The 56,514-nt window shown below is 57.0% G+C and carries 56 protein-coding genes and 5 pseudogenes (1 of these 61 only partly in view); 42 read left to right on the top strand and 19 right to left on the bottom strand.

Features of this window, described 5'->3' with window-relative positions:
• The 5 genes and pseudogenes from CWM52_RS20960 to CWM52_RS20940 form a co-directional block, all read left to right on the top strand.
• Positions 1-84 (top strand): annotated as a pseudogene (locus CWM52_RS20960) (tyrosine-type recombinase/integrase); its annotated part reaches 303 nt to the left of the window's first position; the annotation flags it as partial.
• 86 nt (positions 85-170) lie between these two features.
• Positions 171-1,202: an IS630 family transposase gene (locus tag CWM52_RS20955; protein WP_100685855.1), complete on the top strand. Its 1,032-nt coding sequence runs from the start codon at positions 171-173 to the stop codon at positions 1,200-1,202.
• Between the two features lie 37 nt (positions 1,203-1,239).
• A pseudogene (locus CWM52_RS20950) lies at positions 1,240-1,572 on the top strand (hypothetical protein); the annotation flags it as partial.
• Positions 1,573-1,717: 145 nt separating this feature from the next.
• Positions 1,718-1,903 (top strand): AlpA family transcriptional regulator, encoded by a 186-nt coding sequence (locus CWM52_RS20945; protein ID WP_100685854.1) that lies wholly within the window; start codon positions 1,718-1,720, stop codon positions 1,901-1,903.
• A 126-nt stretch (positions 1,904-2,029) separates the two neighbouring features.
• Positions 2,030-2,338, top strand: a pseudogene (locus tag CWM52_RS20940) (STY4526/YPO1902 family pathogenicity island replication protein); the annotation flags it as partial.
• A gap of 15 nt (positions 2,339-2,353) precedes the next feature.
• Here CWM52_RS20940 and CWM52_RS27180 read toward each other — a convergent pair.
• Together CWM52_RS27180 and CWM52_RS20935 are read right to left on the bottom strand one after the other, a co-directional pair.
• Positions 2,354-2,429 (bottom strand): annotated as a pseudogene (locus CWM52_RS27180) (integrase); the annotation flags it as partial.
• A complete protein-coding gene (locus CWM52_RS20935; RefSeq protein ID WP_100685852.1) occupies positions 2,422-2,775 on the bottom strand; it encodes a helix-turn-helix domain-containing protein in 354 nt (117 codons plus the stop codon). The gene CWM52_RS20935 and the pseudogene CWM52_RS27180, both read right to left, overlap by 8 nt.
• Before the next feature lie 333 nt (positions 2,776-3,108).
• Between CWM52_RS20935 and CWM52_RS20930 the strand changes: the two genes are divergently transcribed.
• Together CWM52_RS20930 and oqxB are read left to right on the top strand one after the other, a co-directional pair.
• Positions 3,109-4,284, top strand: a complete 1,176-nt coding sequence (locus CWM52_RS20930) for an efflux RND transporter periplasmic adaptor subunit (RefSeq protein WP_100685851.1) — start codon at positions 3,109-3,111, stop codon at positions 4,282-4,284.
• Between the two features lie 24 nt (positions 4,285-4,308).
• Complete coding sequence (gene oqxB / locus CWM52_RS20925; RefSeq protein ID WP_100685850.1) at positions 4,309-7,461, top strand: multidrug efflux RND transporter permease subunit OqxB; 3,153 nt, start codon at positions 4,309-4,311, stop codon at positions 7,459-7,461.
• A 792-nt stretch (positions 7,462-8,253) separates the two neighbouring features.
• On the opposite strand, the gene CWM52_RS20920 is transcribed toward oqxB, so the two are convergent.
• The 3 genes from CWM52_RS20920 to CWM52_RS20910 all read right to left on the bottom strand — a co-directional run bounded on the left by CWM52_RS20920 (position 8,254) and on the right by CWM52_RS20910 (position 10,302).
• Positions 8,254-8,730, bottom strand: coding sequence for an RrF2 family transcriptional regulator (locus CWM52_RS20920; protein ID WP_100685849.1), 477 nt, complete (start codon positions 8,728-8,730; stop codon positions 8,254-8,256).
• Positions 8,731-8,915: 185 nt separating this feature from the next.
• Complete coding sequence (locus CWM52_RS20915) at positions 8,916-9,263, bottom strand: DUF6404 family protein (RefSeq protein WP_100685848.1); 348 nt, start codon at positions 9,261-9,263, stop codon at positions 8,916-8,918.
• Positions 9,264-9,390: 127 nt separating this feature from the next.
• The gene (locus tag CWM52_RS20910; RefSeq protein WP_100685847.1) at positions 9,391-10,302 is read right to left on the bottom strand and encodes a LysR family transcriptional regulator; all 912 of its coding nucleotides are present in this window, start codon (positions 10,300-10,302) and stop codon (positions 9,391-9,393) included.
• Positions 10,303-10,414: 112 nt separating this feature from the next.
• On the opposite strand from CWM52_RS20910, the gene speB reads away from it, so the two are divergent.
• The 8 genes from speB to CWM52_RS20870 all read left to right on the top strand — a co-directional run bounded on the left by speB (position 10,415) and on the right by CWM52_RS20870 (position 18,229).
• Entirely contained in the window at positions 10,415-11,365 is a 951-nt protein-coding gene (gene speB, locus CWM52_RS20905) for an agmatinase (protein ID WP_100685846.1), read from the top strand.
• 12 nt (positions 11,366-11,377) lie between these two features.
• Positions 11,378-12,241, top strand: a complete 864-nt coding sequence (locus CWM52_RS20900; RefSeq protein WP_100685845.1) for a sugar phosphate isomerase/epimerase family protein — start codon at positions 11,378-11,380, stop codon at positions 12,239-12,241.
• The gene (locus CWM52_RS20895; protein ID WP_100685844.1) at positions 12,238-13,314 is read left to right on the top strand and encodes an isopenicillin N synthase family dioxygenase; all 1,077 of its coding nucleotides are present in this window, start codon (positions 12,238-12,240) and stop codon (positions 13,312-13,314) included. The genes CWM52_RS20900 and CWM52_RS20895 overlap by 4 nt, the downstream gene beginning before the upstream one ends.
• 9 nt (positions 13,315-13,323) lie before the next feature.
• Positions 13,324-14,127: an ABC transporter substrate-binding protein gene (locus CWM52_RS20890; protein ID WP_100685843.1), complete on the top strand. Its 804-nt coding sequence runs from the start codon at positions 13,324-13,326 to the stop codon at positions 14,125-14,127.
• 33 nt (positions 14,128-14,160) lie between these two features.
• Positions 14,161-15,681 (top strand): amino acid ABC transporter permease/ATP-binding protein, encoded by a 1,521-nt coding sequence (locus CWM52_RS20885; protein WP_100685842.1) that lies wholly within the window; start codon positions 14,161-14,163, stop codon positions 15,679-15,681.
• Complete coding sequence (locus tag CWM52_RS20880) at positions 15,682-16,410, top strand: class II aldolase/adducin family protein (RefSeq protein WP_100685841.1); 729 nt, start codon at positions 15,682-15,684, stop codon at positions 16,408-16,410. It begins immediately after the preceding gene.
• A 5-nt stretch (positions 16,411-16,415) separates the two neighbouring features.
• The gene (locus tag CWM52_RS20875) at positions 16,416-17,348 is read left to right on the top strand and encodes a 2-hydroxyacid dehydrogenase (RefSeq protein WP_100685840.1); all 933 of its coding nucleotides are present in this window, start codon (positions 16,416-16,418) and stop codon (positions 17,346-17,348) included.
• An 86-nt stretch (positions 17,349-17,434) separates the two neighbouring features.
• Positions 17,435-18,229 carry an SDR family NAD(P)-dependent oxidoreductase gene (locus CWM52_RS20870; protein WP_100685839.1) on the top strand — a complete coding sequence of 265 codons (795 nt, stop codon included), beginning with the start codon at positions 17,435-17,437 and terminating at the stop codon, positions 18,227-18,229.
• Positions 18,230-18,420: 191 nt separating this feature from the next.
• On the opposite strand, the gene CWM52_RS20865 is transcribed toward CWM52_RS20870, so the two are convergent.
• Positions 18,421-19,182, bottom strand: a complete 762-nt coding sequence (locus CWM52_RS20865; protein ID WP_100685838.1) for a transporter substrate-binding domain-containing protein — start codon at positions 19,180-19,182, stop codon at positions 18,421-18,423.
• A 315-nt stretch (positions 19,183-19,497) separates the two neighbouring features.
• On the opposite strand from CWM52_RS20865, the gene CWM52_RS20860 reads away from it, so the two are divergent.
• From CWM52_RS20860 to CWM52_RS20830, 7 genes are read left to right on the top strand one after another with little or no spacing between them, the layout of a single operon-like run.
• Positions 19,498-20,367, top strand: a complete 870-nt coding sequence (locus CWM52_RS20860; RefSeq protein WP_100685837.1) for a MurR/RpiR family transcriptional regulator — start codon at positions 19,498-19,500, stop codon at positions 20,365-20,367.
• A gap of 37 nt (positions 20,368-20,404) precedes the next feature.
• The gene (ddpX, locus tag CWM52_RS20855; protein WP_100685836.1) at positions 20,405-20,989 is read left to right on the top strand and encodes a D-alanyl-D-alanine dipeptidase; all 585 of its coding nucleotides are present in this window, start codon (positions 20,405-20,407) and stop codon (positions 20,987-20,989) included.
• A 2-nt stretch (positions 20,990-20,991) separates the two neighbouring features.
• Positions 20,992-22,548: an ABC transporter substrate-binding protein gene (locus CWM52_RS20850; RefSeq protein WP_416308816.1), complete on the top strand. Its 1,557-nt coding sequence runs from the start codon at positions 20,992-20,994 to the stop codon at positions 22,546-22,548.
• 54 nt (positions 22,549-22,602) lie between these two features.
• On the top strand, positions 22,603-23,622 hold the full coding sequence (locus CWM52_RS20845) for an ABC transporter permease (RefSeq protein WP_100685834.1): 1,020 nt from the start codon (positions 22,603-22,605) through the stop codon (positions 23,620-23,622).
• Complete coding sequence (ddpC, locus tag CWM52_RS20840) at positions 23,623-24,519, top strand: D,D-dipeptide ABC transporter permease (protein WP_100685833.1); 897 nt, start codon at positions 23,623-23,625, stop codon at positions 24,517-24,519.
• Positions 24,516-25,502 carry an ABC transporter ATP-binding protein gene (locus CWM52_RS20835; protein WP_100685832.1) on the top strand — a complete coding sequence of 329 codons (987 nt, stop codon included), beginning with the start codon at positions 24,516-24,518 and terminating at the stop codon, positions 25,500-25,502. Before ddpC ends, CWM52_RS20835 begins: the two co-directional genes overlap by 4 nt.
• Positions 25,495-26,460: an ABC transporter ATP-binding protein gene (locus tag CWM52_RS20830; RefSeq protein ID WP_100685831.1), complete on the top strand. Its 966-nt coding sequence runs from the start codon at positions 25,495-25,497 to the stop codon at positions 26,458-26,460. The genes CWM52_RS20835 and CWM52_RS20830 overlap by 8 nt, the downstream gene beginning before the upstream one ends.
• Here CWM52_RS20830 and CWM52_RS20825 read toward each other — a convergent pair.
• The 3 genes and pseudogenes from CWM52_RS20825 to CWM52_RS20815 all read right to left on the bottom strand — a co-directional run bounded on the left by CWM52_RS20825 (position 26,457) and on the right by CWM52_RS20815 (position 28,824).
• Positions 26,457-26,618 carry a fimbrial protein gene (locus CWM52_RS20825; RefSeq protein ID WP_227521322.1) on the bottom strand — a complete coding sequence of 54 codons (162 nt, stop codon included), beginning with the start codon at positions 26,616-26,618 and terminating at the stop codon, positions 26,457-26,459. The two genes, CWM52_RS20830 and CWM52_RS20825, sit on opposite strands and share 4 nt — an antisense overlap.
• Positions 26,619-26,700: 82 nt before the next feature.
• Positions 26,701-27,114: pseudogene (gene tnpA, locus CWM52_RS20820) on the bottom strand (IS200/IS605 family transposase).
• Positions 27,115-27,303: 189 nt separating this feature from the next.
• On the bottom strand, positions 27,304-28,824 hold the full coding sequence (locus tag CWM52_RS20815) for an aldehyde dehydrogenase family protein (protein ID WP_100685830.1): 1,521 nt from the start codon (positions 28,822-28,824) through the stop codon (positions 27,304-27,306).
• A 252-nt stretch (positions 28,825-29,076) separates the two neighbouring features.
• Here CWM52_RS20815 and CWM52_RS20810 point away from each other — a divergent pair, with 252 nt between their 5' ends.
• Positions 29,077-30,861 (top strand): sigma-54-dependent Fis family transcriptional regulator, encoded by a 1,785-nt coding sequence (locus tag CWM52_RS20810; RefSeq protein WP_100685829.1) that lies wholly within the window; start codon positions 29,077-29,079, stop codon positions 30,859-30,861.
• A 7-nt stretch (positions 30,862-30,868) separates the two neighbouring features.
• Here the strand turns inward: CWM52_RS20810 and CWM52_RS20805 are convergent, their stop codons facing one another.
• Positions 30,869-31,465, bottom strand: a complete 597-nt coding sequence (locus CWM52_RS20805; protein ID WP_100685828.1) for an undecaprenyl-diphosphatase — start codon at positions 31,463-31,465, stop codon at positions 30,869-30,871.
• Between the two features lie 242 nt (positions 31,466-31,707).
• Between CWM52_RS20805 and CWM52_RS20800 the strand changes: the two genes are divergently transcribed.
• The 3 genes from CWM52_RS20800 to CWM52_RS20790 all read left to right on the top strand — a co-directional run bounded on the left by CWM52_RS20800 (position 31,708) and on the right by CWM52_RS20790 (position 32,811).
• Entirely contained in the window at positions 31,708-32,007 is a 300-nt protein-coding gene (locus CWM52_RS20800; RefSeq protein ID WP_100685827.1) for an ArsR/SmtB family transcription factor, read from the top strand.
• Positions 32,008-32,016: 9 nt separating this feature from the next.
• The gene (locus CWM52_RS20795; RefSeq protein ID WP_100685826.1) at positions 32,017-32,538 is read left to right on the top strand and encodes a rhodanese family protein; all 522 of its coding nucleotides are present in this window, start codon (positions 32,017-32,019) and stop codon (positions 32,536-32,538) included.
• A gap of 93 nt (positions 32,539-32,631) precedes the next feature.
• A complete protein-coding gene (locus tag CWM52_RS20790) occupies positions 32,632-32,811 on the top strand; it encodes a hypothetical protein (RefSeq protein ID WP_015585895.1) in 180 nt (59 codons plus the stop codon).
• 84 nt (positions 32,812-32,895) lie between these two features.
• Here CWM52_RS20790 and stpA read toward each other — a convergent pair whose 3' ends face one another.
• Entirely contained in the window at positions 32,896-33,297 is a 402-nt protein-coding gene (stpA, locus tag CWM52_RS20785) for a DNA-binding protein StpA (protein WP_100685825.1), read from the bottom strand.
• A 716-nt stretch (positions 33,298-34,013) separates the two neighbouring features.
• On the opposite strand from stpA, the gene alaE reads away from it, so the two are divergent.
• Positions 34,014-34,463, top strand: coding sequence for an L-alanine exporter AlaE (alaE, locus tag CWM52_RS20775; RefSeq protein WP_100685824.1), 450 nt, complete (start codon positions 34,014-34,016; stop codon positions 34,461-34,463).
• A gap of 87 nt (positions 34,464-34,550) precedes the next feature.
• Here alaE and CWM52_RS20770 read toward each other — a convergent pair whose 3' ends face one another.
• Positions 34,551-34,913, bottom strand: coding sequence for a DUF2002 family protein (locus CWM52_RS20770; protein ID WP_100685823.1), 363 nt, complete (start codon positions 34,911-34,913; stop codon positions 34,551-34,553).
• A gap of 150 nt (positions 34,914-35,063) precedes the next feature.
• Here CWM52_RS20770 and CWM52_RS20765 point away from each other — a divergent pair, with 150 nt between their 5' ends.
• The gene (locus CWM52_RS20765; RefSeq protein WP_100685822.1) at positions 35,064-35,390 is read left to right on the top strand and encodes a DUF883 family protein; all 327 of its coding nucleotides are present in this window, start codon (positions 35,064-35,066) and stop codon (positions 35,388-35,390) included.
• Between the two features lie 143 nt (positions 35,391-35,533).
• Here the strand turns inward: CWM52_RS20765 and CWM52_RS20760 are convergent, their stop codons facing one another.
• Complete coding sequence (locus CWM52_RS20760; protein ID WP_100685821.1) at positions 35,534-36,895, bottom strand: PLP-dependent aminotransferase family protein; 1,362 nt, start codon at positions 36,893-36,895, stop codon at positions 35,534-35,536.
• Between the two features lie 111 nt (positions 36,896-37,006).
• Here CWM52_RS20760 and CWM52_RS20755 point away from each other — a divergent pair, with 111 nt between their 5' ends.
• The 14 genes from CWM52_RS20755 to leuA all read left to right on the top strand — a co-directional run bounded on the left by CWM52_RS20755 (position 37,007) and on the right by leuA (position 51,607).
• Complete coding sequence (locus tag CWM52_RS20755) at positions 37,007-37,438, top strand: carboxymuconolactone decarboxylase family protein (protein ID WP_100685820.1); 432 nt, start codon at positions 37,007-37,009, stop codon at positions 37,436-37,438.
• 183 nt (positions 37,439-37,621) lie between these two features.
• Entirely contained in the window at positions 37,622-37,864 is a 243-nt protein-coding gene (nrdH, locus tag CWM52_RS20750; protein ID WP_100685819.1) for a glutaredoxin-like protein NrdH, read from the top strand.
• Positions 37,861-38,271, top strand: coding sequence for a class Ib ribonucleoside-diphosphate reductase assembly flavoprotein NrdI (nrdI, locus tag CWM52_RS20745; RefSeq protein WP_100685818.1), 411 nt, complete (start codon positions 37,861-37,863; stop codon positions 38,269-38,271). Before nrdH ends, nrdI begins: the two co-directional genes overlap by 4 nt.
• Entirely contained in the window at positions 38,244-40,388 is a 2,145-nt protein-coding gene (gene nrdE, locus CWM52_RS20740) for a class 1b ribonucleoside-diphosphate reductase subunit alpha (protein ID WP_100685817.1), read from the top strand. Before nrdI ends, nrdE begins: the two co-directional genes overlap by 28 nt.
• A gap of 10 nt (positions 40,389-40,398) precedes the next feature.
• Positions 40,399-41,361: a class 1b ribonucleoside-diphosphate reductase subunit beta gene (nrdF, locus tag CWM52_RS20735; protein ID WP_100685816.1), complete on the top strand. Its 963-nt coding sequence runs from the start codon at positions 40,399-40,401 to the stop codon at positions 41,359-41,361.
• Between the two features lie 355 nt (positions 41,362-41,716).
• Positions 41,717-42,928: a glycine betaine/L-proline ABC transporter ATP-binding protein ProV gene (gene proV / locus CWM52_RS20730; RefSeq protein WP_100685815.1), complete on the top strand. Its 1,212-nt coding sequence runs from the start codon at positions 41,717-41,719 to the stop codon at positions 42,926-42,928.
• On the top strand, positions 42,912-43,976 hold the full coding sequence (gene proW, locus CWM52_RS20725; RefSeq protein ID WP_100685814.1) for a glycine betaine/L-proline ABC transporter permease ProW: 1,065 nt from the start codon (positions 42,912-42,914) through the stop codon (positions 43,974-43,976). Before proV ends, proW begins: the two co-directional genes overlap by 17 nt.
• Positions 43,977-44,047: 71 nt before the next feature.
• A complete protein-coding gene (gene proX, locus CWM52_RS20720; protein ID WP_100685813.1) occupies positions 44,048-45,046 on the top strand; it encodes a glycine betaine/L-proline ABC transporter substrate-binding protein ProX in 999 nt (332 codons plus the stop codon).
• Positions 45,047-45,253: 207 nt separating this feature from the next.
• Positions 45,254-45,982, top strand: a complete 729-nt coding sequence (locus tag CWM52_RS20715; protein ID WP_100685812.1) for an AzlC family ABC transporter permease — start codon at positions 45,254-45,256, stop codon at positions 45,980-45,982.
• A complete protein-coding gene (gene ygaH, locus CWM52_RS20710) occupies positions 45,972-46,313 on the top strand; it encodes an L-valine transporter subunit YgaH (protein WP_100685811.1) in 342 nt (113 codons plus the stop codon). Before CWM52_RS20715 ends, ygaH begins: the two co-directional genes overlap by 11 nt.
• An 84-nt stretch (positions 46,314-46,397) precedes the next feature.
• The gene (gene mprA / locus CWM52_RS20705; protein ID WP_100685810.1) at positions 46,398-46,928 is read left to right on the top strand and encodes a transcriptional repressor MprA; all 531 of its coding nucleotides are present in this window, start codon (positions 46,398-46,400) and stop codon (positions 46,926-46,928) included.
• Between the two features lie 129 nt (positions 46,929-47,057).
• A complete protein-coding gene (gene emrA / locus CWM52_RS20700; RefSeq protein WP_100685809.1) occupies positions 47,058-48,230 on the top strand; it encodes a multidrug efflux MFS transporter periplasmic adaptor subunit EmrA in 1,173 nt (390 codons plus the stop codon).
• A 15-nt stretch (positions 48,231-48,245) separates the two neighbouring features.
• On the top strand, positions 48,246-49,784 hold the full coding sequence (gene emrB, locus CWM52_RS20695; RefSeq protein ID WP_100685808.1) for a multidrug efflux MFS transporter permease subunit EmrB: 1,539 nt from the start codon (positions 48,246-48,248) through the stop codon (positions 49,782-49,784).
• Positions 49,785-49,930: 146 nt separating this feature from the next.
• Positions 49,931-51,607, top strand: a complete 1,677-nt coding sequence (gene leuA / locus CWM52_RS20690; protein ID WP_100685807.1) for a 2-isopropylmalate synthase — start codon at positions 49,931-49,933, stop codon at positions 51,605-51,607.
• On the opposite strand, the gene CWM52_RS20685 is transcribed toward leuA, so the two are convergent.
• The 6 genes from CWM52_RS20685 to CWM52_RS20660 form a co-directional block, all read right to left on the bottom strand.
• On the bottom strand, positions 51,586-52,353 hold the full coding sequence (locus CWM52_RS20685; RefSeq protein WP_100685806.1) for an AraC family transcriptional regulator: 768 nt from the start codon (positions 52,351-52,353) through the stop codon (positions 51,586-51,588). The genes leuA and CWM52_RS20685 overlap by 22 nt on opposite strands.
• A 49-nt stretch (positions 52,354-52,402) precedes the next feature.
• Complete coding sequence (gene luxS, locus CWM52_RS20680) at positions 52,403-52,918, bottom strand: S-ribosylhomocysteine lyase (protein WP_004866815.1); 516 nt, start codon at positions 52,916-52,918, stop codon at positions 52,403-52,405.
• 163 nt (positions 52,919-53,081) lie between these two features.
• A complete protein-coding gene (gshA, locus tag CWM52_RS20675; RefSeq protein WP_100685856.1) occupies positions 53,082-54,638 on the bottom strand; it encodes a glutamate--cysteine ligase in 1,557 nt (518 codons plus the stop codon).
• Between the two features lie 198 nt (positions 54,639-54,836).
• On the bottom strand, positions 54,837-55,265 hold the full coding sequence (locus CWM52_RS20670; protein WP_100685805.1) for a YqaA family protein: 429 nt from the start codon (positions 55,263-55,265) through the stop codon (positions 54,837-54,839).
• On the bottom strand, positions 55,262-55,828 hold the full coding sequence (gene yqaB, locus CWM52_RS20665; RefSeq protein WP_100685804.1) for a fructose-1-phosphate/6-phosphogluconate phosphatase: 567 nt from the start codon (positions 55,826-55,828) through the stop codon (positions 55,262-55,264). Before yqaB ends, CWM52_RS20670 begins: the two co-directional genes overlap by 4 nt.
• Positions 55,829-55,949: 121 nt before the next feature.
• Entirely contained in the window at positions 55,950-56,264 is a 315-nt protein-coding gene (locus CWM52_RS20660) for a BON domain-containing protein (protein WP_100685803.1), read from the bottom strand.
• Between the last annotated feature and the right edge of the window lie 250 nt (positions 56,265-56,514).

Below are 56,514 nucleotides of genomic sequence, written 5' to 3'. Positions count from 1 at the left end.
GAAAGGCAGATGAGTCATAAAGAGCACAACAGTGTGCGGGCGGCCTACATCCATAAAGCCCAACACCTAAATAGCTGCGCAGAATAGTAGATCACTTATAGGGAACTCAGCCCGGATTGTGCGATCTGATCAATCGCCAAATCAAAACAAATCACCAACCGGACTGAGCGATGCCGATCATAGCACCAATACCTCGTGACGAACGACGCCTGATGCAGAAAGCTATCCATAAAACACGCGATAAAAATCATGCCCGCAGACTCACGGCCATGCTGATGCTTCATCGGGGTGAACGGATCAGCGATGTTGCCAGAACACTCTGTTGTGCCCGTTCATCCGTTGGGCGCTGGATTGGCTGGTTCACTGTATCAGGTGTTGAAGGCCTGAAATTCTTGCCCGCAGGACGTTCCCGACGCTGGCCTTTTGAGCATATCTGTACCTTGTTACGTGAACTGATAAAACATTCTCCCTGTGATTTTGGTTATCAGCGTTCACGCTGGAGCACCGAATTACTGGCAATAAAAATCAATGAGATAACCGGGTTCCAGTTGCATGCCGGGACTGTGCGTCGCTGGCTGCCCTCTGCCGGACTGGTATGGGGCAGAGCCGCACCAACGTTGTGTATCCGCGATCCTCATAAGGATGAAAAAATGGCTGCAATCCATAAAGCACTGGGCGAATGCAGCGCAGAACACCCGGTTTTTTATGAGGATGAAGTGGATATCCATCTCAACCCCAAAATCGGCGCAGACTGGCAGTTACGCGGGCAGCAAAAACGGGTTGTGACGCCGGGGCAGAACGAAAAATACTATCTGGCCGGAGCATTGCACAGCGGAACGGGCAAAGTCAGCTATGTGGGCGGCAACAGCAAAAGTTCGGTGCTGTTCATCAGCCTGCTGAAGCACCTTAAAGCCACATACCGACGGGCAAAAACCATCACGCTCATCGTGGATAACTATATTATCCATAAAAGCCGTGAAACACAGCGCTGGTTGAAAGCAAATCCCAAATTCAGGGTAATTTACCAACCGGTTTACTCGCCGTGGGTGAACCACGTTGAGCGGTTATGGCAGGCGCTTCATGACACGATAACCCGTAATCACCAGTGCCGCTCAATGTGGCAGTTACTGAAAAAGGTTCGCCATTTTATGGAAACAGCCAGCCCATTCCCCGGAGGGAAACATGGTCTGGCAAAAGTGTAGCGGTATTAGGCGCATCTATTTAGACCTAGGGAGATACGTGCATAGAGATTTCTTCCCTGTGTATGAATTACCTCAGGACGCCTGCTTTGTTATCCGTTATGCTGAACTAGAAAAACTAATTGGATTTTACACAAAAAGTAAAACTTCATTATCTTCGGAAACTCGTATATCCACTCCACTATCCCGCCTATTCTGGCTAGCTTGTAAACACAATGATGCTATCAGCCCACTACTAAGACCCCCCTATAAACTCCTCTCTATTTTTGAACAGTGGGCATCAGATGACGGAATTACAGATCATCTGAGTGCCGAGACACTAAAGAACGCCCTTAAACGCGGGTCCCCTTCTTCACCATCCTCATCCCATTAGTGCCATCCTCAACCGTAACCATACAAAACCCTTAATGAGGGTATCAGTATCCTTGTTAAGGGTGTATCTGCTTTTCCACAGGGTTCCACTGTGCTTTTTTGTGATCTCCGGGTATCCCCGGTTATTTAAGCCACAGGAGGAAAATATGACATCTCACCGATTGTTACGACTCAAACAAGTTGAAGAGAAAACCGGACTAAAACGCTCACAGATATATCTCTACATGAAAGATGGTTCTTTCCCCCGTTCAATAAAAATCGGTCCATCCAGTGTAGCCTGGCTCGAATCTGAAATTGATGATTGGATCAACCTTAAATTAGAAAACCGCTGAAAAAAGTTAAAGAAGTAAAGATTATGAACAATAATCACGACCTGATTTTTTCTTTCATGTCGGTTCAATTCTCTTTATTCCATCTGCTTCATTCTTCCCCAAAAAACACCCTGAGGATGTGACAAGATGATCCCGACCCTGAATTACGTCGTATTAGTCAATGCCCTGCACGCGCTGAAAGAAGGCAACGTTCGCCACTGCGAAGCGCTGGGATTCACTTTCGACGAAATGATTACCCTCAATAAGCTATCGCTTGATGAGCTATTTATTCTCAGCCAGTGGGCAGCACAGCTTGTTACTATCAGCGTCCGTCATGAGGTTTTGCGCTATCTGATTGCCCAAGCCCGTCGGGATGTCCGGCACCAGCGACTGGTTAACCAGGCAATCCGACTGGGTGGTTCAATCGCATTGCTCAGCCAGTATTTTGGTCTCACTGTAAGCACACCCGTTTTAGTTCCACGCACTTTTTGAGATCTGCCATCAGCCGGTATTCCTCCGGCGTCAGGTTATTCAGGGATTCATGTGGAACGCTGACACGATGCAGCCGTCCCCATGCTGCGGCGCCAGACGCCCGGCGCCTGGCCATACTGGCGCTTGAAACTGCGATTGAAGGATTGCTGAGAGTCGAAACCCAGCGCGATGGCCACGTTGAGGATCGGCTCGTCGCTACGGGTTAAGCGCTCAAGCGATTTTTGCAGCTTCCGGGCGCGGATGTATTCGCCGATGGGATGGCCGGTATGTTCTTTGAATATCCGCTGAAGATGCCACTTCGAATAGCCTGCCCGCCGGGAGACCGTGTCAATATCGAGGCGGCTTTCAAGGTTATTATCAATCCAGTCAAGTAAATCGTGTACAAAAGCGCCAGTGTTCATATCGGGTTCCCCTGGGCTGTTAATAAAAGTATCTTTATCTATTGCATTTAAAAGTGACCTGCTTTGGCATAAATTGCAAGTTTTATTGTTACATTAAATCCCCTGCCTGAAATGTGTCTTTTTCGCTCAACGGAAACAGCACATAAAGTGCAACAATTATTCTTGCACTTAGTTAAGCGCCTTCCTACAATCGCCGCAATAGTGTATTCGCAACTGTTACAGTTTTGTGGCGATGAACGGCACAAATGGCCTTAAGCCAGCCCGGACACAGGAAGTTGCGCAGCGTCCTTCGCTGCGTCTTGCCCGGCGGCAACAATTACCGGAATAAAAATAATGAGCCTGAAAAAAACCTGGGTTAACTTTTATCTGCGCGGACTGGGGAGCGCAGTCATCGCCATGCTGCTTGCCAGCTGCGATAACAGCGCGGCGCAAAACGCCGCACCGCAAGCCCCTGCCGTCAGCGCCGCTGACGTAGTGGTGAAATCCATCAGCCAGTGGGACAGCTTTAACGGCCGAATTGAAGCGGTAGAAAGCGTTCAGCTCCGCCCACGCGTCTCCGGCTACATTGAAAAAGTGAACTACACCGACGGCCAGGAAGTGAAAAAGGGCGAGGTACTATTCACTATCGATGACAGAACCTATCGCGCCGCCCTCAAGCAGGCGCAGGCAACGCTGGCAAGAGCCAAAACACAGGCCAGCCTGGCGCGCAGCGAGGCCAGCCGTACCGACAAATTAATCAACAGCAACGTAGTATCCCGTGAAGAGTGGGAGCAGCGTCGTTCGGCCGCAACCCAGGCGCAAGCCGACATCCAGGCCGCGCAGGCAGCCGTTGATGCCGCTCAGCTTAACCTTGACTTCACCAAAGTGACCGCCCCTATCGATGGCCGCGCCAGCCGCGCGCTGATCACCAGCGGTAACCTGGTGACCGCGGGTGACAGCGCCAGCGTGCTGACAACGGTGGTCTCGCAGAAGACGGTCTACGTCTATTTTGATGTCGACGAATCAACCTATCTTCACTATCAAAACCTCGCCCGCAGCGGCCAGGGGGCGGCCAGCAATCATCTTGCGCTGCCGGTTGAGATAGGTCTCGTTGGTGAGGACGGCTACCCCCATCAGGGAAAAGTGGATTTCCTCGATAATCAGCTAACGCCGAGCACCGGCACTATCCGTATGCGCGCGCTGCTGGATAACAGCCAGCGTCAGTTCATACCGGGCCTGTTTGCCCGCGTGCGCCTGCCGGGCAGCGCCGAATTCCAGGCCACGCTGATCGACGACAAAGCGGTACTGACCGATCAGGACCGCAAATACGTCTATATCGTTGATAAAGAGGGTAAAGCGCAGCGCCGCGATATCAAGCCGGGTCGCCTGGCCGCCGGTTTACGCATCGTCCAGCAGGGGCTGAATCCTGGCGATAAAGTCATCGTCGAAGGATTACAAAAAGTGTTTATGCCCGGAATGCCGGTTAACGCGAAAACCGTGGCGATGACCGCCAGCACTACCCTCAACTGATCCCTTGACCTGAGAATCCGACGCATGGACTTTTCCCGCTTTTTTATCGACAGGCCCATTTTCGCCGCGGTGCTGTCGATTTTGATTTTTATTACCGGGCTCATCGCCATCCCGCTGCTGCCGGTCAGCGAATACCCTGACGTCGTACCGCCGAGTGTACAGGTACGCGCGGAGTATCCGGGTGCCAACCCGAAAGTAATCGCCGAGACCGTGGCGACGCCGCTGGAAGAAGCGATCAACGGCGTTGAAAACATGATGTACATGAAGTCCGTCGCCGGCTCCGACGGCGTGCTGGTTACCACCGTCACCTTCCGCCCGGGCACCGACCCCGATCAGGCGCAGGTTCAGGTACAAAACCGGGTATCGCAGGCCGAAGCGCGTCTGCCGGAAGACGTACGCCGACTGGGGATTACCACCCAGAAACAGTCGCCGACGCTCACCCTGGTGGTGCATCTGTTTTCGCCCAACGGTAAATACGATTCGCTGTATATGCGTAACTACGCCACCTTAAAAGTGAAGGATGAACTGGCGCGCCTGCCCGGCGTCGGCCAAATCCAGATTTTTGGCGCCGGCGAATACGCCATGCGAATCTGGCTGGATCCGAATAAGGTCGCCGCACGTGGCTTGACCGCCTCCGATGTAGTGGCGGCGATGCAGGAGCAAAACGTGCAGGTCTCCGCCGGGCAGCTTGGCGCCGAGCCGCTGCCAAAAGAGAGCGACTTCCTGATCTCGATTAACGCCCAGGGCCGCCTGCACACGGAAGAAGAGTTCGGCAATATCATTCTCAAAACGGCCCAGGATGGTTCGCTGGTCCGTCTGCGCGACGTGGCGCGCATCGAAATGGGGTCGGGCAGCTACGCGCTGCGTTCCCAGCTTAACAATAAAGATGCGGTCGGGATCGGTATCTTCCAGTCGCCGGGGGCCAACGCCATTGATTTGTCGAATGCGGTACGCGCCAAAATGGACGAACTGTCCACGCGTTTCCCGGAAGATATGAAGTGGGCCGCCCCTTACGACCCCACCGTTTTTGTGCGCGACTCCATTCGCGCGGTGGTGCAAACCCTGCTCGAAGCGGTAGTGCTGGTAGTACTGGTGGTGATCCTGTTCCTGCAAACCTGGCGCGCATCGATTATTCCACTGATTGCCGTACCGGTCTCGGTGGTGGGGACGTTCGGTATTCTCTACCTGCTTGGCTTCTCGCTTAACACTCTGAGCCTGTTCGGCCTGGTCCTCGCCATTGGGATCGTGGTGGACGACGCGATTGTGGTGGTGGAAAACGTCGAGCGCAATATCGAGGAGGGGCTCTCCCCTCTGCAGGCGGCGCACCAGGCCATGCGTGAAGTGTCCGGGCCGATTATCGCTATCGCCCTGGTGCTGTGCGCAGTATTCGTGCCGATGGCCTTCCTCTCCGGCGTAACCGGGCAGTTCTATAAACAGTTTGCGGTGACGATCGCGATTTCGACGGTGATCTCGGCCATCAACTCGCTGACCCTCTCTCCGGCGCTGGCGGCCCTGTTGCTGAAGCCGCACGGCGCGCCGAGAGACCTCCCGACCCGGCTTATCGATCGCCTGTTCGGCTGGCTGTTCCGTCCGTTCAACCGCTTCTTCCATCGCAGCTCGCACGGTTACCAGGGGCTGGTTGGCAAAACGCTCGGACGACGTGGCGCCGTGTTTATGGTTTATGTGCTGCTGCTCGGCGCTGCCGGAGTGATGTTTAAAGCCGTGCCGGGCGGGTTTATTCCCACCCAGGATAAGCTCTACCTGATAGGCGGCGTGAAAATGCCGGAAGGTTCTTCGCTGGCCCGCACCGACGCGGTCATCCGTAAGATGAGCGAAATCGGGATGAACACTGAAGGCGTGGATTATGCGGTGGCGTTTCCAGGGCTTAACGCGCTGCAATTCACCAATACGCCGAACACCGGCACGGTATTTTTTGGCCTGAAGCCGTTCGATCAGCGTAAACATTCCGCGGCGGAAATTAACGCCGAGATCAATGCCAAAATCGCGCAAATCCAGCAAGGCTTTGGCTTCTCTATCCTGCCGCCGCCGATTCTCGGCCTCGGCCAGGGTTCCGGTTACTCGCTGTATATTCAGGATCGAGGGGGCTTAGGCTATGGCGCGCTGCAAACGGCGGTGAATACCCTGTCCGGAGCGATCATGCAGACACCGGGGATGCATTTCCCTATTTCAGCCTATCAGGCAAACGTACCGCAGCTGGATGTGCAGGTCGATCGCGACAAGGCGAAAGCGCAGGGCGTCTCGCTGACCGATCTGTTCGGTACGCTGCAAACCTACCTGGGCTCTTCCTATGTGAACGACTTTAACCAGTTCGGCCGAACCTGGCGCGTCATGGCGCAGGCCGACGGGCCGTTCCGCGACAGCGTGGAGGATATTGCTAATCTGCGCACCCGGAATAACCAGGGTGAAATGGTGCCAATCGGCAGTATGGTCAATATCAGCACGACCTACGGGCCGGATCCGGTGATCCGCTACAACGGCTATCCGGCGGCGGATCTGATCGGCGACGCCGATCCTCGGGTGCTCTCTTCCGCTCAGGCGATGAGCAAACTGGCCGCCATGTCCGGCCAACTGTTGCCGAACGGCATGAACATCGAATGGACGGATCTGAGCTTCCAGCAGGCCACCCAGGGCAACACCGCGCTGATTGTCTTCCCGGTGGCGGTGCTGCTGGCGTTCCTGGTGCTGGCGGCGCTGTATGAAAGCTGGACGCTGCCGCTGGCGGTGATCCTCATCGTTCCGATGACGCTGCTCTCCGCCCTGTTTGGCGTCTGGCTCACCGGCGGCGACAACAACGTCTTCGTACAGGTTGGACTGGTGGTGTTGATGGGGTTGGCCTGTAAAAACGCCATCCTGATCGTCGAGTTTGCTCGCGAGCTGGAAATTCAGGGGAAAGGGATCATGGAAGCGGCGCTGGAAGCCTGTCATCTGCGTCTGCGTCCGATCGTGATGACCTCCATCGCCTTTATTGCCGGGACGATCCCGCTGATCCTCGGCCACGGCGCGGGCGCGGAAGTGCGCGGCGTCACCGGGATTACGGTGTTCTCCGGGATGCTGGGCGTGACGCTGTTTGGTCTGTTCCTGACGCCGGTGTTCTACGTCACGCTGCGTAAGCTGGTCACCCGCGGCAAACCGGCACCAGAAGCGCTGCCTGAATAGGCAGCTGCCGACAACAAAAAACCGCCTTCTTTTGAAGGCGGAAACGAATGACAAACCGCTTTTAAACATTGTGCCCGCGTTTTGCCGGGTGGCGGCTGACGCCTGACCCGGCCTACAAAACCCACACTATCAAGCAATAACACAAGCTCTGTTGGCCAACAAAACCCGTACCATCAAGCGATAACACAGTCTCTGTTGGCCAACAAAACCCGTACCATCAAGCGATAACACAGTCTCTGTTGGCCAACAAAACCCACACTATCAAGCAATAACACAAGCTCTGTTGGCCAACAAAACCCGTACCATCAAGCGATAACACAGTCTCTGTTGGCCAACAAAACCCGTACCATCAAGCGATAACACAGTCTCTGTTGGCCAACCCGCACTACCAAGGATGGCACAATCTCTGTAGGCCCTACAAAACCCACGCGACCAAGGATGGCACAGTCTCTGTAGGCCCGCGCAAGCGAAGCGCCGCCGGGCAATGCAAGACGCTCGCGCTTTGCCAACAGCCTGCGCCTTCGGTATGAAGATGGGAATTGGGGGCAAAGCGGTTTTGAACATCGCACTCGCGTTTTGCCGGGTGGCGGCTGACGCCTGACCCGGCCTACAAAACCCACACTATCAAGCAATAACACAAGCTCTGTTGGCCAACAAAACCCTCGCTACCAAGGATGGCACAATCTCTGTAGGCCCGCGCAAGCGAAGCGCCGCCGGGCAATATAAGACACTCGCGTTTATTAACAAGCTACGCCTTCTGAGTGAAGGCGTTTTTTTACGCTGACGGCAGGATTAATGCGCTTTTTTCAGGGTATCCAGTTCCGGTAGCAGATCGCAGCCGCTGGTATCGCCTTTTTTGACCTTTTCCAGCGCGCTTGCCACGGTATGGCGGGCTAATACATCCAGAGAAGCCTGCTCTGCTTCGTCGGCGATAGACTTGAAGTACCAGCAGGCGTTGGCGCTGACCACGCAGCGGGCCGGCACATCGGGCCGCGATGCCCACAGCTTTTTATCTTCAATCACCGACACGTAGATATCGCGCAGGGTGATACTCTCCGCCGGGCGACCAAGGTGAATGGAACCGTTACGTCCCAGCGTGGAGACAATAATACCGTCACGGGTGAGCGGCACCATTAATTTGCGGATAAAGCTCGGATTGGCTTCCAGGCCGTAGGCCAGAATCGCACTCGTCGAACGTTGACCCAACTGCTCCGCCATCGCTACGCTGAGAACCATCTGCAAAGCTGTCGGGAAGCGATAATCTAACATTTTATCTTCCTGGGTTACGGTGAATCTTGTTCTTTTTGGCACCGCAGAGGTGAATAAGCAATGAACAACAATATAACAAATACGGTCATTTTTTTGAAGCAATCTACGCACGACCCGTTGCCTAAAAGACACTTTCCGCACCACACCTGTCGCCAGCCAGGGTATTTAACCGCCCACGTTTATCGCTACAGACGATCCCAGTCCGGCAGCTTGTTGGCGCGCTTACGCCAGGCATGAAACAGCGCCATAAAAAAGCCGAATAAGACCCCGGCGGTCGCGCTGGCGAACAGCGCGCCTGAGGCGCTATAGCCTTCACTTTGCCAGGTGCTGAACCACATAAAAACGCCCCATAAAGGGCCAAACCAGACGGCGAAAAACAGCATATTGAGCCAGAACGGGGCAAACGGCGGCGGCGGCATTTTACCTCCGGCTTTCCAGAAAAGACGCAGCAGCGGAGGCGCATAGTTGCTCCGCCACATCTTTTTCTCTTCCATCAGCGCAAGCGCTTTTTTCTTCTTCTCTTCAAATGCCATCGTTCCGCGCCTGCCTCTGGAGATCAATACTGCCCGTTAAGCGTGCTCAATATTCAGCCACAAGCGCGGAAAAACGGCAATACTCAACATTTGCCGCGCTGCGCTCCGGGGGCGCCAGACTCCCCCCTCAATAGTTCCACTTCGGCCTGGCCACCGTATTCTTCTTCAGCAAATTGCGAAACTCTTTCAGATATGGCTCGTTACTGCGCCCGCGTTTGCAGATCGCCGAAAACGGCGACTGAAAGCCAAATTCATTAGGCAGTAACACCCGCAGCCGGTTCTCTTTGATCCACGGCCAGGCGTAATGCTCAGGGAGATAGCCGATATATTTCCCTGAGAGAATCAGCAGCAGCTGCGCATCGACGGTTTCCACGGTGGCGCTGCCTTTATTGAAACCGCGCCGACGCAGATCGCTGGTATTCCAGTAGCTGCGGGTCACCAGCGGACACTGGCTGATGTGCTCTTTATCGAGCTGGCGGCTGAAAAACATCGGATGAAGATCGCTGCAGTAGAGCCAGTGCTGCTCGCGATAGAGCGGCTCGCTGATAATGTTATGCACCTGGGAGTTGTAGCTGCCGATCGCCAAATCGATATGGTTGTTCAGCACGCCGTTCAGCTGCTCCGCCGGGGTGCGGATAATCAGCTTGATATGCACATGGGGGAACTTATCGCTGAAGCTACGCAGGACCACCGGCAGCGACAGCGCGGTTTCAGTTTCAATCGAGTCCAGCGTTGAGATACAAATCGTGCCGCTGTGCTCGCCTTTCAGCAGCGCCGACTGGCGCTCCAGCTCGTTCAGCTCGCTCAGCACCCGAATCGCCTGCTGTAAAAACTGCTGCCCTTTCTCGGTCAGCGCAAAGCCGCCGCGCCCGCGCTGGCACAGGCTGAACCCCAGTTGCCCTTCCAGCTGAGACATCGCGTTGCTGATTGCCGATACCGAAATACCCAGCTCCTGCTGGGCTCGGTTATAGCTTTCCAGGCGTGCCACCGCCTCAAAAACCTGCAGCTGTCGAATGTTGAGACTGCCGTCGTTGAGCATGATTAGTTCACCAATAAATGAACTAAGTATTTACGCCAGACGATGTAAAGTCCAGCTCATCTTTCGCACTATCTCCCTGTCGAGTATTAGTGTGTCAGATTCAGGAGCTGCAATGGATAACGTCTTTCATCAACCGCAGGGTGGCAACGAGATGCCACGTTTTGGCGGCCGCGCAACGATGATGCGCCTGCCATTTATTGAAAATTTACAGGGACTTGATGCGGCATTCGTCGGCATCCCGTTAGACATCGGTACTTCTCAGCGATCCGGCACCCGCTACGGGCCGCGCTATATCCGCGCCGAATCGGTGATGATTCGCCCCTATAACATGGCAACCGGGGCGGCACCTTTCGAATCGCTGTCGGTGGCCGACATTGGCGACGTACCGATAAATACCTACAACCTGCTCAAATCGGTGCAGATTATCGAGGATTACTACACCGATTTGAATAGTTTCCCGCTAATCCCGCTGACCCTAGGCGGAGATCACACCATCACCCTGCCGATCCTGCGCGCCCTGACTAAAAAACATGGTCCGGTTGGCCTGATTCATGTCGATGCGCATACCGATACCAATGATGAAATGTTCGGGGAAAAAATCGCCCACGGCACCACCTTCCGCCGCGCCGTAGAAGAGGGTCTGCTGGATCTCAAACGGGTAGTGCAGATTGGTCAGCGTGCCCAGGGTTACGCCGCCGGCGACTTCCAGTGGGGCGTTGACCAGGGTTTTCGTCTGGTACAGGCGGAGCAGTGCTGGCACAAGTCTCTCGCCCCGCTGATGGCTGAAGTCCGCCAGCAGATGGGCAATGGCCCGGTCTATCTCAGCTTCGATATCGACAGCCTCGACCCTATCTGGGCGCCCGGTACCGGCACGCCAGAAGTTGGCGGCCTGACATCTATTCAGGCGCTGGAAATCGTCCGCGGCTGCCGCGGCCTGAACCTGATTGGCTGCGATCTGGTCGAGGTCTCACCGCCTTATGACATCAGCGGCAACACCTCCCAGTTGGCGGCAAACCTGCTGTACGAAATGCTCTGCGTCCTGCCCGGCGTGAAATATCCATAGGGGATTCGGCTCATGCAACTCACGATTTTTCGTACGCTTTGGGGCGTCACCACCCCGTGGCAGCAAACGGTCAGCGAGCTGAAAAGCGTCGGCTGCGGCGGCATCGAAGCGCGCGTACCGCTGACCCCGGAAGAGCAGCAGACGCTGGCCCGACGCCTGCAGGAATCTGCGCTGGAGTATATCGCTATCGTGTTCAGCGGCGGCGGCGTGATCCCAGCTCAGGCCGACACGCCCCGGCAGCATCTTGAACGCCTGAAAGGTCGTTTTGATGACGCCAAAGCGCTGAACCCGCGCTTCGTTAATCTGCTGGCCGGTAACGACCGCTGGCCGCTGGCGCAGCAGGTGGATTTCCTCGGCAAGGCCCACGAACTGGCGGCGACCTATGAGCTGACCTGCAGCTTTGAGACCCATCGCGCCACCTCGCTGTATAGCCCGTGGCTGACTCTCGAGATTATCCAGCAGCTGCCGCAGTTGCGGTTTACCGCCGACATCAGCCACTGGCTTGTGGTGAGCGAGCGTCTGCTGGATGACCCCTGCGATGATTTCAGCGCGTTTATCGACCGCGTACACCACATTCAGGCCCGCGCCGGTTACGACCAGGGGCCACAGGTGCCCCATCCGGCGGCCCCGGAATATCAGGCTGCGCTGCAGTTTCAGCAGCGTTTCTGGCAGCAAATCTGGCACTCGCAGCGCCGACGCGGGTATCAGCACACCACGCTGACGCCCGAGTTCGGCCCCGACGGCTATCTGCATCATCTGCCGTTCACCAACGTCCCGGTGGCCGACCTGTGGTCGCTGAATGCGTGGATGGCTACACATGAACAGCAGCATTTTGCCGAGTTTTTATCGTTAACCGAAAAGGAACTGCAGAAATGAGCGTTGCGAAAAGTTCTTTCACTGAATTACCGACCATCGATATTGGCGACCTGACCAGCAGCAGTCTGGCAAAGCGCCAGGCCGTCGCTGATGCGATTGGCAAAGCGGCGCGCGAAGTCGGCTTTTTCTATATCACCGGTCACGGTATTGCCCCTGAACTGATCGCTGGCATCCGCGCGGCGGCCAAAACGCTCTTCGCCCTGCCGATGGAACAAAAGATGCAGTACTACATTGGCCATTCGCGCAGCCATAAAGGCTACGTCCCCGAAGGCGAAGAGATTTACGGCTCCGGCAAACCGGACCATAAAGAGGCGTTCGATATTGGTTTCCAGGCGGCGGACGACCATCCGTTTGTGCTGGCCGGCACGCCGCTGATTGGTGCCAACGAGTGGCCGGAACTGGCGGAATTTCAATCCCGGGTACTGGCCTACTATGACGCGGTTTTCGCCCTCGGCCATCGCCTGTTTGACGCCTTCGCCCTCGCCCTTGGCCTGCCGGAAGGATATTTCAAGGCGCTGGTGACCTGCCCGCCGTCCAAGCTGCGCCTGATTCACTACCCCTTTGATGCCAGCGCCGAGGATGTTCCCGGTATTGGTGCACACACCGATTACGAGTGCTTCACCCTGCTGCTCGCCGACCAGCCGGGCCTGGAAGTGCTGAACGAAGAAAGCGTCTGGATCGATGCGCCGCCGGTGAAGAGCGCCGCCGGTGAAGAGGCTTTCGTGATCAATATCGGCGACATGCTGGAAGTATTAAGCGCTGGCACATTTGTTGCTACAGCCCACCGTGTTCGCAAGGTACCGCAGGAACGCTACTCCTTCCCGCTGTTTTTCGCCTGCGATTACCACACGCTGATCCGGCCGTTGCCCAATTTTTTAGCCGCCGGGGAAGCCAGCGACTACCAGGAATTAAGCATTGGCGAGCATATGTGGAGCCAGGCGCTGCAAACCTATCGCTACCTGCGTGAGAAAGTCACCCGCGGCGAACTACAGCTTCCGGAGCGCGCCCGCGGCACCCACACCTTTGGTCACCTGAAGAAACAAGCACAGCAAAAAACCGTTAATAACCCGTGAGGATACATGATGAAAAAAAACCTTAAGACGCTCTCGCGCCGTGTGGCTTTGGGCATCGCCGTCGCCGCTTGCTTTTCTCCGCTGACCCAGGCAGCTGAACTGCTGACCGATGGCGTCTTCAAAGTCGGCATGGAGGTCACCTATCCGCCGTTTGAATCCTATGACAGCAACAACAACATCGTTGGCCTCGATCCGGAGTTTGCCGCGCTGATTGCCGAACAGCTAAAAGCGAAGCCGCAGCTGATCGACACCAAATTCACCAGTCTGATTTTAGGCATCGGCAAGAAATATGACGCGGTGATATCCGGCATGTACGTCACGCCGGAGCGCCTGAAACAGGCCGATGCGATCCCTTACGCCCTGTCCGGCGCGTCGATCATTGCCCTCAAGAGCAGCACGATTCAACCCAAAACGGAAGACGAGCTCTGCGGCGTCAAGGTGGGACTGCAACAGGGCACCGCCTGGGTCGCCAGCCTGAAAAATCACTCCGATGAATATTGCCTGAAGAACGGCAAGCCGGCGATCGGCATTCAGGAGTTCCCGACGGCGCCGGAAGCCTCGCAGGCCCTGCTATCGAAAAACATTAACGCGCAGTTAGAAATCGCCCCGGCGGCGCAAATCATTGTCGATAAGAGTCGTGGTCGCCTGGCTATCAGCTCCACGCGGCTGGTCTACCCGTTGCCGCTGGGTATTTATATTGCGAAAGGAAATAACGAACTGGCGGCCGCCATTAAATCAACATTAGCCACCTTAAAAGCCAATGGAAAATATGACGCCATTATCAAGAAATACAATTTAGGGCGCATCGATTAAATACAATAAAGCACATGAGCAACAGGAGTTAGTATGGAGTTCGATTGGGGATACTTTTTCTCATTATTTAGCGTTGGGGCATTCTGGCAGGCGTGTGTCACCGTCATTGTCGTCAGCTCATTGTCCTGGTTTATTGGCCTGGTGTTAGGATTTTTGTTAGCCTGCGCGAAACTCTCCGGCCCGCGCTGGTTAAAGGTTCCCGTCGAACTCTATATTTGGTTTTTCCGCAGCGTGCCGTTAATGGTGCTGCTGGTCTTTGTCTATAACCTGCCGCAGCTCTTCCCGGCCACGCAGCCGCTGCTCGGTATTCCGTTTATTGCCGGATTAGTGTCGATGACCGTGACCGAAGCCGCCTATATGGCGGAAATCCATCGCGGCGGATTAATGTCGGTAGCGAAAGGACAAAGCGAAGCCGGCCACGCATTAAGTTTCAGCTTTATTGGCATTCAGCGCTTAATTATTATTCCGCAGGCGTTTCGTATTTCGTTACCTACGCTGATTAATGAATACATCACGATTATTAAGCTCAGCTCAATATTATCGGTTATTTCACTTCCGGAGCTGCTGCTCACCGGCCAGCGCCAGTATGCGCAAAATTTCCTCGTCATGGAGACGCTGCTGGCGGTCGCGGTCTACTACGTCATGGTGGTGACGGTCTTCACCTGGCTGTTCCGGGCGCTGGAGAATATGCTGGATATTCAGCAAAAGCGCCCGCAGACCTTCAACGACGCCGAGTGTGAAGCCCTGCGTCAGTCGCTGAAGGCACCGCAGCCTACGGCAAAAGCCGAACCCACCAGCGGCAGCCCGCCGGCGCTCGATCTGCGCGCCATCGAGAAATCCTGGGGCCAGCATCAGGTACTGAAAGGTATCGACCTGAAAGTCGAAAACGGTCAGGTCATCAGCATTATCGGGCCGTCGGGGTCCGGTAAAACCACCCTTATCCGCACCATTAACGCGCTGGAAAGCATTGATGCCGGGGAGATCGTGCTCTATGGCGAAGATTACCTTAAGGGCGCGGCGATCGTGGATAAACCGCAGATGCGCGCCGGCGTGCGGCGTATCGGAATGGTTTTCCAGAGTTTCAATCTGTTCCCTCACCGCACGGTGCTCGATAACGTCATGCTCGCCCCGCAGTATCACAAGCTGGTTGAGCCGCAGGCGGCCAGAGAGCAGGCCCTCTATCTACTGGATCGCGTCGGCCTGCTGGCCCATGCCGAAAAATACCCCTGGCAGCTTTCCGGCGGCCAGCAGCAGCGCGTCGCCATCGCCAGGGCGCTGGCGTTAAAACCGGACATCATGTTGTTTGACGAACCCACCTCGGCGCTGGATCCCGAGTTGGTAGGGGAAGTGCTGAAGGTGATTCAGTCTCTTGCCCGCGAAGGGATGACGATGCTGATCGTCACCCATGAGATGGACTTCGCTTTATCCATCTCTGACCGGGTGGTGATGATGGAAAACGGCGTCGTGGCGAGCGATGTGCCTCCGCAGCGCATCCGCAACGGCGCGGCAGACCCGGCGCTGAGCCGCATACGTGAATTTATGGGAGTGCAATAAATGACGACTGAACGTGAACTACGCCAGGATCTGGCTGCCGCCTACCGGCTTGCGGCGCTGTTTGGCTGGGAAGATACGCTGTATACCCACTTTTCCGTGCGCCTGCCGGGCGACGGCGAGCCGCGGTTTCTGATTAACCCGTTCGGCATGATGTTCGATGAGGTGACGGCGAGTAATCTCATCGTCGTCGATATGCAGGGAAAGGTCGTGGAGGGCCACGCTCCGGCCAACTCGGCTGGCTTTACCATCCACAGCGCGGTACATATGGCGCGGGAAGATGCGCATTGCGTCATCCATACCCATACGCTGCCGGGCATGGCGGTCGCCGCCTGTGAACAGGGATTGTTACAGCTTAACCAGATCAGCACCGAGTTTTATCAGCGCGTCGGCTACCACCCGTATGAGGGCGTCGCCTTTGACCTCGACGAGCGCGAGCGAATCCAGCGTTCGCTCGGAAATCATATCGCCATGATTTTGCAAAGCCACGGCCTGCTGTCGGTGGGGCGCACCGTCGCCGATGCGTTTTACATCATGTACTACCTCAACCGCGCCTGCGAAATTCAAATGGCCTGCGCACAGCTCGCTCCGCTCAGCGCCATCCACACCATTCCTGCGCACCTGAGCCAGCACGCCTGCGAACAGCTGATGGGCGTGGAACATGAACGCCAACTGGTCTGGCAGGCGTGGTTGCGCCGCCTGAACCGTCTCGACACTTCTTACAAAGACTAACGCCTATGCCAAACCTGACTATCGTTGTCGATTGCAATGACCAGAACTATGCCCGCGAGATTTGCGAAGCGCTGCAGCTGTTCCCGGACGTAACCGCGGTCCTGCCCGAACATCCGGCGGCACGCAGCGCAGAATATGCCAGCTGCTGGTTTCCCGATGCCAGCCTGCTGACCCGTTCGCCGGCGTTAAAATTAATTCAGGCCGCCTCGGCCGGGGTAGACCATCTCCCCGATAACCTGTTCGCCAGTTCTGTTCCGCTGTGCCGGGTGGTGGATGAGGATTTCCGCCACGGGATGTTCGAGTACGCGCTGTGGGGCGTGCTGTGGTTCCAGCGCAATTTCGATCGCGCGCTGGCGCACCAGCGTGAGCGCGTATGGAAGATTTATCCGCAGCGGGCCGCCGCCGACTTTCGTATTGGCGTGATGGGACTTGGCGAAATCGGCGGCTACATCGCCACCCGCCTCGCCGGGCTGGGGTATCACGTTTCCGGCTGGGCGCGCAGTGAGAAACAGCTCCCCGGCGTCCGGTGCTATCACGGCGATGCGCAGGCCGGTGAATTTTTTGCTGAGCTGGATGCGCTGATCAACGTTCTGCCGCTCACCGAACAGACCCGTGGTATTCTCGCCCAGCCGCTGCTCGACCAGCTTCCCACAGGCGCCGTGTTAATCAACTGCGGACGCGGCGAACATATGGTGAATCACGATATTCTGCAGGCGCTGGATAGCGGTCGACTGGCGGGCGCAGTGCTGGATGTCTTCCCCGTCGAACCCCTGCCGCAGGATGACCCGCTCTGGCAGCATCCGCAGGTGGTCATCACCCCCCATATGGCCTCGATCGCCCCGGCGCAGGTGATTGCCCGCCAGTTGCTGGAGAACATTCACCGCCAGCAACGCGCGCTGCCGCTGCACAATCTGGTGGATAAACAGCGGGGCTATTAACCCCTGCGCTGCCGATTCCCCGCCCGGCATCCGCCATCAGCTGCTACGCTTAATGGTCTGTCTGACAACACATTAAGGCCGGAGTTATGAAAATTGATCTTTCGGGGAAAGTTGCGCTGGTGACCGCATCCACGGCCGGGATTGGCTTTGCTATCGCCAAAGGGCTAGCGGCCAGCGGCGCGGAGGTGGTGGTGAACGGGCGCAGCGAGCGTAGCGTCAACGAGGCTATCGCTCGCCTGCAAAACGAGGTACCCGGTGCCAGGCCGCGAGCTGCCGTTGCCGACCTCAGCGGTGGCGAAGGGGTCGCGCAGCTCCTGCAAGCGGTAAACGGCGTCGATATCCTGGTCAATAACGCCGGGATTTATGGCCCGCTGGATTTCTACGACACCGACGATGGCACCTGGGAAAGTTACTGGCAGACCAACGTCATGTCCGGCGTACGGCTGTCGCGTGCGCTGCTGCCGGCGATGGTGCAAAAAGGCTGGGGCCGGGTGGTGTTCATCTCTTCGGAATCGGCGCGCAACATTCCGGCGGACATGATCCACTATGGCGTGACCAAAACCGCCCAGCTGTCGCTGGCGCGCGGGCTGGCGAAATTTGTAGCCGGTAGCGGCGTGACGGTGAACAGCGTGCTGCCCGGCCCGACGATTTCCGATGGTTTTGCCGAAATGATGAAAGACGAGGTAGCGAAAACCGGTAAACCGCTGGACCAGCTCGCCAAAGAGTTTGTGATGACCCATCGCCCCAGCTCGGTTATTCAGCGGGCGGCATCGGTTGATGAAGTGGCGAATATGGTGGTGTACGTCTGCTCGACCCAGGCCTCCGCCACCTCCGGCGCGGCGCTGCGCGTCGATGGCGGCGTGGTAGATGATATTGTCTGACCGCTTAGCGCCCGCCCGCTGACTCGCGGTCGGGCTTGTTGGCCGGACGTTAACCGATGTCATTGCGCACTGACTGCCAGCATCCATGGCGTTAAGCGCCTTGTGCCGTTGCGCGTGGGCAAACGACCCGCTGTTCCTGGAACCAGCGATTTAGGGCCGAAAACCAAGCGCTGATTTCCGCTCGCCGGCACCTACTCGTGAATCTTCCATTTTTGTTTGAGGATATTTTTATCCTGGCTGTCCAGCCAGTGGTTCACCTTCTCCAGCAGCGGCTGATTATCTTTGTTCATCATATAGACTTTAAAACTGGCGGTGCCCGGGAAGGGTTTATCCGTCGCCACGCAGAAAACGCCGGGTTCTTTGTTCTGGTAATAGACGCCTTCAATCAGGTCGGTAACCATCATATCGGCGGTTTTCTGGCGTAACGCCTCAAGATTATCGACGTTATTTTTGACCCTGATAATCTGCGCATGTTTGAGATGAGCATCGACGTAGCTCTGGTTGGTGCCGCCCGGGTTAACAATCACTTTCACATTGGGGCGGTCGATCTTTTCCAGGCTGCCGAGTGCCGGGGCCGCCATACAGTTCGCCAGGGCTATCTTACCGTTTGCCACCACCGGATGGCTGAGGGCGAAATCTTTTGCCCGCTCCGGGGTTTCCGTGACCCCGCCCATCGCAATATCAAACTTATCGGCCTTCAGATCGCTGGAAAGCGTCGGCCAGCTGGTCAGCACAAAGCTGACTTTTAGCCCCAGCTTCTGCCCCAGATCCTTTGCCATATCCACGTCGTAACCGCGCAGCTCACCCGCTGCGTTGTGGAACGCCAGCGGCGCATAGTCGCCCGGAACGCCCACTTTCAATTCGCCGCTTTGTTGAATCGCCTGCAGATCCCGCGCCTGGCTCGCGCAGGCAAGGCTCGCGAGTACCAGGGCCAGACAGACCTTTAAGTTCATACCCTCATCCTTATTAATACGTGCGTTGTTGAAGAGGTTGCGCGATTTTGCCGCGCGTTATCCCCGGCTCATTTGTTGCACAAATTACGGCGTTGTTAATCGTATGTTTTATTTTTGTGATGCACAACCAGGAAGCGTTGCACTTTCTTTGTGCATATTTTGGCGAAAATATACGCTCATGGTTCGCCTGCCTCGCGCATTTCCCCAGTGATAGCGCAAAAAACGGTTTTCCGGAATAGCTGGCATGCATCGTGCTTTGTTAGTTGAGTAACACAATACGGGTTCATGAGAGATAAATCTCATTGAGAGGCGGGTATGAACGATAACTCCAGGCTGTTTCGCACCATCGAGTCGATATTTAGCCAGCTGACGCCAAGTGAAAAACGCATCGGCAGCTGGCTGCTGAGCCATCGGGAACATATCCCTTATGAAACGGCCGATAGCATCGCGCTGGCAACCGGCACCAGCGGGATCACCGTCGGCCGCTGCCTGCGTAAACTCGGCTATCGCAACCTCGACGATGTCAAAAACGGTCTGAAAGAACATACCCCGGCGCCCTATAAACACTGGGGCGTCATCGACCGCCTCGACTCCTGGGCGCAACAGCAAACCCAGCCCGATCGCGCCAGCCTGTCGCTACAGATGGAGCTGGATGCGATCCGCTATGTCTATCAGCTGGCGCAGGAAGAGACCTTCGCCCGGGTCAGCAGGCGGATCGCCCAGGCCGATGCGGTGATGGTGCTCGGGATCCAGTCCACCCGGGGCCTCGCCAACAGCTTTTTTAGCCATCTCGAATACCTGCGCCCGCGCGTGACCTATGCCGACGGCAGCTCCGGTAGCTGGCTGGAGTCGCTGAACTCCGAATATGAACATCCTTACATCATCCTGACCGATACCCGCGCCTATTCCAGCACCGCGCGCCAGTTCTGTCGGGTTGCCGCCGAGCGGCATATTGCCACCGCGCTGGTCACCGATATCTGGTGTCCGTGGGCCCGCGATTATCCGGTCGATCTGCTGCAGGTCAAAACCGATACCGGCCATTTTTGGGACTCCCTTGCCCCCATCAGCTGTCTTTTCAACCTGCTGCTCTCCGCGGTCGTCGAGCAACTCGGGCCGTCGCTGTCGCGTCGGCTGGCCGAAAACCGGGCGCTGCAGCAGGAATTTGGTCAATTTGAACGTGAATAAGCGCCTGCGCGTCAGGCTTCAGGACAGGAAACAATAAATGAATCAGCAACTCACCCTGGTCGATATCAGCGCGCGCTTTCCGGCTCTGCCTGTCGATCTCAAATATGCCAGCGCCGATAACATTACCGGCCAGCCCATTTATAGCGAAGCCCGCTGCCTGCTGCACCCGGATGCGGCGGCGGCGCTGGAGAAGTCGCTGCGCATCGCGCAGCTGGCGGGTCTGAACCTGCTGGTGTTCGATGCCTATCGTCCGCAGCAGGCGCAGCAGCGCCTGTGGGACGCCTGTCCGAACCAGGACTACGTGGTGCCGATTGCGCTGGGTTCGAACCACAGCCGCGGTACCGCTATTGATGTGACGTTAATCGACGAAAACGGCCAGCCGCTGGATATGGGCACCGCCTTCGATGAGATGGACGATCTCTCTCACCCTTATCACCCGGCGGTTCCCCAGGCCGCCCAGCGTAATCGCCTGCTGTTGAACGCCATTATGTTTGGCGGCGGCTTTAAGGGTATTTCCACGGAATGGTGGCACTTCGAATTACCGGATGCGGCCGGTTATCCGCTCCTTGATGATGTTTTCACCTGCCTGTCCCCCGCTCACCCTGACGGAGTCATGCCATGAATATGAGTCGCACTTCTCTCACCGGTTTTCGCCCGCTGCTGCTGGCCGTTGCGCTGGCGGCGGCTATCGCCCCGGCTTATGCTGCCGTGCCCAAAGATATGCTGGTCATCGGTAAAGCCGCCGATCCGCAGACGCTCGACCCGGCCGTCACCATTGATAATAACGACTGGACGGTCACCTACCCGGCCTATCAGCGGCTGGTCAAATACAAAACCCAGGACGGGAAAGGCTCAACGGATGTCGAGGGCGACCTGGCCGAAAGCTGGCAGGTCTCTGATGACGGCAAAACCTGGACCTTTTCGCTGCGCAAAAACATGCTGTTTGACGACGGTACGCCGGTCACCGCCGAAGCGGTAAAGCTCTCTTTCGAACGCCTGATGCGCATTAAGCAGGGGCCTTCCGAAGCCTTCCCGAGCGGGCTGAAAATTGAGGCCGTGGATCCCGCCACGGTGCGCTTCACCCTGCCGGACTCATTCGCCCCGTTCCTCCACACCCTGGCCAATGACGGCGCGTCGATTATCAACCCGGCGGTCCTGAAGGCCAACGCCGGCGATGATGCCCGCGCCTGGCTGGCGGAACACACCGCCGGCTCGGGAGCCTATATGCTGCAGCGCTGGCAGAAAGGCCAGCAGCTGGTGCTGGTACCCAACCCGCACTTCAGCGGCGCGAAGCCGGCCTTTAAGCGGGTGACGGTGAAGATTATTGGCGAAAGCGCCGCTCGCCGTCTGCAGCTGACCAAGGGCGATGTGGATATTGCCGATGCGCTGCCGGTCGACCAGTTTGCGGCCCTGAAGAAACAGGATAACGTGGCGGTGTATGACTATCCGGCGTTGCGCGTGACCTACCTGTATCTCAATAACAGCAAGGCGCCGATGAATCAGGTCGATTTACGTCGCGCCGTCTCCTGGGCCACCGATTATCAAGGGATGGTCAGCGGCATTCTCGGCGGCAACGGCAAACAGATGCGCGGCCCGATTCCCGACGGCATGTGGGGCTTTGACCCGAGCGCAATGCAGTATTCCCTTGATCTGGATAAAGCCAAAGCCGCGCTGGCGAAAGTCAGCGATAAGCCGAAAACCCTGTCGTTCCTCTACTCGGATAACGACCCGAACTGGGAGCCGATCGCGCTCTCCACCCAGGCGAATCTGCAAACCCTCGGCATCCAGGTGAAGCTGGAAAAACTGGCCAACGCCACCATGCGCGAGCGCGTTGGCAAAGGGGATTACGATATCGCCATCGGCAACTGGAGCCCGGATTTCGCCGACCCCTATATGTTCATGAACTACTGGTTCGAGTCGGATAAGAAAGGGTTGCCGGGCAACCGTTCGTTCTATGCCAATCCGCAGGTTGACGCGCTGCTCAAACAGGCGGTCGCCACTACCGACCAGACAGAACGCACCCGGGATTATCAGGCGGCGCAGAAAACCGTTATCGATGAGGCCGCCTACGTCTATCTGTTCCAGAAAAACTACCAGGTGGCGATGAACAAAGAGGTCAAGGGCTTCGTCTTCAACCCGATGCTTGAGCAGATTTTCAATATTGCCGATATGCATAAGTAGCGCATCTTAACCTTGTCATGCCGGGCCGTCGCGGGCCCGGCAGAGGGCGTCATCATGAGTTTCTGGGGTTTAATTCGACAACGCAGTTGGGGGCTGGTCCTCGTCGTCGCCGGCGTCTGCGTGATCACCTTTATTATTTCGCACCTCATTCCCGGCGATCCGGCGCGCCTGCTGGCAGGCGATCGCGCGAGCGACGAAATCGTCCGCCATATCCGCCAGCAGCTGGGGCTGGATTTACCGTTATGGCAGCAGTTTTTTCATTATGTCAACGCCCTGCTGCACGGCGATCTCGGGACCTCTATCCGCACCGGTCGCCCGGTACTGGAAGATTTAAAGACCTTTTTCCCGGCGACCCTCGAACTGGCAATCTGCGCCCTGTTTATCGCGCTGGTGGTCGGCATTCCGCTGGGAGTGCTCTCGGCGGTGTATCGCAACCGCTGGACCGATCACCTGGTTCGCCTGATGGCGCTGACCGGAATCTCTACCCCGGCGTTCTGGCTGGGGCTGGGAGTGATTGTCCTGTTTTACGGCAAGCTGGACTGGCTGCCCGGCAGCGGACGTCTTGACGACTGGTTTGATCCGCCGACCCGCGTGACCGGTTTCTATCTGATCGACGCGCTGCTGGAGGGCAACATCGACGTGTTCTTTAACGCGTTGCAGCATCTGATTCTGCCGGCGAGCACCCTGGCCTTCGTCCATCTGGGGATTGTCGCCCGGCAAATTCGCTCCGCGATGCTGGAGCAGCTGAGTGAAGATTACATCCGCACCGCGCTGGCCAGCGGCCTGACGAAATGGACCATCGTGATGCGCTATGCGCTGCCTAACGCGCTGATTCCGTCGGTCACGGTGCTGGGGCTGGCGCTGGGCGATCTGCTGTACGGCGCGGTGCTGACCGAAACCGTCTTTGCCTGGCCCGGAATGGGCGCCTACGTCGTCTCTTCTATTCAGGCGCTCGATTTCCCCGCGGTGATGGGCTTCGCCGTGGTGGTGTCCTTTGCTTACGTGCTGGTCAACCTGCTCGTCGACCTGCTCTATTTATGGATAGACCCGCGCATGGGTCGGGGAGAAAACTAAGTGATGATGACCCAGGAACGCCCCGGCGCGATCGAAAAAACCCGCCGCAACACCGTGTGGAAGCGCCGTCTGTGGCTGGTGCGCAAAAGCCCGCTGACGCTGATCGGCGGTGCCATTATGCTGATCATGCTGTTTCTGATGATCTTCTCGCCGTGGCTGGTACCGCACGATCCCAACGCTATCGATCTCACCGCCCGCCTGCAGGCACCGTCGCTGTCCCACTGGTTCGGTACCGACGAGGTCGGTCGCGATCTGTTCAGTCGGGTGCTGATCGGCAGCCGGCAATCGATCGCCGCCGGTCTGGCGGTGGTGCTGATCGCCGGGATCAGCGGTTCGCTGCTGGGCTGCCTTTCCGGCGTGCTCGGCGGGCGCAGCGATGCGCTGATCATGCGGCTGATGGATATCATGCTGTCGATCCCTTCGCTGGTGCTGACGATGGCGCTGGCCGCCGCGTTAGGCCCGAGCTTATTCAACGCCATGCTGGCGATCGCTATTGTGCGCATTCCGTTTTATGTCCGCCTGGCGCGGGGACAGACGCTGGTAGTGCGCCAGCACAGCTTCGTCGAAGCTTCGCTGACCTTCGGCGCCTCCCGCTGGCACCTGATCAGCTGGCATATTTTACGCAACGCCCTGCCGCCGCTGGTGGTGCAGGCATCGCTGGATATCGGCAGCGCCATTCTGATGGCGGCGACGCTAGGGTTTATCGGCCTCGGCGCGCAGCAGCCCACCGCCGAGTGGGGCGCGATGGTGGCGAACGGCCGCAACTACGTTCTCGATCAGTGGTGGTACTGTGCCTTTCCGGGGGCGGCGATCCTGATCACCGCCGTCGGTTTTAATCTGTTTGGCGATGGGATCCAGGATTTACTGGATCCGAAGTCCGGAGGACGCAACGCATGAGTAACCGGGTTCTGACAATCGACAATGTCCGTTTGAGCTTCCCGGTCTACCAGGGGGAAGTACATGTACTGAACGCGGTCTCTCTGCATATCGACCGCGGCGAAATTGTGGGCGTGGTGGGCGAGTCGGGGTCCGGCAAATCCGTCACCGCCATGCTGGCGATGCGTCTGCTGCCGCCGGGAAGCTATCAGATTCACAGCGGCCAGGTGACGCTGATGGGTCACGATATTCTCAAAGCATCGGAAAAAGAGATGCGCGACATCCGCGGTCGGCGGGTGGCGATGATTTTTCAGGAGCCGATGACCGCGCTGAATCCAACGCGGCGGATCGGCAAGCAGATGGTCGACGTGATTCGTCAGCATCGCCCCCTCTCCGCCCGCGAAGCGCGCGCCAGGGCGGTGGCGCTGCTGGCGGATATGCAGATAGCCGATCCGCAGCGGGTGATGGAACGCTACCCTTTCGAACTGTCCGGCGGGATGCGCCAGCGGGTGATGATCGCCATCGCCTTTTCCTGCGAGCCCGACCTGCTGATTGCCGATGAACCGACCACCGCGCTGGACGTGACCGTTCAGCGCCAGGTACTGCGCCTGCTAAAACAGAAAGCGCTGGCGACAGGCACCGCGGTACTGTTTATCAGCCACGATATGGCGGTGGTTTCACAGGTCTGCGATCGGCTGTACGTCATGTATGCCGGCGCGGTGATTGAAAGCGGATTCACTCAGCAGGTGCTGCACCATCCTCTGCATCCCTACTCCGTTGGCCTGCTCGACAGCGCCCCGGATAACGGCGAGCCGCGATCGCTGCTGCGCTCGATTCCCGGCACGGTGCCGAATCTGGCGCGATTACCGGGCGGCTGCGCCTTTCGCGAACGCTGCTTTGCCGCTGGCGAGGGCTGCGGCATCACCCCGGTGCTCCGCCCGATAGAACAGACCGGGCAGCAGGCGGCCTGCTGGTACCCGCAACGGGAGAAAACGCATGTCTGAGATGCTGCTGAAACTGCACGATGTTCATCTTAACTTCCCGGCGCGCAAGAACTGGCGCGGCAAGGTCGTCGAACGCGTCTATGCGCTGAACGGTCTGGATATGGCGGCCTGGCGCGGCGAAACGCTGGGCATCGTCGGCGAATCTGGCTGCGGAAAAAGCACCCTCGCTAAGCTGCTGATGGGCATGCTTAAACCCTCTCACGGCCAGTTTGAACGCGCGACGGCATCCGGCGGCGGGCGTATGCAGATGGTGTTTCAGGATCCGCTCTCCTCGCTGGATCCGCGGCTCCCGGTGTGGCGCACCATCACCGAGCCGGTGTGGATCCAGTCGCGCCCCAGTGAACAGGCCCGGCGCCTTCTGGCGGAGCAGCTGGCGTTGCAGGTCGGTATCCGCCCGGAGTATCTCGACCGCTTACCGCACGAGTTTTCCGGCGGCCAGCGCCAGCGCATCGCCATTGCCCGCGCGCTGTCGGCAAAGCCGGATATTATCGTGCTGGATGAGCCGACCTCGGCGCTGGATATTTCGGTACAGGCGCAGATCCTCAATCTGCTGGTCGAGCTGCAAAAGCAGCAGAACCTGACCTATATCCTGATTTCGCATAACGTTTCCGTAGTACGCCACATGAGCGATCGCATCGCCGTGATGTATCTCGGGCAAATCGTCGAGACGGGCGAGGCGCGTCAGGTCCTCGATAACCCGGCCCATCCCTATACCCGGCTTTTGATGGACTCGGTGCCGCGTATCGGCTCGGCGCTGGGCGAAGCGCCGCGCAACACGGAATTACCCGGCAACCGCCATCTGCCCGAGGGCTGTTACTTCCGCGATCGCTGCCCGTTCGCCGGTGCGGGTTGTGAGAAACCGCAGCCGCTACGCCCGCTCGGCAACGGGAGCGTCACCCGCTGCTGGCAGGCAGAAGCGCTGGCCGGTCAGCCGCTTACCGCCGGGGAGGCCCGCTAGTTGTATTCGAGCGCGAAGGTCGCCAGAGCGTTAGCCCGCCCGGGCGTCACGGTATCTCCCGTTTGCACGTATCGGGCGGTGAAGTTGATGCTTTCGGCCGCGGCGGCGCTACTGGCGGTAATGTGTTTCAGCACCGGCAGATGACTGGAGACATTCATTTTCACATCGCTTCCGGCGGACGGCGCCGGGGCGAAACAGAGGCGGCGTGACAATAAAAGACACCTTACCTTCACACCTCTTTTAGTAAAGCTGGTTCTCTTCAACCTCATCCTTTTCCTGATACTTCACGCATTTTCTTATCATTTCTTCATTTATAGCGACGGTATTCACCCAGTAACCCCGTGCTTAAAAGTGATGTCCCCACAACCTGTTCCTCCGCAGTTAGGGAAATTGACTGAACACGTTTTGCCCTTCAACTCCCCTGGCACAGTCGAAATAGAAAGACGTGGCGGGACTTTTACCAGTAAATAAACATGAGCAATCTGGACATTCCGCTCGACCACTTCTCTCCCGAGCTGTTCACTTGATCCTTATTTGCCCGTAAACCTCTTTGCCTGCATTGTTCCTGAGGATGCGAAATCGGTACCTGGGTGTCCATACGATATGATATGGGCAATACCAGAGCACATGAGATGCTTTCTGGAATCGACTCAGGGTTAAATCTTTATCAGTTATGGGATAACAGATTCGGATTTTCCCATGCTTAGCATTATTGGCAGAGCCATCTTATTGCTGCTCACCTCCCCAGGAGATGGTGTCCATGCAGGGATAAAAAAACCCGCGACCTTATGCCTGGGTCGCGGGTTTTGTCAGACGGACAGGGGCGGATAATGGCGCGCCCGGTTAAAACAGTCCTAACGGCGCGGTACCGTAGCTCACCAGCAGGTTTTTCGTCTGTTGATAAGCATCAAGGGCCATTTTATGGGTTTCGCGGCCGACGCCTGACTGTTTATAGCCGCCGAAGGCAGCATGTGCCGGGTAGATGTGATAGCAGTTGGTCCACACGCGACCGGCTTTAATTCCGCGCCCCATTCGGTACGCCAGATTGCTGTCGCGGGTCCAGACGCCGGCGCCGAGCCCAAACTGGGTCTGGTTGGCTATTTCCAGCGCTTCCGCCTCATCTTTAAAGGTGGTGACGCCGATGACCGGGCCAAAAATCTCTTCCTGGAAGCTGCGCATATCATTGCGCCCCTTAATCAGGGTCGGCTGAATGTAGTAACCATTATCCAGTTCGGCCGCGATACTGGCGCGCTCTCCGCCGGTCAAGATCTGCCCCCCCTCTTCGCGGGCAATCTTAATGTACGACAGGATCTTATCAAACTGCTGGCGTGACGCCTGCGCTCCGATCATGGTGTCGGTGTCAAAGGGATCGCCGCGGCGAATCTGGGCGACCTTCGCCATGACCCGTTCCATAAACGGCTCGTAGATGGATTCATGAATCAGAGCGCGCGATGGGCAGGTACACACCTCACCCTGGTTGAAGAAGCCCAGCACCAGCCCCTCGACCGCCTTCTCGATAAACTCCTCTTCTCCGTCCATCACATCGGCAAAATAGATATTTGGCGACTTGCCACCCAGCTCAACGGTGGCGGGGATAATGTTCTCCGCCGCGCAGGCCAGAATATGCCGCCCGACGGGCGTTGAACCGGTAAAGGCGATTTTGGCGATACGCTTGCTGGTTGCCAGCGCTTCACCGGCCTCTTTCCCGAAGCCCTGCACCACGTTCAGGACGCCCGGCGGGAAGAGGTCACCAATAATTTCCAGCAGCAGCGTGATGCTCAGCGGCGTCTGCTCCGCTGGCTTGAGCACCACGCAGTTCCCCGCCGCCAGCGCCGGCGCCAGCTTCCACGCCGCCATCAGCAGCGGAAAGTTCCACGGGATAATTTGCCCGACCACGCCCAGCGGTTCATGGAAGTGATAGGCCACGGTGGTTTCATCAATCTCCGCCGTGCTCCCCTCCTGCGCCCGCAGGCAGCCGGCAAAATAGCGGAAGTGATCGGCCGCCAGCGGCAGATCGGCATTCAGCGTTTCGCGTACCGGTTTACCGTTGTCCCAGCTTTCAGCCACCGCCAGATATTCCAGGTTCTCCTGAATCCGGTCGGCGACCTGGAGCAGCAGGTTGGAACGCTGCTGGACCGATGTTTTCCCCCAGGCTTCGGCGGCGCGGTGCGCGGCATCAAGAGCAAAGTCGATATCTTTGGCATCGGAGCGGGGAAATTGTGCAATGTCGCTCCCGTCCACAGGGGAGGTATTCATAAAGTATTCGCCGCCGATCGGTTTGACAAATTGGCCGTCAATATAGTTACCGTATGCGGACTTGAATGAAACTAAGGCGCCCGGGGTGCCAGGATGTGCATAACGCATTGCAATCTCCTTCTGTAGGGTTGAGGCGCAGCGGCGTATTGGTTTTTTGCTGTTGCCTGCTGCACACAGAGGCTTATGCAGAGGTTATGCCAGATTTTTTGCAGGAATAAATAAACAACTAATTCAATAGGTTAATATATAAACCTGTCTCACAGGGGGCGCTAATTTTGCTTATGTGTCGCAAATCGCAACACATAAGAAACTATAAAGCTACAATGTTGCAACATCATCCATCCGACCACGAGGTGCTCCGTGCAAGGCAATTCGTTTACCCTCGATCCCGAGGTAAAAACCAGCCCGTTGCTCATCGATTCCTGGTTTCGTAGCCAGCAGTACGGCCTGGATCCCGCGACGGATGATTTCCCGCGCCTGGGTTCCGGTGAACTGGCGGATGCGCTGGCCTGCCATACCCGGTTACAGCAGCTGACCCAGCCGGTGGTGAATACCCTGTCGCGCAAAGTGAGCGATCTCCAGTCAGTGGTTATCCTCTCTGATGCCAGCGGTCTGGTGCTGCAAACCTTCGGCAACATGCACGCGATGCAGAAAGCGCAAAGCTTCGCGCTGGCTCCCGGAAACCTGTGGAGCGAGAGCGGGCGCGGCACCAACGCCATCGGTACCGCGCTGGCCATTGACGACAGCTGCGAAATCGACGGCCGCCAGCACTTCCTCACCCGCAATCAGGATCTCTATTGCGCCGCGATGCCGGTTCAGAGCCCGGACGGAAAAATTGTCGGCGTGCTGGATATTTCCGGCCCGGCCCACTTCCCCCATCCCCACACCCTGGCGTGGGTCAAAGAGGCCGCGAAGCAGATTGAATATCTGTGGGTAAAACAGAGTCTCCATCCGCAGCAGTGGCTGATGAGCCTGCACCTTCACCCCCATAAACTCGACAGCGTTGAAGAGCTGCTTTTGGTCTTTTCCGATAACGTGCTGACCGCCGGAAACCGCCTGGCGATGCGCGATCTGGGTCTGGATAGCGGACAACTTGGCCACATCACCTTTCAGCAGCTGTTTCCTCAACTGACGCAAACGGCGGTCAATGTTCCGCTGCCGCTCTCCCTCCAGCAGCAAACCTATTACTACCGTTTACGCGCGCCGACCCGTACCCACGTTACGGTACCGGCTCCGACGCCGCCGGCTATCGAGCTGCCTTTCGCCAGCCAGCGCGAGGGGGAAAAGATGGTACGTCTGCTGAATGCCGGCATTGCCCTGTGTATCGAGGGCGAAACCGGATGCGGCAAAGAGTTTGTCAGCCGCACGCTGCACCGGCACAGCCGCTGGCGTCACGGTAAATTCGTGGCTATCAACTGCGCGGCGATCCCTGAATCGCTGATTGAATCGGAGCTGTTTGGCTACCAGCCTGGCGCCTTTACCGGCGCCAGTAAAAATGGCTATATCGGTAAAATTCGCGAGGCGGACGGCGGCGTGCTGTTTCTCGATGAAATTGGCGATATGCCGATGCTGCTTCAGACCCGGCTGCTGCGGGTGCTACAGGAAAAAGAGGTTACGCCGCTCGGCGCCAGCCAGAGCGCCCCGGTGAGCTTTGCGCTGATTTGCGCCACCCACCGTAACCTGACGCAGCATGTTGCCGACGGTACGTTTCGCGAGGACCTGCTCTATCGCCTGCGCGAATTCGCTCTCACTATTCCACCGCTGCGGGAGTGGCCCCGGCTACCGGCGTTTCTTCAGCAGCTATGGCACACCCTCGGCGCCGGAGCGCGACGCGTACAGCTCTCGCCCGCGCTCCTGGCGCACCTCTGTGCCCTTCCGTGGCCGGGCAACGTGCGCCAGCTACAAAGCCTGATGAAGGTGCTGCTGGCGCTGGCTGACGAAGGAGAGCAACTGGAAGTGGCGGATTTACCGGCGGAGTATCAGTCGGCCCCGGCTCCGACACCGGCGCGTGGGTTGCAGCAGCACGATGCGCAGCTGATTGCCGATACGCTGTCGACGTATAACGGTAACGTCAGTAAAGCGGCACAGGCTCTGGGAGTCGCGCGCAGCACGCTCTACCGGCGCGCCGCGCGGACAAGAAACTAAACCTTAGCTACGGCGTAAAACGGGCCGGCAGCCAGCAAAACATGCGCTGGCTGATGGCTTCGCACATCCGCACCATTGCCGGCCCACAGACCTGCCAGACCCCTTTGTTCACCCAGGCGGCCGCGGCCGCGACCGCCGCCGCCCCCACCATATCCAGCGGGAAATGGACCCCGAGGAAAATGCGTGACCAGGCCACCGGCAGCGATGCGAGCAGGACAAACAGCCCCAGGCCGCGCAGGCGCAGCGTAAGCAGCGCAAACGCCGCGCTGAACATCACCAGGCCGTGATCGCTCGGGAAGCCGTTATCCGCCGGATGGCTGATCCAGGTATGGCCCAGCGGCATCATAAATGGCCGCGGATGGAACCACAGCAAGCCGCAGAGATAGCCCAGCGCAAGCGCTATCAGAATATTCAGCGTACAAAACAGCGCCTGCCTGTGCCCCTCGCGGCCGCCTAAAAACCACAGAGCGAGCAAAATAACCGGCACGATAAAGATCGTTCCGCTGGCGCAGAAGCGGGCCAACGCCAGGAGGATATCCGGCGTCCCCGGCTGAGCATTCAGCGCCAGAAAAGCGCTTTGGTTAACCGTTTCGAGTACGTTCATTGCGAGGGCCCATGCCAGTCATATTACTGTCATTATCGCGATGTTCTCTTAAGTTACGCTTAACCCCGCGCCGAAAAGAGAACTTGCTTGATTGACGAGCCCCGGTCAGGCGCATCCGGTGCGGCGAGCAGCGCATCGATAGTGGCCCGAATTTTCTGCGCGACCGGCAACGGCATTTTCTGCGCTGGCGTCGCGCCGCTTTTTATTTTAGACTTATCTAAATTTAGAAAAGACTAAAATATATGAATACACCAGAACAACTGCAGTCCAGCGCCGGGGAAGCCGCCGCCCTGTTGAAAGCCATGAGTAATCCGCACCGGCTGATGATTCTGTGCATGCTGTGCGAGACGCCGCGCACCAGCGCAGGCGAACTGGCGCGGATCACCGGCCTGAGTCCTTCTGCCACCTCGCAGCATCTGGCGCGTATGCGCGAGGAGGGCCTGATTGGCTGCGAGCGCGAGGCGCAACGCATCCACTACTTCATCGCCCACCCAGCGGTTCAGCAAATCATCGCCACGCTGAAGACCATTTATTGCCCATAAGGAGCCGTCATGACTATCGCCACCCTTTCTCCTGAAGAGGCCCGGGCGCAAATCGCGCAAGGGGCCAGATTAATCGATATTCGCGATGCCGATGAATACGCCCGCGAGCACATCCCCGATGCCGAACTGGTGCCGCTGGCCGCCCTGAATAACGGCGCGACGCTGCACGCAGCGGCGGATCAAACGGTGATTTTTCATTGTCAGGCCGGATCGCGTACGCAAAATAATGCCATTCGTCTGCTGGCGGCGGCGGCTCCGGCACAGGTCAAACTGCTGGCCGGCGGTATTCAGGCCTGGAAAGCGGCGGGGCTACCCGTCAAAGAGGATAAAACGCAGCCGCTGCCGTTAATGCGTCAGGTACAAATCGCCGCGGGCATACTCATTTTGTCAGGCGTGGCGCTGGGCTATGGCGTCAGTAGCGGCTTTTTCCTGCTCAGCGCTTTCGTCGGCGCCGGCTTAACTTTCGCCGGTATCACCGGTTTTTGTGGGATGGCGCGCCTGTTGGCCGTCATGCCGTGGAACCGACGCTGACGCCTGCGACATCAGGCCCGTTGTATGCTGATGTTCAGCTACGCTAAAGTGAAGGCGAACAGCGGCATTTATCCATGCCAGAGGAGAAAAACGATGTATTCAGTAGGCGATCTGGTTCAGCCCCGCATGGGCGGACCAAAACTCAAGATTGTGGCCGTCGGTGAAGATCATATTGTCGCCGTGCAGGCCAGTAATGAACAGGGTGAGAAATATACGCTGAAGCCCGCCGACGTCACACCTTATAAAGAAGAAGGTGATTTTGGCGTTTGCTAATACCTACGGTGGGATTCCCCACCGTTATTTTTTCGCTATCCGGCAGTCGCCTGAACGCCTGCCGGATCTCATTTTCGCTAACGTTTAAATCAGAAAACTTTCCAGCGTCGCGCCAGCTTTAATCGCACGGGCGATCGGCTTCGGCATACGCCCCTGGCCGGTCCAGGTTTTCTGCGCGCCGGAAAAATCGCTAAACCGGTATTTTGCCGGCCGCGGCTGGCGTTTTTTCACCGCCTTCGACGGCCCCGCATTCTGCGTGACCAGTTCATCAGGCGTAATGCCGTCGGCAATCATCAATTCCAGCCAGGTATTAATTTTTTCCTGGTATTCTGCTTGCTGTTGCAGGGTAGAGTGCTGCTCTGAGCGTTTTTCTTCAGTGACGACCCTGAGTTTTTCCAGCATTTCTTCAAGTACGTCAATGGAGAATTCACGCGACATTGCCCGCAGTGAGCGGATATTATTCAATTTTTGTAACATTAAAGACATAAATTATTAAACGATCCTGAATTATATATAAGACAATACTAGCGGGGTACTTTAATATATTAAGCCATTTATTACCACCCTTTAATGCTGCCTGATAAATATATTCAGACCACGACGTTAATATTTTATTTAAAATAGCCCGACAGTCATTCAGTTCGGGACGGAAATTAATTCACGGCTATTTTGAATAAGATAAAAAAACCGCAAAATTATCGTCAGTCTGTATATTACCTGTATGGTCAACAGGTTAGCGGGATACGTCCGGCGGATGGACGAGAGCACAACCGGCCACCAGTGAATGAACATGCATGAAAACAGAATATACACCAACAAAGAAAAACAGGATCTAATGCTAATTAAATCGCCGTTATGGCATAAATTATTCTAAAAGTGACCTTCATCACATTAAAACGTGATTTCAGGCGGCAGTCGACACAATCGCGGCTCCGCGCGCTCGTGACGCCTCGTTCACGGAAAAACATAACATATTGATAAATAATAAAAAGATAAAGCATCAGGACAAAAGTAGCGCAGCGAAGAAAAAACCGCCTTTCGCAGAGTATTTTATCGACAAAAAGCCATTAAATAAAAATTTACAGCTAGTTGTCTCTTTCGATGCAGAGAGATAATCTACGCACATCAAAACAGGCAACCCAAAACGCTGTTAAAGAGCGCATCTTTTGGCGTATCAGACTTCATTTTCGAGGAGCACACCGATGTTCTCTGCGCAGTCCCGCTTGCGTCATGCGGTAGCAGACACCTTTGCGATGGTGGTTTACTGCACCGTTGTGAACATGTTGATCGAAATTTTTCTCTCCGGAATGACCTTTGAGCAGTCGTTATCTTCACGCCTGGTGGCGATTCCGGTGAACATTATTATTGCCGTGCCGTACGGGTTTTACCGCGACCGCGCCATGCGTCTGGCGCATCGCGTCAGCCCTTCTGCCTGGATGAAGAGTATTGCCGACGTTGTGGCTTATGTGACATTTCAGTCGCCGGTCTATGTCGCTATCTTATTTTCCGTCGGTGCGGACTGGCACCAGATTGCCGCGGCGGTGAGTTCAAATATTGCGATATCAATGCTGATGGGGGCGGTTTACGGCTACTTCCTCGATTACTGCCGACGCTTGTTCCGCGTCAGCGCTTACCAGCAGGCTAAAGCCTGAGTCCCGACGCAATCTGCGACTGACCGCTGTCAGTCGCCTGCTCGTCTATATTCCCCGCTTTACATTCAGGCGCTGGCCATCACACGGTTAGTTATGGGACAGACTCGGCTGCGCTTCGCCATATAGTCCCTGCAGAAAACGCTCAAGCGCCATGCGTGAACTGAAGCCGTGTGGAATACCATAATGCTGCTGTACATCTCCGGCTAAATACAGCGGAAACTGTTCGTAATGATCGCAGGTTTTGATATCCGAGGCGGGTTCCGCCAGCGAATTACTGCGCTCTTTTAACGCCGGATGAATAATTAAAGCGGTCCGCCCCATGCGCGCTTCGCGGTTCACATAAACATAATTATCGCCACGGCGATAGCCGTACGCTTTTTGCGTCACAACATCCATGGTGAAGCCGGCTTTTTCAAGAACACGCGCCACCTCATCGGGTCTTAAATACATACTCATTCCTCTTTATCTTTTACCGCTCATTTACCTTACCTTATTCATCATTGATAGTGCTTTCGGAAAATTCCAGAAACGGCACGACAAAAGCATAATTCAAAATCTTGTTCTACACTTAATGACTCAACGGAATTAAGGGAGAAATCGATGGCTAACCGTCTGAACCGCAACAATGTCGATGAAAGCGCTGAAGATATTCATAACGATGTCAGCCAATTAGCGGATACGCTCGAAGAGGTGCTGAAATCATGGGGCAGCGATGCGAAAGATGAAGCTGACGCCGCACGGAAAAAAGCCCAGGCGCTGCTAAAGGAGACGCGTGCCCGTCTGAACGGCAATAACCGGGTGCAGCAGGCCGCTCGCGATGCCGCAGGCTGCGCCGATAGCTATGTGCGGGATAAACCGTGGCAGAGCGTCGGTACCGCTGCCGCAGTAGGACTATTTATTGGCGTATTATTGAATTTACGTCGATAATATAGACGATAAATGAAGATAACAAATACGCGTCTGCCCCTGTGAGCCTCTGGCCCGGGGGCTTTTTATTGCCTCAGCGCATGGAGAGGTAAATCGCTGTTTTAGAAGGATGGCCTGAATCCGCGCTTTCTCAGTCGGCGACTTTATTGGTCAGCAGAAAACAGCGCAACGTTCAGCTTCCCCACCACCTCCGTCGCCATCGCTGGCGATGTCAGATTGGTAAAACTCACCAGCAATCCCCCTTCGCCACGGCTTTGCATCCGCCAGTCGCTCAGCGCCTGTACCGACAGTCCGGCCTGCCGGGCTTTCTGAGCCAGCGCCCGATCGTCACCGTTTACCGCGATCACCAGCTGAATCCCTCCCAGTTGAGGGACAACGCGAAACCCCTGCGCCAACAGCGCAGACTCCAGCCACTGTCGGCGCTGCGCATAGCAGGTGCGCATTTTCTTCAGATGACGCCAGAAATGGCCTTCGTGGATAAAGTCAGCCAGCGTCTGCTGCCACAGCGTCGGTACGCTACAGCTCATCCATTCGGCCTGCTGGCGAAAGGCGGCGACCTGCGGCAACGGCACCACCAGCCAGGCGGCGCGTAATGCCGGAAAAAGCGATTTACTGAAGGTGCCGGCGTAAATCACCCGCTGCGGGGCATCAAGGCTTTTCAGCGGCGGCAACGGCTTGCCCCGGTAGCGAAACTCACTATCGTAATCATCTTCAATAATCCAGGCGTCGCGGCGGGCAGCCCATGCCAGCAGTTGCCTGCGTCGGGCCAGCGACAGCGCCACGCCCAGCGGACTCTGGTGCGCGGGAGTGAGGAGCGCAAAATGCGCATCGGGGTAATGGCGCTGCGCCCACGCCACATCCATCCCCTCGTCATCGACGGGAACCGGATCGATAACCCCGCCTTCCTGGGTTATCACCGGCCGAATCAGCGGGAAACCCGGATCCTCCATCCACATATGCTGACCTGGCCGCGCCAGAGTGCGGAGCAGCAGCCTCATTGAGGCGGCATAGTTGCCGGTCACCAGCACCTGTTCGGGCAGGCACTCAATACTGCGGGAAAGCCGCAGATAATCGACAATGGCCCGACGCAGGATCATCTCGCCGCACGGATCGCCGGGCGCCAGATCAAAACGCGTTTGCGTTCGCAGTCGCCGCCCCATCACCCGCGCCCACAGGCCGCGGGGAAAAAGATCCAGCGCCGGTAGCCCCAGTTGAAACGGCTGCGGCGCCGTCGGTTCGATGCCCGCCGGGAGACGCGCCGGTTCCTCCCGTAGCGGACTCAGGCGCTCGCTGACAAAGGTGCCCGCCTGCCCTCGTCGCTCCAGCCAGCCCTGGGCCACCAGCTCGCCCCAGGCATTCTCCACGGTTGCGCGGGAGACGCCCAGCTCCTGCGCATACACCCGGCTGGCGGGCAGGCGGCTGCCTGGCGCGAGTTCGCCGTGTTCAATCGCAGATTTGAGCTGTCTGGCAATACGCTGATAGTGCGGGACTTTTTTGAGTTCCATTATGGTCTGCTTTTTTCATCAAAATATGGCTATCTTTTGCAGTCCATTATAGTGCTATTTTGCTGCGGTCTTAGAACCCATTCCCCGCAATTTATCATTGAGGAAAACATGATGAGCACACTCCGTCAGCCCTATAACGAACTGAGCCCGGAAGTCTATCACGCGCTGGTACAGGCCAGTATTGCGCTGGAGAAAAGCGAACTGGACGGTGCCCTGCTGGAGCTGGTTTACCTGCGGGTATCACAGATTAATGGCTGCGCCTTCTGCCTGGAAATGCACAGTCAAGCGCTGCGTAAATCGGGCATGGCGCAGACTAAACTGGATGCGCTGGCAGGCTGGCGGGTAAGCGGGCATTTCAGCGCCGCAGAGCAGGCGGCGCTGGCGTGGGCGGAATCGGTGACGCATATTGCCAGCACCCATGCAGAAGATGACGTTTACCTGCCGCTGCTGGAGCATTTCAGCGCGCGTCAGATCAGCGACCTGACCTTCGCCATCAGCCTGATGAACGCGTTTAACCGCCTCGCGGTCAGCATGCGCCTGTAATTTCAGGCATACCCGTCCTGCCCTCACGGCAGTGTTCCGTGAGGGTTTCACTTATCTAAAAACGCTATATATTGCGTGGTTGAACTTTTAGATAACTACATCTAGTATTTCCTGAACAGTTAACCGATAGCGGCCGTCGCACTTTTTTGCGCCGTCCCGCCATCTTAAATGGAAATACGAATCATGCGCATTACTATTTACACTAAAAATGACTGCATCCAGTGCCATGCCACTAAGCGGGCCATGGAAAGCCGCGGGTTTGCCTTCGAGATGGTGAATGTCGAGCATCATCCGGACGCCGCTGACATGCTGCGCGAGCAGGGCTTTCGTCAGCTGCCGGTCGTGATAGCCGGTGAAACCCGCTGGTCCGGTTTTCGCCCGGATATGATTAATCGCCTGCGTCCCGAACCGGTAGCCAACGCATGAGCCTTCTCGTCTACTTCTCCAGCAGTTCCGAAAATACGCATCGGTTCGTCCAGCGTCTGGGGCTGCCCGCGGTGCGCATTCCGCTTAACGAGCGGGAACGCATCCAGGTAGACGCCCCCTACATTCTCATTGTCCCCAGCTACGGCGGCGGCGGTACGGCTGGCGCGGTGCCGCGACAGGCGATCCGCTTTTTAAACGACCCGCATAACCGTCAACTGATACGCGGCGTGATTGCCGCCGGTAATCGTAACTTCGGCGACGCCTATGGCCGGGCCGGCGACATCATCGCGCAAAAATGCGGCGTACCGTATCTGTATCGCTTTGAGCTGATGGGCACCCCTACCGATGTCGATAATGTGCGTAAAGGAGTAAGCGAATTTTGGCAACGACAACCGCAGAACGTCTGACCACCGGGGCGGCGGATTTCCACGCCCTCAATGCGATGCTGAATTTGTATGACAGCAATGGCCGTATTCCGTTTGAAAAAGACCACCAGGCGGTAGACGCCTTTATGGCGACGCACGTGCTGACCCATACCGTCTCTTTCACATCGCAGAATGAAAAACTGGAATGGCTGATCGCCGAAGGCTATTACGATGCCAGCGTGCTGGCACGCTACGATCGCCGTTTTGTGCTGGCGCTGTTTGACCACGCGCAGGGCTACCCGTTCCGCTTCCGGACCTTTCTCGGTGCCTGGAAATTCTATACCAGCTATACGCTGAAGACCTTTGACGGCAAACGCTACCTTGAACATTTTGCCGATCGCACCTGCATGGTCGCCCTCACCCTCGCGCAGGGTGATGAAGCGCTGGCCCGGCAGTTGACCGATGAGATCCTCAGCGGGCGCTTTCAGCCGGCGACGCCCACCTTCCTCAACGCCGGTAAACAGCAGCGGGGCGAGCTGGTTTCCTGTTTCCTGTTGCGCATTGAAGACAATATGGAGTCGATTGGCCGGGCGGTGAACTCGGCGCTGCAACTGTCAAAACGCGGCGGCGGCGTGGCGTTTTTATTGTCCAATTTGCGCGAGTTCGGGGCACCGATTAAGCGCATTGAAAATCAATCTTCCGGCGTGGTGCCGGTGATGAAAATGCTCGAGGACGCCTTCTCCTACGCCAACCAACTCGGCGCGCGCCAGGGAGCGGGAGCGGTCTACCTGCACGCCCATCACCCGGATATTTTGCGTTTCCTCGATACCAAACGGGAAAACGCCGACGAGAAGATCCGCATCAAAACCCTGTCGCTCGGGGTCGTCATCGCGGACATTACCTTCCAGCTGGCGAAAGACGACGCGCAGATGGCGCTGTTCTCGCCCTATGACGTCGAGCGTCTGTACGGTAAACCGTTTGGCGATGTCGCCATCAGCGAGATGTACGCGCAGTTGGTCGCCGACGAGCGGGTCCGCAAACGCTGGATCCGCGCCCGCGATCTGTTCCAGCGGCTGGCGGAAATTCAGTTCGAGTCCGGTTATCCCTACATCATGTTTGAAGATACCGTTAACCGCGCCAACCCGATTGCCGGGCGCATTAACATGAGTAACCTGTGTTCGGAAATTTTGCAGGTCAACACCCCGTCGACCTTTGATGAAAATCTGGATTATGCCAGCGTGGGCCAGGATATCTCCTGCAATCTGGGGTCGCTGAACATTGCGCATACTATGGATTCGCCGGATTTTGCCCGCACGATTGCCGTCGCAGTGCGCGGCCTGACGGCGGTGTCCGACATGAGCGATATACGCTCGGTGCCATCGGTGGCGGCGGGCAATGCCGCCTCCCATGCCATCGGTCTGGGCCAGATGAACCTGCATGGCTATCTGGCCCGGGAAGGCATCGCCTACGGCAGCCCGGAAGGGCTGGACTTTACCAACATCTATTTTTATACCGTCACCTGGCACGCGCTGCACACGTCGATGCAGATAGCCCGCGAGCGCGGTGAGCATTTTGCCGGATTTGAACAATCGCGCTATGCCAGCGGCGAATACTTCGAACGCTATCTGCAGGGCGACTGGCAGCCGAAAACGGCAGCTGTGCGTGCGCTATTCGCCCGCGCAGGGATCCGCCTGCCCGACCGCGAGATGTGGCTGAAGCTCCGCGATGACGTGATGCGCTACGGCATCTATAACCGTAATTTGCAGGCTATCCCGCCCACCGGTTCTATCTCCTACATCAACCATGCGACTTCGAGTATCCACCCGATTGTCTCGAAGATAGAGATCCGCAAGGAGGGGAAAACCGGGCGGGTTTACTATCCCGCGCCATTTATGACCAATGACAACCTGGCGCTGTATCAGGATGCCTGGGAAATCGGCCCACAAAAGATTATCGACACCTACGCCGAAGCCACGCGGCACGTCGATCAGGGGCTGTCGCTGACGCTCTTTTTCCCTGATACCGCCACCACCCGCGATATCAATAAGGCGCAGATCTACGCGTGGAAAAAGGGCATCAAAACACTGTATTACATCCGCCTGCGCCAGCTGGCGCTGGAAGGGACCGAAATCGAAGGCTGCGTATCCTGCGCGCTGTAAGGAGAACAGGATGACCCATTTATCACGTATCAGCGCTATCAACTGGAATAAAATCGAGGACGATAAGGACCTTGAGGTCTGGAACCGTCTGACCAGCAACTTCTGGCTGCCGGAGAAAGTGCCGTTGTCCAACGACATTCCCGCCTGGCAGACGCTGACCGCGGCGGAACAGCGGCTCACTATTCGCGTGTTCACCGGACTGACGCTGCTCGATACGATTCAGAACACCATCGGCGCGCCGGCGCTGATGGCGGATGCGCTGACCGCGCACGAAGAGGCGGTGCTCTCCAACATCAGCTTTATGGAGGCGGTGCACGCCCGCTCCTACAGCTCGATTTTCTCCACCTTGTGCCAGACCAAAGATGTCGATGCCGCCTACGCCTGGAGCGAAGAGAATGCGCCGCTCCAGCACAAAGCCCGGCTGATGCTGGAGTATTATCAGGCGGATAATCCGCTGAAGAAGAAAATCGCCAGCGTGTTTCTCGAATCCTTCCTCTTCTATTCCGGATTCTGGCTGCCGATGTATTTTTCAAGCCGCGGCAAAATGACCAATACCGCCGATCTGATTCGCTTGATTATCCGTGATGAAGCGGTACACGGTTATTACATCGGCTATAAGTATCAAAAGGGGCTGGCCAACATCGCCGCCGACGAGCGGGAGCAACTGAAGAATTTCGCCTTCGATCTGCTGATGGATTTGTACGATAACGAACTGGCCTATACCCGGGATCTGTACGCCGACAGCGGCTGGATTGAGGAGGTGAACGCCTTCCTGTGCTACAACGCCAACAAAGCGCTGATGAACCTCGGCTACGAGGCGCTGTTTCCGGCAGAGATGGCCGCCGTTAACCCGGCAATTCTGGCGGCGCTTTCGCCAAACGCCGATGAAAACCACGACTTTTTCTCCGGCTCCGGTTCCTCGTATGTGATGGGCAAAACGGAAGAAACCGCCGACGACGATTGGGATTTTTAACCTTACTTTCACCAGGAAAATATTGCCTGTTTTCCTGGTGATCTATTTCACATTAATGACTTTCATCACACAAAAAAACCACCTGATATTTCCCTGACATCTTGCCGTAATATTTAGCGAGAATCGCGTGGTTCACCAATTATTTTCCTGCCATCAGCAAAAAATATTACCTTCCAATTATCAAGGCCCAGCCCTTCTATCATGGGGAATACGTCGAAGATGCCCCCTCTCATTTCACCGCCAGCGGGACATTGAGGGTTGTCACAGAATCTGAGTATGTTAGGGTGTAAAAAGGCAATTATCTCCACCAGGTACTACATTGACAGAATACAAATAACAGGAAACCCTCTATTGCATGGCAATTAAATTAGAAATCAAGAATCTCTATAAGATATTTGGCGAGCATCCGCAGCGAGCGTTCAAATATATTGAAAAAGGATTTACTAAAGAACAACTACTGGAAAAAACGGGACTTTCGCTTGGCGTAAAAGACGCCAGTCTGGCCATTGAAGAAGGCGAGATATTCGTCATCATGGGGCTTTCCGGCTCAGGAAAATCCACCATGGTTCGCCTTCTCAATCGCCTGATTGAACCCACCCGCGGGCAGGTGCTGATAGATGGCGTCGATATCGCCAAAATCTCAGAAGCCGAGCTGCGTGAGGTGCGCAGAAAAAAGATCGCTATGGTATTTCAGTCATTTGCGCTGATGCCGCATATGACCGTGCTCGACAATGCCGCCTTTGGCATGGAGCTGGCGGGCATCCCGACCCAGCAGCGCCAGCAGAAAGCGCTGGAGGCGCTGCGTCAGGTCGGCCTGGAGAATTACGCGCATGCTTACCCGGATGAGCTCTCCGGCGGAATGCGCCAGCGCGTCGGCCTCGCCCGCGCGCTGGCCATCAACCCTGATATCTTATTAATGGACGAAGCCTTTTCGGCCCTTGACCCATTAATTCGCACGGAGATGCAGGATGAGCTGACAAAATTACAGGCGCAACATCAGCGTACCGTGGTGTTTATTTCCCACGATCTTGATGAAGCCATGCGCATTGGCGATCGGATTGCCATCATGCAAAATGGCGAAGTCATTCAGGTCGGTACCCCGGATGAAATACTGAATAATCCGGCTAATGATTATGTCAAAACCTTCTTCCGCGGCGTCGATATTAGCCAGGTATTCAGCGCTAAAGATATTGCCCGTCGAAGCCCGGTGGGCTTAATTCGTAAAACGCCAGGTTTCGGTCCGCGTTCGGCATTGAAATTATTGCAGGACGAAGACCGTGAATATGGTTATGTGATTGAACGTGGTAATAAGTTTGTCGGTATTGTCTCTATTGATTCACTGAAATCCGCCTTGAGCGAAGGTCAGGGAATTGATGCGGCGTTACTCGCCTCCCCGCAGGCGATAGATGCGCAAACATCGCTCAGCGACCTGCTCTCCCACGTCGGCCTGGCACCGTGCGCGGTCCCGGTTGTGGATGAAGGGCACCAGTACATCGGTATTATTTCTAAAGGCATGCTGCTGAAAGCTTTAGATCGCGAGGGGGCAAACAATGACCGATCAATCTAATCCGTGGGATAGCGCCCCGGAGGCGGATAGCGCCGCGCAATCTGCCGATGCCTGGGGCTCCCCGGCATCCGCGCCGACCGATGGCGGTAGTGCCGACTGGCTCAACAGCGCGCCAGCGCCGCAGCCGGAACATTTCAACATCCTGGATCCGTTCCATAAAACGCTGATCCCGCTCGACAGCTGGGTAACGCACGGTATCGACTGGATCGTGGTGCACTTCCGTCCGCTATTCCAGGGTATCCGCGTACCGGTGGACTATATCCTCAGCGCCTTCCAGCAACTGCTACTCGGCATGCCGGCACCGGTCGCCATTGTGCTGTTCGCGCTTATCGCCTGGCAAATCTCCAGCGTGGGGATGGGCGCGGCAACGCTTCTCTCTCTGGTTGCGATCGGCGCCATCGGCGCGTGGTCGCAGGCGATGGTGACCCTGGCGCTGGTTCTGACCGCTCTGCTGTTCTGTATGCTGATCGGCCTGCCGCTGGGGATCTGGCTGGCGCGTAGCCCGCGGGCGGCGAAAATTATTCGCCCGCTGCTGGATGCCATGCAGACCACGCCAGCGTTCGTCTACCTGGTGCCGATTGTGATGCTGTTCGGGATTGGTAACGTGCCAGGCGTGGTGGTGACCATTATCTTCGCCCTGCCGCCTATCGTCCGTTTGACCATCCTCGGGATTAACCAGGTGCCCGCGGACCTGATTGAGGCTTCGCGCTCGTTCGGCGCCAGCCCGCGTCAGCTGCTCTTTAAGGTGCAGCTTCCTCTGGCGATGCCGACCATCATGGCCGGGGTTAACCAGACGCTGATGCTGGCGCTGTCGATGGTAGTGATAGCCTCGATGATCGCCGTGGGCGGCCTGGGCCAGATGGTACTGCGCGGGATCGGCCGCCTCGATATGGGGCTGGCAAGCGTCGGCGGCGTCGGGATCGTTATTCTGGCGATTATTCTCGACCGCCTGACCCAGGCCGTCGGCCGCGACTCCCGCAGCCGCGGCAACCGCCGCTGGTACGCGACCGGCCCCCTGGGGCTGATTACCCGCCCGTTCCGTAAATAAGCTTCTCATCGCCCGGTGGCACTGCGCCTGCCGGGCTCGCAGCACTCCCTTCTCATTGATAAGGAATAACGATGCGACATAACACGATTATTGCCACAACGTTTGCCACGCTTCTCGCCACCAGCGCCGCCTGTGCAGCCGACCTGCCGGGAAAAGGCATTACCGTTAAACCCATTCAAAGCACCATTACGGAAGAGACCTTCCAGACCCTGCTGGTAAGCCGCGCGCTGGAAAAACTGGGCTACACCGTCGATAAACCCAGCGAAGTGGACTACAACGTCGGCTATACCTCGCTTGCCTCCGGCGACGCGACCTTTACCGCCGTCAACTGGCAACCGCTGCACGACGATATGTACGCCGCCGCCGGGGGCGACAAAAGCTTCTACCGCAAAGGCGTTTATGTGAATGGCGCGGCACAGGGCTACCTGATCGACAAAAAAACCGCCGAACAATATCACATCAAATCCATCGATCGGCTCAAAGACCCGAAAATCGCCAGACTGTTTGACACCAACGGCGACGGCAAAGCCGATCTGACCGGCTGTACGCCGGGCTGGGGCTGCGAAGCGGTCATTAATCATCAGATTGATGCCTATGGCCTGAGCAAAACGGTGGAGCACAATCAAGGGAACTATGCGGCGATGATGGCCGATACCATTGCCCGCTTTAAAGAAGGTAAGCCGGTTATCTACTACACCTGGACACCGTACTGGGTCAGCGACGTGCTGAAGCCGGGCAAAGATGTGGTCTGGCTGCAGGTTCCGTTCTCCTCCCTGCCGGGGGTGCAGAAAAATATCGATACCAAACTGGCGAACGGCGCGAACTATGGCTTCCCGGTAAGCACGATGCACATCGTGGCCAACAAAGCCTGGGCTGAGAAAAACCCGGCGGCGGCAAAACTGTTTAGCATCATGAAGCTGCCCATTGCCGATATTAACGCCGAAAACGCCATGATGCATGAAGGTCACGCCTCGGAAGCGGATATTCAGGGTCACGTTGATGGCTGGATCAAAGCCCACCAGCAGCAGTTTGACGGCTGGGTGAAAGAAGCGCTGGCCGCGCAGAAGTAATCTTCCCTCAGACCCGGATAGTGGCGCTATCCGGGTGTCCGATCGCGCCACGTTGTTGCTCCGGCACTGTTCGGGGCAACATGCAGACGCTTTCGCCCGCCAGGCCCGCGCCGCTTAACAGGGTGTCAAAGCCCCCGGTCTCTGCTAAGGTAATCTCACCTGTTCAATCATGTGATATTCACGTGAATTATCAATAAATAACACCCTATGGAAAAACCCGCCCCCGCCAGCGAGGCCACGCTGCCTGAAGGAATTAAAGACAGCCTGCCGATTGTGATTAGCTATATTCCCGTGGCCTTCGCCTTTGGCCTGAACGCCACCCGACTCGGCTTTACGCCGCTGGAAAGCCTGTTCTTTTCCTGCATCATCTACGCCGGCGCCAGCCAGTTTGTCATCACCACGATGCTCGCCGCAGGCAGTTCGCTGTGGGTGGCGGCCCTCACCGTGATGGCGATGGATGTGCGTCACGTGCTGTACGGCCCCTCGCTACGTAGCCGCCTTCATCGCGCGCTGGATAAACGCAAAACCGCGCTCTGGGCTTTTGGCCTGACCGACGAAGTGTTCGCGGCGGCCACCGCAAAGCTGGTTCGCGACAACCGCCGCTGGAGCGAAAACTGGATGCTCGGCATCGCCTTCACCTCCTGGATATCATGGGTGTTCGGCACGCTGATCGGCGCCTACTCCGGTAGCGGCCTGCTGGTCGGTTTTCCGGCGGTGGAGGCCGCGCTGAGCTTTATGCTACCCGCGCTGTTTATGAGCTTCTTACTGGCTTCATTCCAGCGTAAACAGTCTCTCAGCGTAACGGCTGCGCTGGCGGGTGCGCTGGGCGGCATGATTCTGTTCTCGATTCCGGCGGCGATCCTCGCCGGGATTGTCTGCGGCTGTCTGACTGCGCTGCTGCAGGCCAGCATTCAGGGGATGCCCGATGAACAATAACGTGCTGATTATCGGGATAGTGGTCGGCTGCGTGAACTATCTGTTTCGCTATCTGCCGCTGCGCCTGCGCGCAGGTCATGCCCGTACCGGTCGTCGCGGCCCGCTCAGCGTGCTGCTCGATACTATCGGTATCGCCTCCATCTGCGCCCTGCTGATCGTCTCCAGCGTGCCGGAAATCCTCAGCGATTCCCGGCGGCTGCTGCCGACGCTGGTCGGCTTCGCGGTGCTGGGACTGGCGTTCTGGAAGACGCGCAGCATTATTATACCGACGCTACTGAGCGCGCTGGCCTATGGCGTAGCATGGAAAATCACGGCGTTTTTATACGTCTAAAGTATCAATTTTAGTCAATAATTGATTTGATTTATTTGTCACAATAGTTATTATATCGGCTGTAATTAATGAGGTCATACCCAAATGGATAGTTCGTTTACCCCCATTGAGCAAATGCTCAAGTTCCGCGCCAGCCGTCACGAAGATTTCCCTTTCCAGGAGATTCTGCTCACCCGCCTGTGCATGCACATGCAGGGCAAGCTACTGGAAAACCGCAATAAGATGCTGAAAGCGCAGGGGATTAACGAGACATTATTTATGGCGCTGATCACGCTGGAGTCTCAGGAAAACCACAGCATTCAGCCTTCCGAGCTGAGCTGCGCGCTGGGATCGTCACGAACCAACGCAACCCGTATTGCCGATGAACTGGAAAAACGCGGCTGGATTGAGCGTCGCGAAAGCGATAACGATCGTCGCTGCCTGCATCTGCAACTCACCGACAAAGGTCATCAGTTTTTGCGCGAAGTTTTACCGCCGCAGCACAACTGCCTGCATCAGCTCTGGTCTTCCCTGAGCTCCAGCGAGAAAGACCAGCTCGAGCACATCACCCGCAAACTGCTTAGTCGCCTTGACCAGATGGAAGAGGACGGCGTACTGGCGGAGTCGCTGCGCTAAGCGCGAGAACCGCGCAAAACTTTTTCTGGATTGACAAGGAAAACAGACAGGCCAGCAGATCTTTTGCTGGCCTTTCTGATAAACAGGTCGGCTCAGCCGATGTGAAATAATAAGATCGTGGAGAATAACATGAGCGCGAATGCGCAGAGCCAAATCCCGCAGCAACCGGACAGCAAGAAGGGCAAACGCAAAGGCGCCCTGCTGTTGTTAACCTTGCTGTTTATTATTATTGCCGTGGCCTACGGAATTTATTGGTTTTTGGTACTACGTCATTATGAAGAAACCGATGACGCTTATGTGGCAGGGAACCAGGTACAAATCATGGCGCAGGTGTCCGGCAGCGTGACGAAAGTCTGGGCCGACAACACCGATTTCGTGCAGCAGGGCGACCCGCTGGTCACCCTTGACCAGACCGACGCCCGGCAGGGATTTGAAAAGGCGAAAACCCAACTCGCCGCCAGCGTTCGTCAGACGCGTCAGCAGATGATCAACAGCAAACAGCTGCAGGCCAATATCGACGTCAAGAAAACCGCGCTCTCTCAGGCGCAGACCGACCTTAACCGGCGTATCCCGCTGGGCGCCGCCAACCTGATTGGCCGCGAAGAGCTGCAGCACGCGCGCGATACGGTTGCCAGCGCGCAGGCCGAACTGGATGTCGCCATTCAGCAATTCAACGCCAACCAGGCTATCGTGCTGAACACCAGCCTGGAGCAACAGCCGGCGGTTCTGCAGGCGGCGACGGATGTCCGTAACGCATGGCTTGCGCTGCAGCGGACGCAAATCGTCAGCCCGATTAGCGGCTACGTTTCCCGTCGCGCCGTGCAGCCCGGCGCGCAGATTAGCCCGACCACACCGCTGATGGCGGTGGTACCGGCCACCAATCTGTGGATCGACGCCAACTTTAAAGAGACCCAGCTGGCGCATATGCGCATCGGCCAACCGGCTACCGTGATCAGCGATATTTACGGCGATGATGTGAAGTACACCGGTAAAGTGGTCGGCCTCGATATGGGCACCGGGAGCGCCTTCTCACTGCTGCCGGCGCAGAACGCCACCGGCAACTGGATCAAGGTGGTTCAGCGCCTGCCGGTACGTATCGAACTGGATGAAAAGCAGCTGGCAGAGCACCCTCTGCGCATCGGTCTTTCAACGCTGGTTGAGGTGAACACCACCAACCGCGACGGCGAGATGCTGGCTAACCAGACGCGCAAATCCCCGGTTTATGAAAGCAATGCCCGTGAAATCGCCCTGGAGCCGGTGAACAAACTGATCGAGGGTATCATCCAGGCTAACGCGGGATAATTCGGAGTGAGCGTAATGCAACAGCAAAAACCGCTGGAAGGCGCGCAACTGGTCATCATGACCATTGCGCTGTCGCTTGCGACCTTCATGCAGGTGCTGGACTCCACTATCGCCAACGTGGCCATTCCGACCATTGCCGGTAACCTTGGCTCATCATTGAGCCAGGGGACCTGGGTTATCACCTCATTCGGGGTGGCGAATGCCATCTCTATTCCGATCACCGGCTGGCTGGCAAAACGCGTCGGGGAAGTGAAGCTGTTCCTGTGGTCGACGGTGGCGTTCGCCATCGCCTCCTGGGCCTGCGGGATGTCCAACAGCCTGACGATGCTGATTTTCTTCCGCGTGATTCAGGGGATCGTCGCCGGTCCGTTGATTCCGCTGTCGCAAAGTCTGCTGCTCAGCAACTATCCGCCGGCAAAACGTTCTATCGCGCTGGCGCTGTGGTCGATGACGGTGATCGTCGCGCCGATTTGCGGCCCTATTCTCGGCGGCTATATCAGCGACAACTACCACTGGGGCTGGATCTTCTTCATCAACGTGCCGATTGGCATCGCGGTGGTGGTGATGACGCTGCAAACCCTGCGCAGCCGTGAAACCAAAACGGAACAGCGGCGAATCGATGGCGTTGGCCTGGCGCTGCTGATAATCGGTATCGGCAGTCTGCAGGTGATGCTCGACCGCGGTAAAGAGCTGGACTGGTTCGCCTCCAACGAGATTATCGTGCTGACAATCGTGGCAGTGATCGCCATCAGTTTCCTGATAGTCTGGGAACTGACCGACGATAACCCGATAGTCGACCTGTCGCTTTTCAAGTCGCGAAACTTCACCATCGGCTGTCTGTGTATCAGCCTCGCCTATATGCTCTACTTCGGCGCCATCGTGCTGCTGCCGCAGCTGCTGCAGGAGGTATACGGCTATACCGCCACCTGGGCCGGTCTGGCTTCCGCGCCGGTGGGGGTTATCCCGGTTATCCTGTCGCCGATTATCGGTCGCTTCGCCCATAAGCTGGATATGCGCCGACTGGTCACCTTCAGCTTTATTATGTACGCGGTGTGTTTCTACTGGCGCGCCTGGACCTTCGAGCCCGGCATGGACTTCGGCGCTTCGGCGTGGCCGCAGTTTATCCAGGGCTTCGCGGTGGCCTGCTTCTTTATGCCGCTGACCACCATCACCCTGTCCGGTCTGCCGCCGGAACGGCTGGCGGCGGCCTCGAGCCTGTCGAACTTCACCCGTACACTGGCGGGCTCCATCGGCACCTCGATTACCACCACCATGTGGACGAACCGCGAGGCGCTGCACCATGCGCAGCTCACCGAGTCGGTGACCCCCTATAATCCCAACGCCCAGCAGATGTATGACCAGCTGCAGGGATTAGGGATGACTCAACAGCAGGCGTCCGGCTGGATAGCGCAGCAGATAACTAACCAGGGGCTGATTATCTCCGCCAACGAAATTTTCTGGTTATCGGCGGCGATATTTATCCTGTTGCTGGGGCTGGTGTGGTTTGCCAGACCGCCGTTTAGCGCCGGGGGTGGGGGCGGCGGCGCGCACTAAAGTTTGACCTGAAGGGATCTGCGGATCCCTTTTTTATTGCCGGCGCTACGCCAGCCTTGTCCAGTTCTCGCTAGTTTCTGTCCAGTTTGCTAAAGCAGGTCGCTCTGCGCTTCGGCAGGATAAAGATTCGACACAAGGAGAGAACAATGCTGACAAATCCCGGTGAAAAATACCGCCCCTGGCCGCCCATTTCCCTGCCCGACCGCCGCTGGCCGGACAACCCGATAACCCACGCGCCGCGCTGGCTCTCCACCGACCTGCGCGACGGCAACCAGGCGCTGGCCGAGCCGATGGACGGCGCACGTAAGCTACAGTTCTGGGAGCTGCTGCTGGAGTGCGGATTTAAAGAGATTGAAGTCGCCTTCCCCGCAGCATCGCAGACCGACTTCAACTTCGTCCGCCAGCTGATTGAGGAACAGCGCATTCCACAAGATGTCACCATTCAGGTGCTGACCCAGGCGCGGGAAGATCTTATCCTGCGGACCTTTGAGTCGCTGCGCGGCGCCCATCGCGCCACCGTCCATCTGTACAACGCCACCGCTCCGCTGTTCCGCAAGCTGGTTTTCGGAATGGAGAAAGCGCAGGTCATTGAGCTGGCGATCCGTGCCACCCGTCTGATTCGCCAGCAGTGCGAAGCGCAGCCGCAGACGCTCTGGCAGTATGAATACTCCCCGGAAACCTTCTGTTTTACCGAGCCGGAGTTTGCTCTTGAGATCTGTGAAGCGGTGGCGGACATCTGGCAGCCCTGCGCACAACGCCCGATGATTATTAATCTGCCCGCCACCGTTGAGGTCAACACGCCGAACGTGTACGCCGATCAGATTGAATTTTTCTGCCGCCATTTCTCCCGCCGCGCCGATGTTTGCATCAGCGTGCATCCGCACAACGATCGGGGAACCGGCGTTGCCAGCGCCGAACTGGCGGTGATGGCCGGCGCCGACCGCGTAGAGGGCTGTCTGTTCGGTAACGGCGAGCGTACCGGTAATGTCTGTCTGGTCACCCTGGCCATGAACCTCTACAGCCAGGGGATTACGCCGCGACTCAGCTTCCCGGAGATGAAACGGGTGGTAGAAGTGGTGGAGAATTGCAATCAGCTGCCGGTTCACCCGCGCCACCCGTGGGCCGGCAGCCTCGCCTACACCGCCTTTTCCGGTTCTCATCAGGATGCCATTAAGAAGGGATTCGATGCCCGCCAGCCCGGCGATCGTTGTGAGATGCCCTACCTGCCCGTCGACCCGCAGGACATCGGCTGTAGCTATGAAGCGGTTATCCGCGTCAACAGCCAGTCCGGTAAGAGCGGCAGCGCCTGGTTAATCGAACAGAATCACGGACTGAAGCTGCCTCGCGCGCTGCAGCAGGATTTCAGCCAGCACGTTCAGCAGGAAACCGATACGCATGGCAAAGAGATGACGCAGAATGCGCTCTGGCAGCTGTTCCGTTCCCGCTACGGGCTGATCGCTCAGCCGCCGCTGGCGCTGCTGGAGTATAAAACCGACAGCCGGCAGGACGGCCAACTGGCGTTGGAAGGTACGCTGCGGGTCAACGGCGAGACGCGTCGCCTACAGGGGCATGGCAATGGCCTGCTCTCCGCCGCCGCCAACGGTCTCAGCGCGCTGCTAAAGCAAGCGTTTGTCATAAAGGACTACCATGAGCACACTCTCGGTGAACGCAGCGACAGCCGCTCGGTGGCCTATATTCGCTGTATCTTCCCCGATGGCAGCAGCCGCTGGGGCGTCGGCATCGATAACGACGTCGCGCGCGCCTCGTTACAGGCGCTGTGCAATGCGCTCAGCGCAGGCGATCACTCCGGCGAGCGGAAATAATCGCTGGGAGCCATCCCGATAACCCGACGAAACATGGCGCTGAAGGCACTATGGCTACCATAGCCCAGATCCAGCGCCACCCGCAGCACCGACTGCCCCTGCGCCAGGCGAACCAGCGCTTCCATCAGCTTCGCCCGGCGCACCCATTCACTCCAGGTGAGCGTGGTCTGCTGCTGAAAGTGGCGGTTGAGCGTGCGTTCGCTCATATTGCTCTCTTTCGCCGCCTGCTGGCTGCTCCAGGCTTCCCCCGGCATTTCCCGCACCTTGTGACATAAACGGCGCAGCGTCTCGCTCCGGGGCTCCGGCAGGCCAAAAGGCAGCACCGCCATACCGCGAATCTCATCGAGAATGAGTTCATAAATACGCTCATCGCGACTGCCGGGTTCATAGCGCTCGGCGAGGGCCAGCGAGGTGACGATCAGCTCACGCAGCAGCGGCGTTATCTGCACGATCTGGCACGCAGACGGCAGATCGGCGCGGGCGAGCGGATCGATAAACAGCGTGCGGGCCGCGACCTGTCCGGTGATACGCAGCGCGTGAGGCGTGCCAGCCGGTAGCCAGACGCCGCGTCCGGGCGGGGCAACCCAGTAGCCCACCGGCGTGTCAACCCGCACCACGCCGCTGAGGATATGCAGCAGTTGGGCGCAGTCATGCTGATGCCACGCTTCGCTATCGCCGTGAGCGTAATCATGGGCGAACGGCACCAGGGCGCGGTGTTGAAACGAGAAGGTTAAGGTCGTCGACATGGCGGCACAGAATAGCGGCCCGGCGAAGATAGCCGGGCCGACAGAAGAACTAGATATGCAGTTCTTGCAGGGTTTCTTTCGGCAGGGCCAGCTCATCGTTGCTGTTGATGCGCACATCGCGCTCGATGATATGGCGCGCGATCTCCTGAGCTTCTTCCAACGAGTGCATGGTATAGGTACCGCACTGGTAGACGTTCAGTTCCGGGATCTGCTTCTGATCTTTCACTTTCAGCACATCGGCCATCGCCGCTTTCCAGGCGTCGGCTACGCGCTGCTCATCCGGCGTACCAATCAGGCTCATATAGAAGCCCGTACGGCAGCCCATCGGAGAGATGTCGATAATTTCCACACCATTGCCGTTCAGGTGGTCGCGCATAAAGCCCGCGAACAGGTGCTCAAGAGTATGAATCCCTCTTTCCGGCATCACTTCCTGATTTGGTACGCAAAAACGCAGATCGAAAACGGTAATTTCATCGCCGTGCGGCGTGTTCATTTTCTTGGCAACGCGCACCGCCGGTGCTTCCATGCGGGTATGGTCGACTGTGAAACTATCTAACAACGGCATTCTTCACCTCCGATAGTGATTTTTTTTAAAATAAAATGAACTCTTCTTATACCCGCGAGTCTGAGTATATGAAAGACGCGCATTTATTATCATCATCATCCCTGAATCAGAGATGAAAGTTTGGCCACATTGATGTGGCCTTTTTCTTTTGTATCGCTTTTTGCTACGCGTGTCTTGCTAACAGGGCTTCAAACGGCTCGCTATCTTCCGCTTCCACCTTCTGCTGACGCATCACTGAAGCTTCACGTTCGGCGATAAAATCGTCTTCACGCAAAATTTCCAGCGGCTCTTCCCGCAGCATCGTACGATATTGATCGGCCAGCTCCCTACCGGTGCCGCCAATCCCTTCTTCAAGCATAGAACGCAGAATGCGGGCTGAGAAAGTTAATTCCGGATCGTCGAAGCTGGCGACCAGCTCATCGCACACCTGCTGGTAGGCTTCGCCGCCGTGGATGCTATCTAACGTCTGCGCCACGCGGCGCAAATCCTGGAACAGATCTTTCCCCACTTTAGCCAGCGGGAACTGCGCGCTTGCGCAGCCGATACCCAGCGTCAGCCCCGGCTTACGGCCTTCCAGAATCACGCGATTCCAGTTGGTGCGCGTACACAGTAGCTCGTCGCTGCTCATTTCCGGCGCATCGGCCAGTACGCACCAGACCATAAACAGATCGAGGAAACGTACCTGCTGCTCATCAACGCCAATCGGTGAGAACGGGTTGATATCCAGCGAGCGGACTTCGATGTATTCAATGCCGCCGCGCAGCAGCGCGTCGGAAGGCGTCTCGCCGCTGCGAGTCACCCGCTTCGGCCGAATTGGCGCGTAGAGCTCGTTCTCAATCTGCAGAATATTGCTGTTGATTTGCAGATGTTTACCGTCTTTCTCAATGCCAATCCGGGCATACTCTTCCGACGGCGTTTTAATCGCCCGCTTCAATCCCGCCACATACTCGTGGAGATCGTTAAACGTAATCCCGAGATTGCTTTGCGACTTATTGGTATACCCCAGGTCGCTCAGGCGCAGAGAGGTCGCATAAGGCAGGTAGTACATCCCATTTTCCGCTTTCTCAAACGGCAGCGTCGTCGGTTTCCCCTGCAGGAACGAAGAGCAGATGGCCGGAGAAGCGCCGAACAGGTAGGGAATCACCCAGCCGAAGCGGTAATAGTTACGAATTGAACGGAAATAGCCGGCGGAAATCGCCTCTTTGCCGCTTTCCGCATCGTCAACGCCGCACTTCGCCTGCCAGAAGGCCATCGGCAGCGAGAAGTTATAGTGCACGCCGGAGATGGTTTGCATCAGCGCACCATAGCGGTTCTTCAGCCCCTCGCGGTACAGCGTTTTCAGACGGCCAATATTCGAGGTGCCATACTGCGCCAGCTCGATGTCCTGACCAGGGGCAATGTAGCAAGGCATGCTCAGTGGCCACATCCGCTCATCGCCCAGGTGACGTGCGGTATAGCGATGAACATCGCGCATCAAGGTGAGCATATGCTGAATGTCGCCATCAACCGGCGTAATAAACTCCAGCAGCGCTTCAGCAAAGTCGGTAGTAATCCATTTGTGGGTCAGCGCCGAGCCAAGGGCCAGAGGGTGACCGGTCGTCGCCAGTGAACCATCGGCATTGACGCGCAGCGTTTCACGCTCAAGACCACGTTGGATACCCTGTAGAGCCTGTGGATTTTTTTCCAGCCAGGCCAGCGCCTGTGATACATCCGGGATCAATTTGACCTCCCGCCTGTCAAAATCGTTTGAATAAGCATAATTGTAATGGTGACCATACAGGTTATCCCAGAAGACGTTACTGTTGCCGGTTCCGCGCACGAAAACCGGAGCGCACTGGCAGTACGCGCGGATTTCGGGCACAGCCCAGGTGCAAAATAACCGGTAACACGGCCTGCCGGGATAGTCTTAGTTCCACAATTAGTGCCACCACGTCATGCCCTGAAGCGTTACCACCGCAATGACGATATAGCGTAACGCTTTGCCAAGGCATAAGAAAAAAAGTACCGGCCCCCAGGAGATGCGCATCCATCCCGCCAGCAGACACAGTAAATCGCCGATGACCGGCGCCCAGCTTAATAATAATGTGACCGCGCCGTAGCGCTTTAACCAGCCGGTTGCTTTTTCCTGCCAGCGCGATGTTTTGCGCAGCGGAAACAGACGCCCCAGAATAACGTTAGTTACCCCTCCAAGGCTATTGCCGATTGTTGCTATTAATACCAGGGCCCACGGTTGGCTTACCCCCGATAGTAGCATCGCAACCAGCACAACTTCCGAATTGCCGGGAAGTAATGTGGCGCTCAAAAAACTACTGGCAAACAGCGATATCAGCGACAGCGCGTCGCTCACAGCAGCCGAACATCCACGGCATCCATTCCCGCGCGCTGTGCCGCCTGCAGACCAAAATCCGCATCTTCAAAAACGACGCATGTTTCCGGCGCGACGCCCATGCGCTCCGCGCACAGCAGGAAGGTATCGGGCGCCGGTTTATGATTCTGGACATGATCGGCAGCAACCACCGCCGTAAAGTAGTGCCGCAGGCCGAGATGCGCCAGCAGCGCTTCAGCGACGGCGCTTTCGCTCCCGGTACCGACCGACATCGGACGACGCCCGTGCCATGCCTTCACAACCTCTATCAGCGGTAAGGGACGCACGCTGTCCAGCAGCATGGCCTTCACGGCCACAGTTTTTTCTTCCGCCAGGCGGTGAGGATCTAAATCAGCGTGATTCAGTTCGATAATCGCCTGGGCTATACGCCAGGTCGGAGAACCATTGAGCGCGACCATCGCCTGCTCGTCGAAACGCATTGCGTAACGACCCAGAACCTCATGCCACGCCTTACGATGCGTCGGTTCGGTATCCAGGATAGTGCCATCCATATCAAAGATCAGTCCTGCGTAACGTTCGTACATCGAGCTCTCACAAACCGGGTAAGAAAACGTTACTTTATCGCAAAAGGCGCATGTTGTCGCGGCCAGCGCCTCAGGCAATAAAGGCGCCTCCGGGGCGCCTTTATCTGAGTCATATCGTGGTTTATTTGATTCTTAAATCATTCTCAACCACACGAACGCCCTGCACTCTGCGGGTCACTTCCACCGCGCGGCTGGCGTCCTTCGCTGATGAGACAAAACCGCTTAACTGAACGCGCCCTTTAAAGGTCTGTACGCTGATTTCAGAAGATTTAATGTCTTTTTCGTTAAACAGCGCCGTTTTAACCTTCGTGGTGACGACGGTATCATCAATATAGCCACCGGTACTTTCCTTCGTGGGCGATCCCGCACAGCCAGCTAATGATACGGCGACCAGAAGCGTCGCACAAAACGCAGGTATTGCTTTGAACCATTTCATGGATTTCTCTCCTTGCACTCATCTCACCCAAATCAGGCCGACACATACGGGTAAATTATAGTGGAAAGAATCACTTGCTAATAAAAAAGTTTGAGACGCGTCGGTGAAAAGCCTTCAACACGGGAAGGGGCTAAACGGACTTTGCCAGAAAGACAGAAAGAGAAAGCGGAGATGATACAAGTTTGGGTTTGGAGCAGATGGTGCATCCGGGAGGATGACTCACTTCGCTCGCCCTACGGGCCGTTGCTTA

It is taken from the genome of Raoultella sp. T31 (assembly GCF_002806725.1).
GTDB classification, from domain to species: Bacteria; Pseudomonadota; Gammaproteobacteria; order Enterobacterales; family Enterobacteriaceae; genus Klebsiella; species Klebsiella electrica.
This window is presented reverse-complemented; position numbering and strand designations above follow the sequence as displayed.

Coding starts and splice junctions, on each gene's coding strand:
- CWM52_RS20800 (WP_100685827.1), top strand. CDS start 31,708: ATGAATACACCAGAACAACTGCAGTCCAGCGCCGGGGAAGCCGCCGCC.
- CWM52_RS20955 (WP_100685855.1), top strand. CDS start 171: ATGCCGATCATAGCACCAATACCTCGTGACGAACGACGCCTGATGCAG.
- CWM52_RS20795 (WP_100685826.1), top strand. CDS start 32,017: ATGACTATCGCCACCCTTTCTCCTGAAGAGGCCCGGGCGCAAATCGCG.
- CWM52_RS20770 (WP_100685823.1), bottom strand. CDS start 34,913: ATGTATTTAAGACCCGATGAGGTGGCGCGTGTTCTTGAAAAAGCCGGC.
- nrdH (WP_100685819.1), top strand. CDS start 37,622: ATGCGCATTACTATTTACACTAAAAATGACTGCATCCAGTGCCATGCC.
- ygaH (WP_100685811.1), top strand. CDS start 45,972: ATGAACAATAACGTGCTGATTATCGGGATAGTGGTCGGCTGCGTGAAC.
- CWM52_RS20930 (WP_100685851.1), top strand. CDS start 3,109: ATGAGCCTGAAAAAAACCTGGGTTAACTTTTATCTGCGCGGACTGGGG.
- CWM52_RS20790 (WP_015585895.1), top strand. CDS start 32,632: ATGTATTCAGTAGGCGATCTGGTTCAGCCCCGCATGGGCGGACCAAAA.
- CWM52_RS20835 (WP_100685832.1), top strand. CDS start 24,516: ATGAGTAACCGGGTTCTGACAATCGACAATGTCCGTTTGAGCTTCCCG.
- proV (WP_100685815.1), top strand. CDS start 41,717: ATGGCAATTAAATTAGAAATCAAGAATCTCTATAAGATATTTGGCGAG.
- oqxB (WP_100685850.1), top strand. CDS start 4,309: ATGGACTTTTCCCGCTTTTTTATCGACAGGCCCATTTTCGCCGCGGTG.
- CWM52_RS20660 (WP_100685803.1), bottom strand. CDS start 56,264: ATGAAATGGTTCAAAGCAATACCTGCGTTTTGTGCGACGCTTCTGGTC.
- CWM52_RS20870 (WP_100685839.1), top strand. CDS start 17,435: ATGAAAATTGATCTTTCGGGGAAAGTTGCGCTGGTGACCGCATCCACG.
- CWM52_RS20900 (WP_100685845.1), top strand. CDS start 11,378: ATGCAACTCACGATTTTTCGTACGCTTTGGGGCGTCACCACCCCGTGG.
- CWM52_RS20685 (WP_100685806.1), bottom strand. CDS start 52,353: ATGTCGACGACCTTAACCTTCTCGTTTCAACACCGCGCCCTGGTGCCG.
- alaE (WP_100685824.1), top strand. CDS start 34,014: ATGTTCTCTGCGCAGTCCCGCTTGCGTCATGCGGTAGCAGACACCTTT.
- proX (WP_100685813.1), top strand. CDS start 44,048: ATGCGACATAACACGATTATTGCCACAACGTTTGCCACGCTTCTCGCC.
- proW (WP_100685814.1), top strand. CDS start 42,912: ATGACCGATCAATCTAATCCGTGGGATAGCGCCCCGGAGGCGGATAGC.
- CWM52_RS20875 (WP_100685840.1), top strand. CDS start 16,416: ATGCCAAACCTGACTATCGTTGTCGATTGCAATGACCAGAACTATGCC.
- CWM52_RS20885 (WP_100685842.1), top strand. CDS start 14,161: ATGGAGTTCGATTGGGGATACTTTTTCTCATTATTTAGCGTTGGGGCA.
- CWM52_RS20755 (WP_100685820.1), top strand. CDS start 37,007: ATGAGCACACTCCGTCAGCCCTATAACGAACTGAGCCCGGAAGTCTAT.
- emrB (WP_100685808.1), top strand. CDS start 48,246: ATGCAACAGCAAAAACCGCTGGAAGGCGCGCAACTGGTCATCATGACC.
- CWM52_RS20765 (WP_100685822.1), top strand. CDS start 35,064: ATGGCTAACCGTCTGAACCGCAACAATGTCGATGAAAGCGCTGAAGAT.
- CWM52_RS20880 (WP_100685841.1), top strand. CDS start 15,682: ATGACGACTGAACGTGAACTACGCCAGGATCTGGCTGCCGCCTACCGG.
- CWM52_RS20825 (WP_227521322.1), bottom strand. CDS start 26,618: ATGAATGTCTCCAGTCATCTGCCGGTGCTGAAACACATTACCGCCAGT.
- speB (WP_100685846.1), top strand. CDS start 10,415: ATGGATAACGTCTTTCATCAACCGCAGGGTGGCAACGAGATGCCACGT.
- CWM52_RS20920 (WP_100685849.1), bottom strand. CDS start 8,730: ATGTTAGATTATCGCTTCCCGACAGCTTTGCAGATGGTTCTCAGCGTA.
- CWM52_RS20865 (WP_100685838.1), bottom strand. CDS start 19,182: ATGAACTTAAAGGTCTGTCTGGCCCTGGTACTCGCGAGCCTTGCCTGC.
- CWM52_RS20830 (WP_100685831.1), top strand. CDS start 25,495: ATGTCTGAGATGCTGCTGAAACTGCACGATGTTCATCTTAACTTCCCG.
- CWM52_RS20850 (WP_416308816.1), top strand. CDS start 20,992: ATGAGTCGCACTTCTCTCACCGGTTTTCGCCCGCTGCTGCTGGCCGTT.
- CWM52_RS20935 (WP_100685852.1), bottom strand. CDS start 2,775: ATGAACACTGGCGCTTTTGTACACGATTTACTTGACTGGATTGATAAT.
- CWM52_RS20890 (WP_100685843.1), top strand. CDS start 13,324: ATGAAAAAAAACCTTAAGACGCTCTCGCGCCGTGTGGCTTTGGGCATC.
- emrA (WP_100685809.1), top strand. CDS start 47,058: ATGAGCGCGAATGCGCAGAGCCAAATCCCGCAGCAACCGGACAGCAAG.
- CWM52_RS20805 (WP_100685828.1), bottom strand. CDS start 31,465: ATGAACGTACTCGAAACGGTTAACCAAAGCGCTTTTCTGGCGCTGAAT.
- stpA (WP_100685825.1), bottom strand. CDS start 33,297: ATGTCTTTAATGTTACAAAAATTGAATAATATCCGCTCACTGCGGGCA.
- CWM52_RS20860 (WP_100685837.1), top strand. CDS start 19,498: ATGAACGATAACTCCAGGCTGTTTCGCACCATCGAGTCGATATTTAGC.
- ddpX (WP_100685836.1), top strand. CDS start 20,405: ATGAATCAGCAACTCACCCTGGTCGATATCAGCGCGCGCTTTCCGGCT.
- CWM52_RS20910 (WP_100685847.1), bottom strand. CDS start 10,302: ATGCTCAACGACGGCAGTCTCAACATTCGACAGCTGCAGGTTTTTGAG.
- nrdI (WP_100685818.1), top strand. CDS start 37,861: ATGAGCCTTCTCGTCTACTTCTCCAGCAGTTCCGAAAATACGCATCGG.
- CWM52_RS20895 (WP_100685844.1), top strand. CDS start 12,238: ATGAGCGTTGCGAAAAGTTCTTTCACTGAATTACCGACCATCGATATT.
- yqaB (WP_100685804.1), bottom strand. CDS start 55,828: ATGTACGAACGTTACGCAGGACTGATCTTTGATATGGATGGCACTATC.
- mprA (WP_100685810.1), top strand. CDS start 46,398: ATGGATAGTTCGTTTACCCCCATTGAGCAAATGCTCAAGTTCCGCGCC.
- CWM52_RS20815 (WP_100685830.1), bottom strand. CDS start 28,824: ATGCGTTATGCACATCCTGGCACCCCGGGCGCCTTAGTTTCATTCAAG.
- nrdF (WP_100685816.1), top strand. CDS start 40,399: ATGACCCATTTATCACGTATCAGCGCTATCAACTGGAATAAAATCGAG.
- CWM52_RS20715 (WP_100685812.1), top strand. CDS start 45,254: ATGGAAAAACCCGCCCCCGCCAGCGAGGCCACGCTGCCTGAAGGAATT.
- leuA (WP_100685807.1), top strand. CDS start 49,931: ATGCTGACAAATCCCGGTGAAAAATACCGCCCCTGGCCGCCCATTTCC.
- CWM52_RS20845 (WP_100685834.1), top strand. CDS start 22,603: ATGAGTTTCTGGGGTTTAATTCGACAACGCAGTTGGGGGCTGGTCCTC.
- CWM52_RS20760 (WP_100685821.1), bottom strand. CDS start 36,895: ATGGAACTCAAAAAAGTCCCGCACTATCAGCGTATTGCCAGACAGCTC.
- CWM52_RS20915 (WP_100685848.1), bottom strand. CDS start 9,263: ATGGCATTTGAAGAGAAGAAGAAAAAAGCGCTTGCGCTGATGGAAGAG.
- CWM52_RS20945 (WP_100685854.1), top strand. CDS start 1,718: ATGACATCTCACCGATTGTTACGACTCAAACAAGTTGAAGAGAAAACC.
- luxS (WP_004866815.1), bottom strand. CDS start 52,918: ATGCCGTTGTTAGATAGTTTCACAGTCGACCATACCCGCATGGAAGCA.